The organism is Streptomyces sp. NPDC017991 (assembly GCF_044328075.1).
Taxonomy (GTDB): Bacteria; Actinomycetota; Actinomycetes; order Streptomycetales; family Streptomycetaceae; genus Streptomyces.
Map to the genome: position 1 here is coordinate 88,640 of NZ_JBIRGP010000003.1, position 57,457 is coordinate 146,096.

Annotated in this window: 47 protein-coding genes and 1 tRNA gene (1 of these 48 only partly in view); 27 read left to right on the top strand and 21 right to left on the bottom strand. The window is 71.0% G+C overall.

All coding sequences use genetic code 11. The features are described 5' to 3' along the window. Together ACH4DZ_RS08950 and ACH4DZ_RS08955 are read right to left on the bottom strand one after the other, a co-directional pair. The coding region (locus tag ACH4DZ_RS08950; protein ID WP_398286311.1) for a hypothetical protein at positions 1-393 on the bottom strand (393 nt) is incomplete at its 3' end. 273 nt (positions 394-666) lie between these two features. Continuing rightward, the gene (locus tag ACH4DZ_RS08955) at positions 667-2,409 is read right to left on the bottom strand and encodes a dolichyl-phosphate-mannose--protein mannosyltransferase (protein WP_398286312.1); all 1,743 of its coding nucleotides are present in this window, start codon (positions 2,407-2,409) and stop codon (positions 667-669) included. 62 nt (positions 2,410-2,471) lie between these two features. Between ACH4DZ_RS08955 and rsmI the strand changes: the two genes are divergently transcribed. The 10 genes from rsmI to ACH4DZ_RS09005 all read left to right on the top strand — a co-directional run bounded on the left by rsmI (position 2,472) and on the right by ACH4DZ_RS09005 (position 16,275). Continuing rightward, a complete protein-coding gene (rsmI, locus tag ACH4DZ_RS08960) occupies positions 2,472-3,347 on the top strand; it encodes a 16S rRNA (cytidine(1402)-2'-O)-methyltransferase (RefSeq protein ID WP_398286313.1) in 876 nt (291 codons plus the stop codon). Between the two features lie 279 nt (positions 3,348-3,626). Next, entirely contained in the window at positions 3,627-4,154 is a 528-nt protein-coding gene (locus tag ACH4DZ_RS08965; RefSeq protein WP_398286314.1) for a hypothetical protein, read from the top strand. A 158-nt stretch (positions 4,155-4,312) separates the two neighbouring features. Then, positions 4,313-5,185 (top strand): TatD family hydrolase, encoded by an 873-nt coding sequence (locus ACH4DZ_RS08970; protein WP_398286315.1) that lies wholly within the window; start codon positions 4,313-4,315, stop codon positions 5,183-5,185. Between the two features lie 180 nt (positions 5,186-5,365). Next, positions 5,366-6,973, top strand: coding sequence for a ubiquitin-like domain-containing protein (locus ACH4DZ_RS08975; protein WP_398286316.1), 1,608 nt, complete (start codon positions 5,366-5,368; stop codon positions 6,971-6,973). Positions 6,974-7,181: 208 nt separating this feature from the next. Continuing rightward, the gene (gene rsmA / locus ACH4DZ_RS08980; RefSeq protein WP_398286317.1) at positions 7,182-8,042 is read left to right on the top strand and encodes a 16S rRNA (adenine(1518)-N(6)/adenine(1519)-N(6))-dimethyltransferase RsmA; all 861 of its coding nucleotides are present in this window, start codon (positions 7,182-7,184) and stop codon (positions 8,040-8,042) included. A gap of 50 nt (positions 8,043-8,092) precedes the next feature. Next, entirely contained in the window at positions 8,093-8,992 is a 900-nt protein-coding gene (locus tag ACH4DZ_RS08985) for a 4-(cytidine 5'-diphospho)-2-C-methyl-D-erythritol kinase (protein ID WP_398287049.1), read from the top strand. A gap of 336 nt (positions 8,993-9,328) precedes the next feature. Beyond that, on the top strand, positions 9,329-11,137 hold the full coding sequence (locus ACH4DZ_RS08990) for an ABC-F family ATP-binding cassette domain-containing protein (RefSeq protein ID WP_398286318.1): 1,809 nt from the start codon (positions 9,329-9,331) through the stop codon (positions 11,135-11,137). 212 nt (positions 11,138-11,349) lie between these two features. Then, positions 11,350-13,218: a PQQ-binding-like beta-propeller repeat protein gene (locus ACH4DZ_RS08995; RefSeq protein ID WP_398286319.1), complete on the top strand. Its 1,869-nt coding sequence runs from the start codon at positions 11,350-11,352 to the stop codon at positions 13,216-13,218. An 84-nt stretch (positions 13,219-13,302) separates the two neighbouring features. Next, a complete protein-coding gene (locus ACH4DZ_RS09000) occupies positions 13,303-15,126 on the top strand; it encodes a PQQ-binding-like beta-propeller repeat protein (protein ID WP_398286320.1) in 1,824 nt (607 codons plus the stop codon). Positions 15,127-15,570: 444 nt separating this feature from the next. Further along, entirely contained in the window at positions 15,571-16,275 is a 705-nt protein-coding gene (locus ACH4DZ_RS09005; RefSeq protein ID WP_398286322.1) for a LuxR C-terminal-related transcriptional regulator, read from the top strand. Between the two features lie 31 nt (positions 16,276-16,306). Here ACH4DZ_RS09005 and ACH4DZ_RS09010 read toward each other — a convergent pair whose 3' ends face one another. Further along, positions 16,307-16,645, bottom strand: a complete 339-nt coding sequence (locus tag ACH4DZ_RS09010; protein ID WP_398286323.1) for a hypothetical protein — start codon at positions 16,643-16,645, stop codon at positions 16,307-16,309. A gap of 32 nt (positions 16,646-16,677) precedes the next feature. Further along, entirely contained in the window at positions 16,678-18,405 is a 1,728-nt protein-coding gene (locus ACH4DZ_RS09015) for a sodium:solute symporter family protein (RefSeq protein ID WP_398286324.1), read from the bottom strand. A gap of 123 nt (positions 18,406-18,528) precedes the next feature. Here ACH4DZ_RS09015 and galT point away from each other — a divergent pair, with 123 nt between their 5' ends. The 3 genes from galT to galK are packed head-to-tail and all read left to right on the top strand — an operon-like array spanning position 18,529 to position 21,772. Next, positions 18,529-19,590 (top strand): galactose-1-phosphate uridylyltransferase, encoded by a 1,062-nt coding sequence (gene galT / locus ACH4DZ_RS09020; RefSeq protein ID WP_398286325.1) that lies wholly within the window; start codon positions 18,529-18,531, stop codon positions 19,588-19,590. Next, positions 19,587-20,591, top strand: a complete 1,005-nt coding sequence (gene galE / locus ACH4DZ_RS09025; protein WP_398286326.1) for a UDP-glucose 4-epimerase GalE — start codon at positions 19,587-19,589, stop codon at positions 20,589-20,591. Before galT ends, galE begins: the two co-directional genes overlap by 4 nt. Further along, positions 20,591-21,772 carry a galactokinase gene (galK, locus tag ACH4DZ_RS09030; protein ID WP_398286327.1) on the top strand — a complete coding sequence of 394 codons (1,182 nt, stop codon included), beginning with the start codon at positions 20,591-20,593 and terminating at the stop codon, positions 21,770-21,772. Before galE ends, galK begins: the two co-directional genes overlap by 1 nt. Positions 21,773-21,811: 39 nt before the next feature. On the opposite strand, the gene ACH4DZ_RS09035 is transcribed toward galK, so the two are convergent. Next, positions 21,812-22,270, bottom strand: a complete 459-nt coding sequence (locus ACH4DZ_RS09035; RefSeq protein WP_398287050.1) for a GNAT family N-acetyltransferase — start codon at positions 22,268-22,270, stop codon at positions 21,812-21,814. A gap of 258 nt (positions 22,271-22,528) precedes the next feature. Here ACH4DZ_RS09035 and ACH4DZ_RS09040 point away from each other — a divergent pair, with 258 nt between their 5' ends. Then, entirely contained in the window at positions 22,529-23,296 is a 768-nt protein-coding gene (locus tag ACH4DZ_RS09040; RefSeq protein WP_398286328.1) for a LuxR C-terminal-related transcriptional regulator, read from the top strand. Here ACH4DZ_RS09040 and ACH4DZ_RS09045 read toward each other — a convergent pair. Beyond that, positions 23,255-23,752, bottom strand: coding sequence for a MarR family winged helix-turn-helix transcriptional regulator (locus tag ACH4DZ_RS09045; RefSeq protein ID WP_107015606.1), 498 nt, complete (start codon positions 23,750-23,752; stop codon positions 23,255-23,257). The genes ACH4DZ_RS09040 and ACH4DZ_RS09045 overlap by 42 nt on opposite strands. Before the next feature lie 116 nt (positions 23,753-23,868). On the opposite strand from ACH4DZ_RS09045, the gene ACH4DZ_RS09050 reads away from it, so the two are divergent. Together ACH4DZ_RS09050 and ACH4DZ_RS09055 are read left to right on the top strand one after the other, a co-directional pair. Continuing rightward, positions 23,869-24,687 (top strand): trans-aconitate 2-methyltransferase, encoded by an 819-nt coding sequence (locus ACH4DZ_RS09050; RefSeq protein WP_398286329.1) that lies wholly within the window; start codon positions 23,869-23,871, stop codon positions 24,685-24,687. A 4-nt stretch (positions 24,688-24,691) separates the two neighbouring features. Then, positions 24,692-25,075, top strand: a complete 384-nt coding sequence (locus tag ACH4DZ_RS09055; RefSeq protein ID WP_398286330.1) for a VOC family protein — start codon at positions 24,692-24,694, stop codon at positions 25,073-25,075. On the opposite strand, the gene ACH4DZ_RS09060 is transcribed toward ACH4DZ_RS09055, so the two are convergent. The 4 genes from ACH4DZ_RS09060 to ACH4DZ_RS09075 are packed head-to-tail and all read right to left on the bottom strand — an operon-like array spanning position 25,050 to position 27,266. Then, complete coding sequence (locus tag ACH4DZ_RS09060) at positions 25,050-25,298, bottom strand: type II toxin-antitoxin system RelE/ParE family toxin (protein ID WP_398286331.1); 249 nt, start codon at positions 25,296-25,298, stop codon at positions 25,050-25,052. The genes ACH4DZ_RS09055 and ACH4DZ_RS09060 overlap by 26 nt on opposite strands. Further along, positions 25,295-25,546, bottom strand: a complete 252-nt coding sequence (locus ACH4DZ_RS09065; RefSeq protein ID WP_398286332.1) for a type II toxin-antitoxin system Phd/YefM family antitoxin — start codon at positions 25,544-25,546, stop codon at positions 25,295-25,297. The genes ACH4DZ_RS09060 and ACH4DZ_RS09065 overlap by 4 nt, the downstream gene beginning before the upstream one ends. Positions 25,547-25,587: 41 nt before the next feature. Beyond that, positions 25,588-26,259: a TetR/AcrR family transcriptional regulator gene (locus tag ACH4DZ_RS09070; RefSeq protein ID WP_267026752.1), complete on the bottom strand. Its 672-nt coding sequence runs from the start codon at positions 26,257-26,259 to the stop codon at positions 25,588-25,590. Further along, entirely contained in the window at positions 26,256-27,266 is a 1,011-nt protein-coding gene (locus ACH4DZ_RS09075; RefSeq protein ID WP_398286333.1) for an acyl-CoA desaturase, read from the bottom strand. The genes ACH4DZ_RS09070 and ACH4DZ_RS09075 overlap by 4 nt, the downstream gene beginning before the upstream one ends. Positions 27,267-27,564: 298 nt before the next feature. Here ACH4DZ_RS09075 and ppc point away from each other — a divergent pair, with 298 nt between their 5' ends. Further along, the gene (ppc, locus tag ACH4DZ_RS09080) at positions 27,565-30,297 is read left to right on the top strand and encodes a phosphoenolpyruvate carboxylase (RefSeq protein ID WP_398286335.1); all 2,733 of its coding nucleotides are present in this window, start codon (positions 27,565-27,567) and stop codon (positions 30,295-30,297) included. Between the two features lie 183 nt (positions 30,298-30,480). Here ppc and ACH4DZ_RS09085 read toward each other — a convergent pair whose 3' ends face one another. The 6 genes from ACH4DZ_RS09085 to ACH4DZ_RS09110 form a co-directional block, all read right to left on the bottom strand. Next, on the bottom strand, positions 30,481-30,978 hold the full coding sequence (locus tag ACH4DZ_RS09085; protein ID WP_398286336.1) for a hypothetical protein: 498 nt from the start codon (positions 30,976-30,978) through the stop codon (positions 30,481-30,483). Between the two features lie 74 nt (positions 30,979-31,052). Continuing rightward, entirely contained in the window at positions 31,053-31,664 is a 612-nt protein-coding gene (pth, locus tag ACH4DZ_RS09090; protein ID WP_398286337.1) for an aminoacyl-tRNA hydrolase, read from the bottom strand. Positions 31,665-31,774: 110 nt separating this feature from the next. Then, positions 31,775-32,359: a 50S ribosomal protein L25/general stress protein Ctc gene (locus ACH4DZ_RS09095; RefSeq protein ID WP_398286338.1), complete on the bottom strand. Its 585-nt coding sequence runs from the start codon at positions 32,357-32,359 to the stop codon at positions 31,775-31,777. A 211-nt stretch (positions 32,360-32,570) separates the two neighbouring features. Then, entirely contained in the window at positions 32,571-33,542 is a 972-nt protein-coding gene (locus ACH4DZ_RS09100; RefSeq protein WP_398286339.1) for a ribose-phosphate diphosphokinase, read from the bottom strand. A gap of 126 nt (positions 33,543-33,668) precedes the next feature. Beyond that, entirely contained in the window at positions 33,669-35,150 is a 1,482-nt protein-coding gene (gene glmU, locus ACH4DZ_RS09105) for a bifunctional UDP-N-acetylglucosamine diphosphorylase/glucosamine-1-phosphate N-acetyltransferase GlmU (protein WP_398286340.1), read from the bottom strand. A 117-nt stretch (positions 35,151-35,267) separates the two neighbouring features. Beyond that, positions 35,268-35,339, bottom strand: a tRNA-Gln gene (locus ACH4DZ_RS09110). A 259-nt stretch (positions 35,340-35,598) separates the two neighbouring features. Between ACH4DZ_RS09110 and ACH4DZ_RS09115 the strand changes: the two genes are divergently transcribed. Further along, on the top strand, positions 35,599-36,939 hold the full coding sequence (locus ACH4DZ_RS09115) for a sensor histidine kinase (protein WP_398286341.1): 1,341 nt from the start codon (positions 35,599-35,601) through the stop codon (positions 36,937-36,939). A 156-nt stretch (positions 36,940-37,095) separates the two neighbouring features. Here ACH4DZ_RS09115 and ACH4DZ_RS09120 read toward each other — a convergent pair whose 3' ends face one another. Further along, entirely contained in the window at positions 37,096-37,599 is a 504-nt protein-coding gene (locus tag ACH4DZ_RS09120; protein ID WP_398286342.1) for an SUKH-3 domain-containing protein, read from the bottom strand. 112 nt (positions 37,600-37,711) lie between these two features. Beyond that, entirely contained in the window at positions 37,712-38,215 is a 504-nt protein-coding gene (locus tag ACH4DZ_RS09125; RefSeq protein WP_398286343.1) for a YwqJ-related putative deaminase, read from the bottom strand. Positions 38,216-38,629: 414 nt separating this feature from the next. Here ACH4DZ_RS09125 and ACH4DZ_RS09130 point away from each other — a divergent pair, with 414 nt between their 5' ends. The 3 genes from ACH4DZ_RS09130 (at position 38,630) to ACH4DZ_RS09140 (ending at position 43,526) form a co-directional block, all read left to right on the top strand. Continuing rightward, positions 38,630-39,625, top strand: a complete 996-nt coding sequence (locus tag ACH4DZ_RS09130) for an SMI1/KNR4 family protein (protein WP_398286344.1) — start codon at positions 38,630-38,632, stop codon at positions 39,623-39,625. Between the two features lie 7 nt (positions 39,626-39,632). Further along, positions 39,633-42,518, top strand: coding sequence for an SUKH-4 family immunity protein (locus ACH4DZ_RS09135; protein WP_398286345.1), 2,886 nt, complete (start codon positions 39,633-39,635; stop codon positions 42,516-42,518). Between the two features lie 93 nt (positions 42,519-42,611). Further along, on the top strand, positions 42,612-43,526 hold the full coding sequence (locus ACH4DZ_RS09140) for a cellulose-binding protein (RefSeq protein WP_398286346.1): 915 nt from the start codon (positions 42,612-42,614) through the stop codon (positions 43,524-43,526). A gap of 141 nt (positions 43,527-43,667) precedes the next feature. Here the strand turns inward: ACH4DZ_RS09140 and ACH4DZ_RS09145 are convergent, their stop codons facing one another. Further along, entirely contained in the window at positions 43,668-45,236 is a 1,569-nt protein-coding gene (locus ACH4DZ_RS09145; RefSeq protein WP_398286347.1) for an MFS transporter, read from the bottom strand. Positions 45,237-45,705: 469 nt separating this feature from the next. On the opposite strand from ACH4DZ_RS09145, the gene ACH4DZ_RS09150 reads away from it, so the two are divergent. The 6 genes from ACH4DZ_RS09150 to ACH4DZ_RS09175 all read left to right on the top strand — a co-directional run bounded on the left by ACH4DZ_RS09150 (position 45,706) and on the right by ACH4DZ_RS09175 (position 55,856). Then, the gene (locus ACH4DZ_RS09150; RefSeq protein ID WP_398286348.1) at positions 45,706-46,494 is read left to right on the top strand and encodes an ABC transporter ATP-binding protein; all 789 of its coding nucleotides are present in this window, start codon (positions 45,706-45,708) and stop codon (positions 46,492-46,494) included. Beyond that, positions 46,491-49,064, top strand: coding sequence for an ABC transporter permease (locus ACH4DZ_RS09155; RefSeq protein ID WP_398286349.1), 2,574 nt, complete (start codon positions 46,491-46,493; stop codon positions 49,062-49,064). The genes ACH4DZ_RS09150 and ACH4DZ_RS09155 overlap by 4 nt, the downstream gene beginning before the upstream one ends. A gap of 404 nt (positions 49,065-49,468) precedes the next feature. Further along, entirely contained in the window at positions 49,469-53,026 is a 3,558-nt protein-coding gene (gene mfd / locus ACH4DZ_RS09160) for a transcription-repair coupling factor (RefSeq protein ID WP_398286350.1), read from the top strand. A gap of 46 nt (positions 53,027-53,072) precedes the next feature. Then, the gene (locus tag ACH4DZ_RS09165) at positions 53,073-53,978 is read left to right on the top strand and encodes a hypothetical protein (protein WP_398286351.1); all 906 of its coding nucleotides are present in this window, start codon (positions 53,073-53,075) and stop codon (positions 53,976-53,978) included. A 273-nt stretch (positions 53,979-54,251) separates the two neighbouring features. Then, a complete protein-coding gene (locus ACH4DZ_RS09170; RefSeq protein ID WP_398286352.1) occupies positions 54,252-54,968 on the top strand; it encodes an HNH endonuclease family protein in 717 nt (238 codons plus the stop codon). A 144-nt stretch (positions 54,969-55,112) separates the two neighbouring features. Then, positions 55,113-55,856 carry an N-acetyltransferase gene (locus ACH4DZ_RS09175; RefSeq protein WP_398286353.1) on the top strand — a complete coding sequence of 248 codons (744 nt, stop codon included), beginning with the start codon at positions 55,113-55,115 and terminating at the stop codon, positions 55,854-55,856. A 166-nt stretch (positions 55,857-56,022) separates the two neighbouring features. Here ACH4DZ_RS09175 and ACH4DZ_RS09180 read toward each other — a convergent pair whose 3' ends face one another. Further along, a complete protein-coding gene (locus tag ACH4DZ_RS09180; protein WP_398286355.1) occupies positions 56,023-56,769 on the bottom strand; it encodes a hypothetical protein in 747 nt (248 codons plus the stop codon). Between the two features lie 70 nt (positions 56,770-56,839). Then, positions 56,840-57,457: the 3' portion of a hypothetical protein gene (locus tag ACH4DZ_RS09185; RefSeq protein WP_398286357.1), read on the bottom strand. The gene runs 108 nt beyond the window's last position; only the last 618 of its 726 coding nucleotides appear in the window; its start codon lies off the right edge, out of view; it ends in the stop codon at positions 56,840-56,842.

Consider the following 57,457-nt stretch of genomic DNA (forward strand, 5'->3'; position numbering starts at 1 on the left):
CATCTCTGCGAAGGAATTGAGGCTGGCTGCGAGGGGTGCGATGTTGAGGTCGCGTCGGGTCTGTGCTGCCATCTCTGCGAAGGAATTGAGGCTGGCTGCGAGGGGTGCGATGTTGAGGTCGCGTCGGGTCTGTGCTGCCATCTCTGCGAAGGAATTGAGGCTGGCTGCGAGGGGTGCGATGTTGAGGTCGCGTCGGGTCTGTGCTGCCATTTCCGCGAAGGAATTGAGGCTGGCCGCGATGGATCCCAACCCCAGTTCACGCTGTGCTCGCGTCGCCGCTACGAGAGACGAGTCAATACGCGATGACGCACCGAGCTGCGGCGGATGGATCCGGTCTGATTCACCGGACTCGGCCTGATCTTGCTGCCCGGTATCGGTTGCATCGTCGTCCATGTAATGAGACTACGACTCACGCGCATCTGTCGGTTCCGATGATGGTAAGTCGCTGGCAGACCACCCCTGCGGCTCGTGCATCTGAGATCCGTCTAAGCGCCGTCGACTGTCTCTATCGTCGCCGTGGACGCAGACTTGCGTCCATCTGTGCGGATGCCCTACAGGCCGGGCCGTCTCCGGGCCGTCCGAGGGGGACCAACGACCACCAGTGACGACCAACGACGACCACGACGGCCCGGCACCGGTAGCCGGGTCGTCGTAGCGTCTGCCCAGCTAGACCCAGGTGTCCAGCCACATTCGGGCCCGCCAGTTGTCGATCGGGATCGCCTGGCCCGTGTAGATCGGCCAGAAGTAGATGAAGTTCCAGGCGATCAGGAGGACCAGGACGCCGGTGGCCGCCGCGCCGACTACTCGACGGCGTTCCGTGGTGCCCGGTGGGCCCAGCATCGCGCCGATCATCATCGCCACCGCCAGGCACAGGAAGGGGAGGAAGACGACCGCGTAGAAGAAGAAGATCGTGCGTTCCTGGTAGAGGAACCACGGGAGGTAGCCCGCCGCAATGCCGCAGGCGATCGCGCCCGCCCGCCAGTCGCGGCGGAAGAGCCAGCGCCACAGGACGTAGAGGATCGCGAAGCCGGCTGCCCACCACAGGAGCGGGGTGCCGAGGGCCAGGACCTCGCGCGCGCACTTCTCGCCCGCGTCCGTCGGGCAGCCGTCCTTGCCGGGCAGCGGCGACTCGTAGAAGTACGAGACCGGGCGGCCCGTGACGATCCAGCTCCACGGGTTCGACTGGTACGTGTGCGGGGAGTGCAGGCCGACATGGAACTCGTACACCTGGGTCTCGTAGTGCCACAGGCTGCGCCACCAGTCGGGGAACAGCCAGCCCCAGTCGCTGGTGCGGCCGTCGGCCGTGGCCCAGTTGCGGTAGTAGCCGCCCTTGCCGTCGGTGGCGGACAGGAACCAGCCCGTCCAGGAGACGAGGTAGGTGGCGATCGCCACCGGGACCGTGGAGAGGAACGCCCAGCCCACGTCGTGCCTGAGGACCGCCCGGTAGGGGCGGCGGGCGCCCGCCACCCGTCGGGAGCCGACGTCCCACAGGACCGTCATCAGGCCGAACGCGACGAGGATGTAGAGGCCGTTCCACTTGGTGCCGATGGCGAGGCCGAGCATCAGGCCCGCGAGAAGGCGCCAGGGGCGGCGGCCGAGAAGGGTGTTCTGGGCTGCCTCCGCGTTCGGGCGTACGACCCCGTCGGCGTCCCGCGGAAGCGCGGCTGCCAGGCGTTCGCGGGTCTTGTCGCGGTCGACGACCAGGCAGCCGAAGGCCGCGAGGACAAAGAACATCAGCACCTGGTCGAGCAGCGCGGTGCGGCTCATCACGAAGTGCAGGCCGTCCACCGCCATGAGCGCGCCGGCCAGGCAGCCGAGGAACGTCGAGCGGAACAGACGGCGGCCGATCCGGCACAGCATCAGCACGGACAGCGTGCCGAGCAGCGCCGTCATGAACCGCCAGCCGAACGGCGTGAACCCGAACATCCACTCGCCGAGCCCGATGACGTACTTGCCGACCGGCGGGTGCACGACATAGGCGGCGTCCGTCGGGATCCTGACGTCGCCGCCGTTCTGCAGGATCAGGTCGTTGGCGTCCTTCGCCCAGTTGACCTCGAACCCGCGGTGGATGAGCGCCCAGGCGTCCTTGGCGTAGTACGTCTCGTCGAATATCACCGCCTTCGGGCTGCCCAGGTTCCAGAACCGCATCAGGCCCGCCAGCAGCGTGATGAGCAGCGGGCCGCCCCACGCCGACCAGCGGACGATGCGTTCGGCGGCCTCCTGGCGGAGCCCGATCGCCGCCCACAGACGTGGGCCGGGCTCGGTGTACGCGGGCACCAGGTGGTCGCGGACGTCGTCTCTGGATCCGGCCGCGTAGCCGAACCTGCGCAGCCGCTGCTGCCACGACGGCCGCTGCTCTTCGACGCCCTGTCCCTGCCGGGTGTCCGTGGAGGACGCGGTACTTGTCACCGCGCCATCGTAGGGAACAGGTCTGTGTGAGTCCCGCGGGCCGCCCCTGCGAGGATGGAACCGTGACAGGAACCGATGGAACCGCGGCAGGAATCCTCGTACTCGCAGGCACGCCCATCGGGGACATCGCGGACGCACCGCCCCGCCTCGCGGCGGAGCTGGCGGGGGCCGACGTCATCGCCGCCGAGGACACCCGGCGGCTGCGGCGGCTGACCCAGGGCCTCGACGTACAGCCGACCGGGCGGGTCGTGTCGTACTTCGAGGGCAACGAGTCCGCGCGTACGCCCGAACTGGTCGAGGCGCTGGTCGGCGGCGCGCGCGTGCTGCTCGTGACGGACGCCGGGATGCCGTCCGTGTCCGACCCCGGCTACCGGCTCGTGGCCGCCGCCGTCGAGAAGGACATCAAGGTCACGGCCGTCCCCGGCCCGTCCGCCGTGCTCACCGCGCTCGCGCTGTCCGGGCTGCCCGTCGACCGGTTCTGCTTCGAGGGATTCCTGCCGCGCAAGGCCGGCGAACGGCTCTCGCGGCTGCGGGAGGTCGAGGGCGAACGGCGCACGCTCGTCTTCTTCGAGGCCCCGCACCGGCTCGACGACACGCTCGCCGCGATGGCCGAGGTGTTCGGGGCCGAGCGGCGGGCCGCCGTCTGCCGCGAGCTGACCAAGACGTACGAGGAGGTCAAGCGGGGCCCTCTCGGGGAGCTCGCCGTCTGGGCCGCCGAAGGGGTACGCGGCGAGATCACCGTCGTCGTCGAGGGCGCCCCGGAGAGAACCGAGGTGCTCGGCGCCGACGAGCTGGTGCGCAGGGTGCGGGTGCGCGAGGAGGCTGGGGAGCGGCGCAAGGAGGCGATCGCCGCCGTCGCCGCGGACGCGGGTGTGCCCAAACGGGAGGTCTTCGACGCGGTCGTCGCGGCGAAGAACGCCGAACGCGCGACCCCCTGACAGGTCCTCTGACCTGCTGGAAGAGGGCGTGGTCGGCCCGCCGGGGGGAGCGCGCGTGCTCTCAGGGGAGCGCACGATTTCACAGGGGAGCGCACCGGCCCAAGCGCTCGTAAAGGACCGCCGTCCAAGGCAAAGCTCCGACCGCGAATCCAGGGCCGTCCGACAAGGAACGGCCAAGACGGCTCCAACACTCGACAGGTCCGGTGCATTCGCGTCTGCGGAGGCGTCCACTGGAGGAAGGACAGACCCGTCCTCGTCCAGCGGACAAGAGGAGCTGGCATGAGTGAGACCGCAGGGCAGCCCGGTCGGATCACCGGCGGACCCGCACACCGCATCACGGCCACCGACACCGTCCACGAGTCCTATTCCTTCGCCTGCATGCGCTGCGGGCACGGCTGGGAGCAGTCGTACGAGATCGAGCACCACTTCGACGCCGAGGGAGCCGAGTTCGTCACGTACGTGGCCGACGGCCTGGTCGTGCCGTCGCCGCTGAGCCGGCCGAGCTGCGTGAACTGCGACGGGCACATCGTGCGCATCATGCGGGCCGGCCAGGTGTCCTCGGCGCAGAACTCGATGCGCCGCGCGCTGTCCGTACCGCCGATGAAGCGTGCCCCGGTCGCCGCGACGGCCCCCGCAGCGGTCCCCGCCAAGGCCCCCTCCATGGCGGCGGACACGGCACAGTCGCCGGAGGTGGCACAGCTGCCGGACGCGGCCCGGCTTCCGGAGACCGCCGCGCTGCCCAAGGCCGAGCACCACTGGCACCTCTCCGATCTGCTGCACCCGTTCCACCACCGCAAGGCGGGGTGACTCCGGGGCCTCCCGGCTTCCCGGCACCCCGGCCTCCCGGCACCCTGGCCTCCGGAACCCGCAGGCACGGGCGCCGGGTCCCGCCTCGCGGACCGCTTCCCCGCGAGGCGGGACCCGGCGTTCTTCTGCCGCGGGGCCCCCTTCGTAGGATCAGGGGTATGCCTTCCCACGCCGATGCCCCGCCCCTGCCGGACCCCCTGCGGGTGCCGGTGGCCGACTCGCACACCCACCTCGACATGCAGTCCGGCACGGTCGAGGAGGGCCTCGCCAAGGCCGCGTCGGTCGGCGTGACGACGGTCGTGCAGGTGGGCTGCGACCTGCCGGGCTCGCGCTGGGCGGCCGAGACGGCCGCCGCGTACGACGCCGTCCACGCGACCGTCGCCCTCCACCCGAACGAGGCGCCCCGGATCGTGCACGGCGACCCCGGGAGAGAAGGGTCCCGGCAGGGGGCCCGGGCGGCCGGTGGCGCGGTCGCGCTGGACGAGGCGCTCGCCGAGATCGACCGGCTCGCCGGCCTTCCCCAGGTCAAGGGCGTCGGCGAGACCGGCCTCGACCACTTCCGCACCGGACCCGAGGGCATCGCCGCCCAGGAGCGGTCCTTCCGCGCCCACATCGAGATCGCCAAGCGGCGCGGCAAGACCCTCGTCATCCACGACCGGGACGCCCACGCCGACGTGCTGCGGATCCTGAAGGAGGAGGGCGCGCCCGAGCGGACCGTCTTCCACTGCTACTCCGGGGACGCGGAGATGGCGGCGGTCTGCGCCCGCGCCGGCTACTACATGTCGTTCGCCGGGAACATGACCTTCAAGAACGCGCAGCCGCTGCGCGACGCCCTCGCCGTGGCGCCGCTCGAACTGGTCCTCGTCGAGACCGACGCGCCCTTCCTGACCCCCGTCCCGTACCGCGGACGGCCCAACGCCCCTTATCTCATTCCGGTCACGGTCCGCGCCATGGCCGCCGTGCGGGGGCTCGACGAGGACGTGCTGGCGACGGCGCTCTCGGCGAACACTGCCCGCGCGTTCGATTACTGAGCCATAACGGGCAGCGCGCTCCCGGGGTCCGGCCGGGAGCGCTTCGCCACACTGTGTGGTCGCGCTGCTTTGGAGAGTGACGAACGCTCCGCTAGGTTCTGTCCGCCCACCCGCCTCCCCTCAACCCGAAGGAGCCCCGCGGGCGTACCTCTCTCCACCGGTCTTCTGGAGCGTGTCGTCGTGAGCAGTCCGCAGTACGAGGCGTATGGCCCGAGCCCGAGCCCGGACCCGAGCCCGATTTCGAGCCCGATTCCGGCACACGGGCTCGCCGATTCCGAGCCGTACGGCTACGGATACGGCCACGGCTATGGCTATGGCTACGGTCACGGACATCCGGACACGTATCGGCCCGCGTACGAGCATGAGCCCGTGCCCGCCCACGAGTACGGGAACAGGCACGGGCCTGTGTACGCGTACGAGCCCGCGTACGGACAGGGGTACGGACAGGGGTACGGGCACGAGTACGGGCGAGGTCATGTGCAGCACCGCGGCGAAGGCTGGTTCCCCGACGCGCCGACGCTTCCGCGGCAGGCGGTGCCTCTCGCCCCGACCACCGAACTGACCACGGACCTGACCAGGGGCTGGACCACGGATCTGACCACGGACCTGACCGTCGACCCGGCCTCCGAACTCTTCGACGGGTCGGCCCGGTCCGGTGGACGCGCCGAAGCCCGGCGGGCCGCCCGGCGCCGCAGGAGCGCGGAGCGGCCCGACGTACGGAAACTGCTCCCGCAGGCACTGGTCGTCGCCTTCCTCGCGGGCGGCACCTCCGCCTTCGTCGCCGACGACAAGGCGATCGAACTGACCGTCGACGGCAGGCCCCGCATGCTGCACACCTTCGCGGACGACGTGGGCGAACTGCTCGCCGACGAAGGAGTCCGGGTGGGCGCCCACGACGTGGCCCCGGCCCCCGGAACCGCACTGACCAGCGGTGCGGAGATCGCCGTGGAGTACGGGCGGCCTCTGCGGCTCACGCTGGACGGGCGGTCGAGCCACGTATGGACCACCGCCCACACCGTGGACGTGGCACTGCGGGAACTCGGGGTGCGCGCGCAGGGGGCGTACGTGTCGGTGCCGCTCGCTCGGCAGATCGGGCGGGCGGGGCTGGCGCTCGACGTCCGTACCGAGCGGACCGTGACCGTCATGGCGGACGGACAGGCGCGGACGGTCCGCACGAACGCGGCGACGGTCCGCGAGACCGTGGACCAGGCCGGGATCACGCTGCACGGCGAGGACACCCTCTCCGTGCCGGCCGACAGCTTCCCGCGCGACGGGCAGACGGTGACGGTCATGCGGATCACCGGCACGAAGGAGGTCCGTGAGGAGCCGCTGCCCTTCGAGGTGCGGCGGACCCGGGATGCCGGGCTGTTCCGGGGCACCGAGGTCGTGGAGCAGGCGGGGCAACCCGGGCTGCGGCGCGACACGTACGCGCTGCGGACCGTCAACGGCGTCGAGCAGAAGCCGCGGCTGCTGGGGTCCGAGGTGGTGCGGGAGCCGCGCGCGCAGGTGGTGAAGGTGGGGACGAAGCCGCTTCCCATGTCCGTGCGGGGAGCCGACCGGCTGAACTGGCAGGGGCTCGCCCACTGCGAGTCCGGGGGGCGGCCGGGGGCGGTCGATCCGTCCGGGACGTACGGCGGGCTCTACCAGTTCGATACGCGGACCTGGCAGGCGCTGGGTGGGGCGGGGCGACCGCAGGACGCTTCCGCGGCGGAGCAGACGTTTCGGGCGAAGAAGTTGTATGTGCGGCGGGGGGCCAGTCCCTGGCCGCACTGTGGGGGGCGGTTGTAGGGGTCGTCCCACCGGGGCTTCTCCCGCCAGGGCTTCTCCCACCGGGGCTTCGCCCCGGGCCCCGTGGCGGATTACGTCCGCGGGCCCGGTGGGGGTCGGCCGCGCAGTTCCCCGCGCGCCTGAAAGACGGGGCTGCGCCCCAGCCTTTCAAGGGGGAGCGCAGCCCCCATGGACGGGACCCGGCAGTGGTCACCCGTACCCTTGGGGCGTGACCAGCCCCGCCTCCGACGCCCTCCTGGGCCCCGCCGACATCCGCGAACTCGCGGCAGCCCTCGGCGTACGGCCCACCAAGCAGCGCGGTCAGAACTTCGTCATCGACGCCAACACCGTGCGGCGTATCGTCCGGACCGCCGACGTCCGTCCCGAGGACGTGGTCGTCGAGGTCGGACCGGGCCTCGGGTCCCTGACCCTGGGGCTTCTGGAGGCGGCCGACCGGGTCGTCGCCGTCGAGATCGACGACGCCCTCGCGGGCGCGCTGCCCGCCACGATCGCCGCCCGCATGCCGGACCGCGCCGAGCGTTTCTCGCTCGTCCACGAGGACGCCATGCAGGTGACCGAGTTGCCGGGCCCCGCCCCGACGGCCCTCGTCGCGAACCTCCCGTACAACGTCGCCGTGCCCGTGCTGCTGCACATGCTCGACACCTTCCCCACCATCGAGCGCACGCTCGTGATGGTGCAGGCGGAGGTCGCCGACCGGCTGGCCGCGCCGCCCGGCTCGAAGGTCTACGGCGTGCCCTCCGTGAAGGCGAACTGGCACGCCGACGTGAAGCGGGCCGGATCGATCGGCCGCAACGTCTTCTGGCCCGCCCCGAACGTGGACAGCGGCCTCGTCTCGCTGGTCCGCCGCGCGGAGCCGGTGAGGACGACCGCCTCCAAGCGCGAGGTCTTCGCCGTCGTGGACGCCGCGTTCGCCCAGCGGCGCAAGACGCTGCGGGCCGCGCTGGCCGGCTGGGCCGGTTCGGCGCCCGCCGCCGAGGCCGCGCTGGTCGCCGCGGGGGTCTCGCCGCAGGCGCGGGGCGAGTCCCTGACGGTGGAGGAGTTCGCACGGATCGCGGAGAACAAGCAGTGAGCGGGGCGAAGAGCGAGGCGGAGAGCGGGACGGAGAGCGGGACGCACGGCGTGCCGGGAAGCGTCACGGTACGGGTTCCTGCCAAGGTCAATGTCCAGCTGGCCGTGGGCGGGGCCCGGGCCGACGGGTTCCACGACCTCGCCAACGTGTTCCTCGCCGTCGGGCTGTACGACGAGGTGACGGTGACCCCCGCCGACACCCTGCGGGTCACCTGCGAGGGGCCCGACGCGTCCCAGGTGCCCCTGGACCGTACGAACCTGGCGGCGCGGGCGGCGGAGAGACTGGCCGCGCGGTACGGGCGCCGGGCCGATGTGCACATCCACATCGCCAAGGACATTCCGGTCGCCGGAGGCATGGCGGGCGGCTCCGCCGACGGCGCGGGCGCGCTGGTCGCCTGCGACGCCCTCTGGGGTACGGGGGCCTCGCGGGACGAGCTTCTGGAGATCTGCGCCGAGCTCGGCAGTGACGTGCCGTTCAGCCTGGTCGGCGGGGCCGCGCTCGGGACCGGGCGGGGGGAGAAGCTGCGGGTCCTGCCGGTCGGGGGGAGCTTCCACTGGGTGTTCGCCGTGGCCGACGGAGGGCTGTCGACGCCGGCGGTGTACGGGGAGTTCGACCGGCTCAACGACGGGGTCGAGGTGCCGGAGCCGGTTGCCTCCGGGGTGCTGCTTGAGGCGCTGGCCTCGGGGGACGTCTCGGCGCTGGCCGGGGCCGTGTCCAACGACCTCCAGGAGGCCGCGTTGTCGTTGCGGCCCTCGTTGGCCTCGACACTGGCTGTCGGGGTCGACGGTGGGGCGTTGGCCGCGATCGTGTCGGGGTCCGGGCCCACCACCGCGTTTCTTGTGGCTGACGCGGATGCCGGTGCGAGGGTTGTTGACGCCTTGGTGGCGTCCGGGAGCTGTCGCGCTGCGCGCGTGGCTGTGGGGCCTGTGCGGGGGGCTGTTCTGCAGTGACCTGCACGGTTGTTTGTCGGGTGCGGGTGCGGGTGCGTGGGGGTTGGTCGCGCCGTTCCCCGCGCCCCTGATGGGCGAAGGATTGCGCCGTTCCCCGCGCCCCTGAAGGCAGAAGCCGTCGGTGGCCGAGTGCCTGTGGCTGCGGGCCCGGTGGGGGCTGGTCGCGCCGTTCCCCGCGCCCCCTAAAGGCGCAAGACTGCGCCGTTCCCCGCGCCCCTGGAAGGCGCAGGACTGTGTCGTTGCCCGCGTTCCCGGGCGCTTTTGGGGTGGTCGGAAGGATCATCCTTGCGGGCGACTACTCTGGAAGGTCGATCGATCCCCCTTGTCAGGAGTGCGATGGCCGTCAATCTGGTCAATGTCGAGGCAGTCAGCAAGGTGTACGGAACCCGTGCGCTGCTCGACGGAGTCTCCCTCGGCGTGTCCGAAGGGGACCGGATCGGGGTGGTCGGCCGTAATGGTGATGGCAAGACCACGCTGATCCGGATGCTCGCGAAGCTGGAAGAGGCCGACTCCGGGCGCGTCACGCACTCGGGCGGCCTGCATGTCGGCGTGCTCACCCAGCACGACTCCCTGGACCCCGCGGCCACGGTCCGGCACGAGGTCATCCGGGACATGGCCGACCACGAGTGGGCGGGCAACGCCAAGATCAGGGACGTACTGACGGGCCTGTTCGGCGGGCTCGACCTGCCTGGCTTCCCGCAGGGCCTCGACACCGTGATCGGACCGCTCTCCGGCGGTGAGCGGCGGCGCATCGCGCTGGCCAAGCTGCTCATCGACGAGCAGGACCTGATCATCCTCGACGAGCCCACCAACCACCTCGACGTCGAAGGCATCGCCTGGCTGGCGAAGCATCTGCGCGAGCGCCGGTCCGCCCTCGTCTGCGTCACCCACGACCGGTGGTTCCTGGACCAGGTCTGCACCCGGATGTGGGACGTGCAGAAGGGTGACGTCTACGACTACGAGGGCGGCTACACCGACTACGTCTTCGCGCGCGCCGAGCGGGAGCGCATCGCCGCCACCGAGGAGGTCAAGCGGCAGAACCTGGTCAGGAAGGAGCTGGCCTGGCTGCGTCGCGGGGCCCCCGCCCGTACGTCCAAGCCGCGCTTCCGCGTCGAGGCCGCCAACGAGCTGATCGCGGACGTACCGCCGCCCCGCGACAGCAGCGAGCTGATGAAGTTCGCCTCGTCCCGGCTCGGCAAGACCGTCTTCGAACTGAAGGACGTCACCGTGCAGGCCGGGCCCAAGGTGCTCCTCAAGCATCTGACCTGGCAGCTCGGTCCGGGTGACCGGATCGGTTTGGTGGGGGTGAACGGCGCCGGCAAGACCTCCCTCCTGCGCGCCATGGCGGATGCCGCCCGTTCCGACGGCGAGACGCAGCCCGTGGCGGGCCGGGTCGTCACCGGCCGGACCGTCAAGCTCGCCTACCTCTCCCAGGAGGTCGGCGAACTCGACCCGGACCTGCGGGTGCTGCAGGCCGTCCAGGCGGTCCGCGACCGGGTCGACCTCGGCAAGGGCCGGGAGATGACCGCGGGCCAGCTCTGCGAGACCTTCGGCTTCAACAAGGAGAAGCAGTGGACGCCCGTCGGCGACCTCAGTGGTGGTGAGCGCCGCCGGCTGCAGATCCTGCGGCTGCTGATGGACGAGCCGAACGTCCTCTTCCTCGACGAGCCCACGAACGACCTCGACATCGAGACCCTCACCCAGCTGGAGGATCTCCTCGACGGCTGGCCGGGCTCCCTGATCGTGATCTCCCACGACCGGTTCTTCATCGAGCGCACGACCGACCGGGTCTTCGCGCTCCTCGGCGACGCGACCCTGCGGATGCTGCCCCGCGGCATCGACGAGTACCTGGAGCGGCGCCACAAGATGGAGGAGGCCGCCGCGGCCTCGGCTCCGGCCGCGGAGAAGGGCGTCTCTCCCGCCGCCGCGTCGGCCAAGGAGGACCGCGCCGCGAAGAAGGAACTTCAGAGGATCGAGCGGCAGCTGGACAAGATCTCCGAGAAGGAGAGCAAGCTGCACACCCAAATCGCCGATAACGCCACGGACTTCGGGAAGGTGGCCAAACTGGACAGCGAGCTGCGCGAACTGGCCACCGAGCGCGAGGAGTTGGAAATGCGCTGGCTGGAGCTCGCCGACGACGCGTGAAGAGCGCGTGAACAAGCGTAACGAGGGCATCACGGGCCGGTTCTCCCTTGGAAACAGGGCAGAACCGGCCCGGTGTTCGAGCGCCGCAGGGTGATAGAAAGAGCCGTCTGAGAACACCCTCAGGCCCTATGACCACCACTGTGAGTGCATCGCCTGCTGCGGTGCGTACTGCAGGGCATGGCTAAAAATCAGTGAAGAGGGGGAACGCGCTGATGACTCAGCCGCCTGAAAAGCCGTCGCAGCAGGGCGGGTTCGGAGCGCCGCAGGACCAGCCGCCGCAGGGCGGCTTCGGACCTCCGCAGGACCCGCGGGGCGCCACGCCGCCCCCGCCTGCCCAGCCGCCGGCGGCCCCGCCGCCCCCGCAGGGAGCACCCCAGGGCGCCCCGCAGACTCCGCCGCCCCCGCAGGGCGCGCCGGGCACCCCGCCGCCGCCCGCGCCCGGTTACGGCTACCCGCAGCAGCCCGGTCCGTACGGACAGCCCCAGCAGCCCGGCCCGTACGGCTATCCGCAGCAGCCGGGCCCGTACACCCAGCCCGGTCCCTACGGTCAGCCGCAGCAGCCGGGGCCCTACGGCCAGCAGCAGCCCGGTTACGGCTACCCGACGCAGCCGCAGTTCCCGGGCGGGCCCGGCACTCCGCCCGGCGGTGGCCCGCGCGGCCCCTTCAAGGGCAAGCCCCTCGTGATCGTCGGGGTGGCGCTGGCGGCCGTGCTCGTCGTCGGTGCCACCGTCTGGGCCGTCTCCGGTGACGACGGCGGCGAGAAGAAGCCCGTCGCCGACAGGAGCCAGGACGCCAAGCCCTCCGGGTCCGACGCGCCCGTCAACCCCGGTGACGGCGACGGCGACGGCGACGCCGGTTCCGAGGACCTCAACGAGGGCCGCCAGGCCGGTGAGTCGAAGGTGCTCTGGTACAAGGAGGCGCCCGACGCGCCCGGTTCCGGCGCCGACGCCCCCGGTATGTGGATCACGGACAAGGTCGCCGTGAAGGCCGCGTACAAGCAGCTCCTCGCCTACGACGTCGGTGACGGCAAGGTCAGCTGGCCCGCGATCACGTTCCCGCAGGCGATCTGTGCCGCCTCCGCCCAGAAGACGTCCGACGACAAGGTCTTCGTGGCGTACAAGGAGGGCACCAAGAGCGGCGCCGAGTGCAACCAACTCGTGCAGATCGACCTCGCGACCGGCAAGAAGGGCTGGACGAAGGAGATCCCGAAGGGTGAGCTGTTCGACAGCTCCCTCTCCCTCAGCCTGAACATCTCCGGGGACACCCTGATGGTCGGCCGTTCCCAGTCCGGCCTCGGCTACGACACGGACAGCGGCGACAAGCTCTTCGACAAGAAGAGGTACGACAACGCCTGCTTCCCTTCGGCCTTCGCGGGCGGCGCCAAGCTGCTCTCCGTCTCCTCCTGCGGCGCGGGCGGCGACAACGAGCACGACGAGGTGCAGGAGCTCGACCAGGCGACCGGCAAGGCCAAGTGGACCAAGAAGATCCCCAAGGGCTGGCGCGTGGAGCGGGCGTACTCCGTCGATCCCGTGGTCCTCTACCTCACCAACGCCGACAAGAAGCAGTGGAACGTCACCACGCTGAAGAACGACGGCACGGCCCGTTCGCAGGTCGACGTCGACGAGTCGTTCGCGCCGCAGTGCGGCTGGGCGATCCTCTCGCGTGACCTCCAGGGCTGCGAGGGGGTGGCGGCCGACGCCAACACCCTCTATCTGCCGACCGAGGCGAAGAGCGGCGCCAACGAGGTCGTCGCGGTCAGCCTGGAGACCGGCAAGGAGAAGTGGCGCGTCAAGTCCCCCGCGGACGACTCGATGCTGCCGCTGAGGATGGACGGCACGAACCTCGTCGCGTACGTGGAGCCCTCGTACGACGCGGGCGGCCGGATCGTCTCGATCCCGACCGGCGGCGGTACGCACACCCCGAAGACGCTGCTGCAGAACCCGCAGGGCGCGGCGGACGTGGAGAACGGTTTCTTCTCGAAGGCCGTCGACTACGTGGACGGGCGCTTCTACCTCTCCACCACCCGGCTGACCGGCAACGACGAGTCGAAGGAGAAGCTGATGCTGGCCTACGGCAAGTGACCGGGCCCGTCTCCGCTTCCGCCCACCCGCGTCCCACGCGTCCCGCGCCCCTTCCGTCCCCTTCGCATCCGAGGTACTCACGCCATGAGCCAGCCGCCGCCCCCGCCGCCGAACCAGCCGCCCCAGGGAGGCGGTTTCGGCGCCCCGCAGGACCCGCCCCCGGGCGGGTTCGGTCCGCCCACACCGCCCGCCGGGCCCCCGCAGCAGCCGCAGCCGGGCTACGGCTACCCGCAGGCGCCCCCGCCCCAGACGCCGCCCCCGGCAGGCCCGCCCGCCGCGCCGCAGGGCCCGCCGCAGCAGCCGTACGGCTACCCGCAGGGGCCCCCGCAGCCGCCGACCGTGCCCGGCTACGGCTACCCGGGCCAGCAGCCGCCGCAGGGCTACGGCTACCCGGGGCAGCAGCCCCAGTACGGCTATCCGCAGCCCCACACCATGCCGATGCAGCCGCAGGCGCCGCAGGGCGGCAGGAAGTTCGGCGCCCAGGCGGCGATCATCGTCGCGGCCGTGGTGGCGATCGCGCTGATCGTAGGCGGCGGTGTCTGGTACGCGAGCTCGTCCGGCAAGGACGACAAGGACACCTCCGCGGGCCCCGGCGGCACCGACGGCGGCAAGGACGGCGACAGCGGCGACGGCGGCTCGGGCGGTGGCGGCGGCTCGGAGAAGGTGCCGTCCAGCACCAGCGCGAAGGTCCTCTTCCAGCTGCCCGCGCCCGAGGTCCCCAAGAAGGACGTCTGGAGCGTGGAGGGTTCCTGGCTGACGGACAAGGTGTACGCCAAGGCGGGCGTGCGCAAGGTCGTCGGCCACGACCCGGACACCGGCAAGGAGACCTGGACCCTGCCGTTGACGGGCCTGACCTGCGCCGGCTCGCCCGAGGTCACCAAGGACGGTGTCGCCGTGGTGGTCGCGGAGGACGCCCCGCGCACCAAGGCCGACCCGTACCCCTCGTGCACCGAGGTCACGGCCTTCAACGTGAACACCGGCAAATCCCTCTGGACGAAGTCCGTGGCTCCGGGCGGCGGTGAGAAGGCCGCGTTCAAGGAGGCCAGCATCAGCGGCACCACGGTCGCGGTGGGCTCCGGCCTCGACGGCGGCGCCGCCTTCGACATCGCCGACGGCAAGGTGCTGTGGCAGCCGAAGGTCGGCACGTGCGAGGACGTCGGCTACGCGGGCGGCGAGCAGCTCGTCGCGGTCCGCAAGTGCGGCGACTACGGCAACGAGAAGTACGAGGTCCAGCGGCTCGACCCGAAGACGGGCACCGTCAAGTGGAGCTACAAGCTCGCCTCGGGCATCGACAACGCCAAGGTCATCTCCACCAAGCCGGTCGTCTTCGGCGTGGACTCCGGTGAGATCACCGCGTCCGGCGCGACGGACGTCTTCTCGCTGGACGACAGCGGCAAGCTGCGTACGAAGATCACGCTGGAGGACGGCAAGTACGAGCACGACTGCGGTGTGAACAAGGTCCACAGCTGCAAGGCGATCGCGGTCGGCAACGACAAGCTGTACGTGCCGACCAAGCAGCACGAGGGTGCCGAGAAGTACAGCCGGGTCAACGAGATCGTGTCCTTCTCGCTGGCCACGGGCAAGTCCACGAGCGACCGGGCCGACGCCGGTGACGGCTACGAGATCTGGCCGGTCCGGATGGACGGCACCGACATCATCGCGTACAAGAACGGCCCGTACGACAAGGGTTCCCAGGTCGTCTCCATCGACGGCACGTCCTTCAAGGAGACCAAGCTCCTGGAGACCCCGGCCACCGACCAGGTCCGCAGCGCGATCAGCGGGATGGTGCCCAAGTCGTCGGAGATGCTGTACACGGGCGGCCGGCTCTTCATGGCCGAGGACCTGATCAGCGCGCCCTACTCCAAGGACGAGAAGGACTACGTGGCGATCGGGTTCGGCGCCGGGTAGCCCCTCGCGGCACCCCCGCGGTCCGCGGAACGCCCCTGTCGCCCGCTTCCCGGGCGGCAGGGGCGTTCCGCTGTGCCGGCCGTTCCGCCGTGCCGGCCAGGAAATGGTCCAAGGGTGATACCGGGCGGTCAAACAGTGACCCGGGTCAGACGTGTTCCCTGCGGAGTGTGGCAAGTCGCCCCTCCGTACTCGACGGAGACCCATGATCAAAGGAAACTTCCGGGTGTACACCCGTGTGCCGGTGCGGGGAGGTTGTCTCCCGCGCGCCGTTCCGCGAATGAGATGAATCTTGACATTACGGGGCACTTCTCTTCACTGGGGGGAGCGCAACGTCGAACAAGCGTGTAGCTTCCGGGGGATGGAGAGCCGGGGGGCTCCTATCCATGGGGTACCAGTAGGGATCCTGGGGGGACTGGGGGGTTGGGCTCGATGGGAGTGCGGCTCATGGTGGTCGACGACCACCGACTGCTCGCCGAGGCGCTCGCCTCGGCCTTGAAACTGCGCGGACACCGTGTGCTGGCCGCGGCCGCGCCCGCCGCGGGAGCGGCGGAGCTGGTGATCACCAGGGCGCCGGAGGTCTGCCTGATCGGCACGGCCACGCCTGCCGAACCGGGCATCTTCGACCCGGTGGTGAAGATCAAGCGGGAGCGTCCGCAGGTCGCGGTGCTGGTCCTCGGGCCGGTGCCCAACCCGCGCGGCATCGCCGCCGCGTTCGCCGCCGGCGCCTCCGGTTACGTACGGCACGACGAGCGCATAGAGGGTGTCGAGCGCGCCATCATGAAGGCACGGGCGGGGGAGGCCGCGGTGGCGCCGCAGCTCCTCCAGGGCGCCTTCAGCGAACTCCTCAACCCGGCCGCGCAGCCCGACGACGAGGGGCAGCGGCTGCTCCAGATGCTGACGCCCCGCGAGGTGGAGGTGCTGGTGCGGGTGGCCGACGGCGAGGACACGCGGCTCATCGCGGCCGGTATGGGCATAGCGCCCAGCACCGCCCGCACGCACGTGCAGCGGGTACTGATGAAGCTGGGCGTGGGCTCCCGCCTTGAGGCGGCGGCGCTGGCGGCCCGCACGGGCCTGCTGGACCGTGCGGGGCCGGTGCCGCAGCACTCGGTACCGGGAGCGGGGCAGGAGGCCCAGGGCGACAGGGCCTAGGTCCTGCGGCTGCCCGCCCCCGGGCCGGCCGTCAGTCGGTCGGGTCGTCGGTCGGGTCGTCGGCCGGGGTCGGTGGTGCCACGGGGCGCAGCCACAGCCAGGCCAGGAAGAACAGGCCCAGGGCCAGCATGCCCAGGCCCGTCCAGAGGTTGATGTTGACGCCCTCCGCCTTGTCGATGTCGGCGTCGGACGCGGTGATCCCGGCGATCGTCACGATGATCCCGTAGACCACGAAGAGGCCGCCGATGATGCGGCGGATGTCGAAGAGCCGGGCCGCGGTGGCCGACCTGCCCTGCAGTTCGGTGACCTCGCGCTGGACGTCGCGCTCGGAGCGCCCGGGGCGGTCGGGGTGGTCGGGGGTGGTGGACATGGGGTGATCAGCCCTCCGGTCGTCGGAAGTCGTCAGAACGAGAACGGGATGTAGCAGGCGGCGGCCAGGATGATGGCGCCCCAGCCGAGCAGCGCCGGCTTGCGGTACCAGGCGTCGTCGCCCGCGCCGGCCGGCTCCTCCATGCCGGGCGAGCGGGTCCCGTACACCAGTCCCCGCAGCTCCTCCTCCGGCTTCGGCGCGGTGAAGAGGGAGACGGCGAACATCACGACCGCGCCGGCGACGAACCCGGCGATCGCGGAGACGAAGTTGGCGCCCTGGTCCGAGGGGATGTCGATGATGTCCTGCTTGTAGAGGACGAAGTAGTTGACCATCGCGGCCGTCGTGCCGGCCAGCAGCCCCCAGAACCCGGACTTCATGGACGCGCGCCGCCAGAACATGCCGACGATGAAGACGACGAACATCGGCACGTTGAAGAAGGAGAACAGCGTCTGGAGGTAGCTCATGATGTTCGAGAAGGACGAGGCGAGGAAGGCCGTGCCGATCGACGCCAGCACACCGACCACCGTGATGAGACGGCCGAAGCGCACGTAGTACGCGTCCTCCTCGTCCCGCTTCACGTACTTGCCCCAGATGTCGTTGGTGAAGACGGTGTTGAAGGACGAGATGTTGGCCGCCATGCCCGCCATGAACGCCGCCAGCAGACCCGTCACCGCGATACCGAGGACGCCGTTGGGGAGCAGGTCCTCCATCAGGTACGGGATCGCGTCGTTGTACTGGAGGTCCGAGCCGGACGTCCCGATCTTCGGTACGAGCACGGCCGCGACCAGGCCGGGGATCATCACCAGGAAGACGATGAAGATCTTGGGGAACGCGGCGATGAGCGGGGTGCGCTGGGCCGCGGACAGGTTCTTCGCGGACAGGGCGCGCTGCACCTCGGCGAAGTTGGTCGTCCAGTAGCCGAAGGAGAGCACGAAGCCGAGGCCCAGCACGATGGTCAGCCAGTTGGCGCCGAGCGGATTGCCGCTGCCGATGCCGGTGCCGCCCCACGCGGTGGTGAAGTCGCTGCCGTGGCTCGCCGTCAGGGAGTCGCTCAGACCGTCCCAGCCGCCGGCCTTCTTCAGGCCGAGCACCGTGAGCGGGATGAGCGCGGCGAGGATGACGAAGAACTGCAGCACCTCGTTGTAGATCGCCGACGACAGCCCGCCGAGGGTGATGTACGCGAGCACGAAGGCGCCCGCGACGACGATCGACACCCACTCCGGCCAGCCGAGCAGCGCCTCGACGACGATGGCGAGCGCGTAGAGGTTCACGCCCGCGATGAGGACGGCGGCGAAGGCGAACAGCACGGAACTGAGCAGATGCGCCCCCTTGTCGAAGCGCAGCAGCAGGAACTCGGGGACGGACCTGACCTTCGATCCGTAGTAGAAGGGCATCATCACCAGGCCCAGGAAGACCATCGCGGGGATGGCGCCGATCCAGTACCAGTGCACGGTGTAGACGCCGTACTGGGCGCTGTTGGCGGCCATGCCCAGGATCTCGGTCGCGCCGAGGTTGGCGGCGACGAAGGCCAGTCCGGTCACCCAGGCGGGCAGCGAACGCCCGGAGAGGAAGAAGTCGAGGCTGGTCCTCACCGAGCGGCGGGCGGCCAAGCCGATGCCGAGCACGACGACGAAGTAGATCGCCAGGATCGTGTAGTCGAGCCAGTTGGTGGGGAGCCGCAGCTCCGCGGCCAGGGATGTGGCCAGGTCTGTGGCTGAGTCCGTGGCCAGGGATGTGGCCGGGTATGTGGGGGTCTGCATCCTGCTCTCACTTCACCTTGGTGTTCTTTGTTCGGTTGTGGTGGTGACGTACGTGGGGGTTTGTGGTTTGATGTGTTTGATTCTGTTTATTGGTTTGATCGGGTAAGGGATGGGGAGTCCGGCGTGAAGAAGACCTCGACCCGGCTGGCCGACGGTCGTGAGCTCATCTACTACGACTCGCGCGACGACACCGTGCGCGACGCGGTGGACCGGCGCCCGCTCGACCGGACGGTCACCACATCGGAGGTACGGCGCGACCCGCTGCTCGGTGACGCGGTGGCCATCGCCTCGCACCGCCAGGGCCGCATCTACCACCCGCCGGCCGACGAGTGCCCGCTGTGCCCGTCCGAGGGCGGCCGGCTGAGCGAGATCCCGGACTCGTCGTACGACGTGGCGGTGTTCGAGAACCGCTTCCCGTCGCTGGCCGGGGACTCCGGGCGGTGCGAGGTCGTCTGCTTCACCTCGAACCACGACGCCTCCTTCGCCGATCTGACCGAGGCACAGGCGGGTCTGGTCCTGGAGGCGTGGACCGACCGCACGGCGGAGCTGTCCCATCTCCCCTCCGTGGAGCAGGTGTTCTGTTTCGAGAACCGCGGCGCCGAGATCGGTGTGACCCTCGGACACCCGCACGGGCAGATCTACGCGTACCCCTTCACGACGCCTCGAACGGCCCTGATGCTCCGTTCGGTGGCGGCGCACAAGGAGGCGACGGGCGGGGAGAACCTCTTCGACGCCGTGCTGGAGAGGGAGCTCGCCGACGAGCGGGTCGTCCTGGAGACCGAGCACTGGGTGGCCTTCGTGCCGTTCTCGGCGCACTGGCCCTACGAGGTGCACCTGTATCCGCGCCGCCGCGTGCCCGATCTGCTGGGCCTGGACGAAGGGGCGCGCACAGAGTTCCCCAAGGTCTATCTGGAACTGTTGAGGCGCTTCGACCGGATCTTCGGCGAAGGTGAGCCTCCGACGCCGTACATCTCGGCCTGGCACCAGGCGCCGTTCGGCACGCTGGAGGAGTTCGACGGAGTGGTGCGTGAGGACTTCGCGCTCCACCTTGAGCTTTTCACCATCCGCCGCACTTCCGGCAAGCTGAAGTTCCTCGCGGGTTCCGAGTCCGGCATGAACGTGTTCATCAACGACGTGCCGCCGGAGACCGCGGCCCAGCGACTGCGAGAGGTAGCGAGTTCATGAGTGGGAAGTACCTGGTCACCGGCGGTGCGGGCTATGTGGGAAGCGTGGTCGCGCAGCACCTGCTGGAGGCGGGCCACGAGGTGACCGTCCTCGACAACCTCTCCACCGGTTTCCGCGCGGGCGTCCCGGCCGGGGCCGCCTTCGTCGAGGGCGACATCCGTGACGCGGGCAAGTGGCTGGACTCCTCGTTCGACGCGGTGCTGCACTTCGCCGCGTTCTCGCAGGTCGGCGAGTCGGTCGTGAAGCCCGAGAAGTACTGGGACAACAACGTCGGCGGCACGATGGCCCTGCTCGGCGCGATGCGCGAGACGGGTGTGCGCAAGCTGGTCTTCTCCTCCACGGCGGCGACGTACGGCGAGCCGGAGACCACCCCGATCACCGAGTCCGCGCCGACGTCGCCCACGAACCCGTACGGCGCCTCGAAGCTGGCGGTCGACCACATGATCACGGGCGAGGCCGCCGCGCACGGACTCGCGGCGGTGTCGCTGCGCTACTTCAACGTGGCGGGTGCGTACGGCGGCTCCGGTGAGCGGCACGATCCCGAGTCCCACCTCATCCCGCTCGTCCTCCAGGTCGCCCAGGGCCGCCGCGACGCCATCTCCGTCTACGGCGACGACTATCCGACGCCGGACGGCACCTGCGTCCGCGACTACATCCACGTGGCCGACCTCGCGGAGGCACACCTGCTGGCGGTCGCCGCGGCGCAGCCGGGTGAGCACCTGATCTGCAACCTCGGCAACGGCAACGGCTTCTCGGTCCGCGAGGTGATCGAGACCGTCCGCAAGGTGACCGGACACCCGATCCCCGAGGTCGCGGCCCCGCGCCGGGCCGGCGACCCGGCGGTCCTCGTCGCCTCGGCGGCCACGGCCCGCGAACGGCTCGGCTGGAACCCGTCCCGCGCGGACCTCGCGGGCATCGTCGCGGACGCGTGGGAGTTCGCGCGGAACCTCGCACAGCAGGACATCGCACAGCAGGACATCGCGAAGGCGGAGGGGCACTAGTGGGGGCTCAGCAGGAAGCGTCGGCGGGGCAGGCGGCTCAGCAGGTGCGCGGCGGCTTCGAGAGGCTGTACGGGACCCCTCCCGAGGGGATCTGGGCGGCGCCCGGCCGGGTCAACCTGATCGGTGAGTACACCGACTTCAACGAGGGCTTCGTCATGCCGCTCGCGCTGCCGCACACCGCGGTGGCCGCGGTCTCGCGCCGCGACGACGGCGTGCTGCGGCTGCACTCGGCCGACATCGAGGGCCCGGTCGTCGAACTGCACGTCGACGAGTTGGCCCCGCTGACGAACACCAGCTGGGCGGCCTATCCCGCCGGTGTCGTCTGGGTCCTGCGCGCGGCCGGGCACGCGATCACCGGCGCGGACATCCACCTCGCCTCGACCGTCCCGACGGGCGCGGGCCTGTCCTCCTCGGCGGCGCTGGAGGTGGTGACGGCCCTGGCCCTGAACGACCTGTACGAACTCGGCCTCACCGGGCCCGAACTGGCCCGGGTCGCCCAACGCGCCGAGAACGACTTCGTGGGCGTGCCCTGCGGGGTCATGGACCAGACGGCGTCCGCCTGCTGCACGGAGGGCAACGCCCTCCACCTCGACTGCCGCGACCTGTCGATCCGGCAGGTCCCCTTCGACCTCCCGGCCCAGGGACTCCAGCTCCTCGTCGTCGACAGCCGCGTCAAGCACGCGCTGGGCGACGGGGCGTACGCGGAGCGCCGGGAGGGCTGCGAGGAGGGCGCCCGGCAGCTCGGCGTTCCCTTCCTGCGCGACCTCCCGTACGAGGACCTCGACGCGGCGCTGGCCCGGCTCTCGGACGAGCGGGTACGCCGGTACGTGCGTCACGTCGTCTCGGACGACCACCGGGTCGAGGAGGTCATCGCGCTCCTCGACGCGGGGGACATCCGGGGGATCGGCCCCGTCCTGACGGCCGGTCACGCGTCGCTCCGCGACGACCTCCGCATCTCCTGCCCGGAACTGGACCTCGCCGTCGACACGTCCGTCCGGGCGGGTGCGCTGGGGGCCCGTATGACGGGCGGCGGCTTCGGCGGCTCGGCCGTCGTCCTGGTCGAGACGGCGGACGCGGACACGGTCACGAAGGCTGTGGAGGAGGCGTTCGCGGCCGCGGGGTACACGGCGCCGCGGGTGTTTCCGGCGGTGCCGTCGGAAGGGGCACGGCGGGTGGGCTGACCGTCACCGACTCGGGGGCCGGCCCCCCCGAACCCCCGGTCAGGGCAGCAGCCGCTTCGTCAGCGTGTACTCCGTGATCCCCGGCGGATAGTCGGGGATCACGCACACCACCTCGTACCCCTGCTTCCGGTAGAAGTCCGGAGCCTGGAAGTCCCACGTCTCCAGGCGGGAGGCGCGGCACCCCCGCGACGACGTGGCCAGACGTTCCGCGCGGGACAGCAGCTGCGACCCGAGGCCGGCCCCGCGGTGCCGCCCGTCGACCCAGAGATACGCGACATGCAGCCATGTCGCCCAGGTGTGCCCGACCAGCCCGCCCGCGACCGAGCCCCCCGGCTCCAACGCCCAGACGTGCAGCGGAACTTCCCGTTCACCAGGGGTTCCGCGGAGAGAACGCAGCACCGGAGACGCGGCCGTATTGGCCTCCCGCAGCCGAGACCGCAGGAATTGGCTACGCTCTTTGTCGACTTCTGTCTCAATACGAAACATACGGCTCACCATAAACGCGTCGGCCAATCAGTTCTGCAAATCACCTTCCGCTCCTGCCGCACGGCCTTACTCTGATGAGCAGCACCGGTGGGGGCCGGTGCTGATCAGGGGGCGAGACAGTCGGGTACGACGCCCGAAGTGGGGGTAGCAGTTTCAGCACGGCGGCGGCCGTGCGACTGCGGCACCCCGTTTTCCGAGCCGACAGGAGGCCCGGGAACACCTCGGGCGCCGTACCTGCGCCGGTCCGTCCCCCGACCAGTGGGGGTTTCAGTGGTTCGCATCCGTGTTCTGGTCGTTGACGACCACCGTATCTTCGCCGAGTCGCTCGCTGCGGCCCTGGCCGCCGAGCCCGACGTCGACGTCTCCGCGGCGGGCAGTGGCCCGGCCGCACTGCGCTGCCTGGAGCGGGCGGTCGCGGAAGGCCGCAGATTCGACGTGCTGCTCGTCGACGCCGACCTCGGCGGCAACGTGCCGGGCGTCCGCCCGGCCGTGCCCGTGCACGACAACAACGAAGAAGGCCTGGTCGACGGCATCTCGCTGGTGGCCGGCGTCCGTTCGGGCCAGCCCGGTGTCCGTATCGTCGTACTCGCCGAGAAGGACGATTCGCGGCGCGCGGCCCTCGCCCTGCAGGCGGGCGCCTCGGGCTGGGTGGCCAAGGACTGCTCGCTGTCCCGGCTGCTGACCGTCATCCGGGGCGTGCTGCGCGACGAGACGCACCTGCCGCCGGCCCTGCTCACGGGTGTACTGCGTGAGCTGACCGCCGCGCGCAAGCACCGTACCGAGAGTGAGCGGCTGGTGGAGTCGCTGACTCCGCGTGAGCGCGAGGTGCTGCGCTGCATGGTGGCCGGGCTGGGGCGCAAGGCCGTCGCCGAGCGGCTGTTCCTCTCCCCGCACACGGTCCGCACGCATATGCAGAACGTGCTGGGGAAGCTGGGCGTGCACTCGACCCTCGCGGCCGTGGCGCTCGCCCGCCGGGCCGGGGTCGGGCCGGCCGACCTAGCCGGGGATGTTGTCGAACGGGGCGGTCAGCTGGCGTAGCAGCCCGGCCAGTTCACCGCGCTGGGCCCGGCTGAGCTCCGCGAGGATCGCCCGCTCCTGGTCGAGGAGTCCGGCGAGTGCCTGGTCGGCGCGGTCGCGGCCCTCCTCGGTGAGGCGCACGAGTACGCCCCGGCGGTCGCTGGGGTCGGGGAGCCGCTCGACCAGGCTCTTCTTCGCGAGCCGGTCGATACGGTTCGTCATCGTGCCCGAGGTGACGAGGGTCTGCGTGAGCAACTGCCCGGGGGAGAGCTGGTACGGGGCTCCCGCGCGCCTCAGTGAGGTGAGCACGTCGAACTCCCAGGGCTCCAGGGCGTGCTCGGCGAACGCGATGCGCCGGGCGCGGTCCAGATGCCGCGCGAGCCTGCTCACGCGGCTGAGCACTTCGAGTGGTTCCACGTCGAGGTCGGGGCGCTCCCGGCGCCATGCTGCGACCAGCCGATCGACCTCGTCCTCCATGGCGATCAGTGTAGTGGTTGTGTCGATGTGAAGTCTCTTGACGTGAAGTATCTTGACGACGAGAGAGTGATGGTGTGAGGGTGGAGGCAGGCTCACCCCGACTCCGGAGGCTCCCCATGTCCACGACCACTACTCCCACCTGGGATCCGGGGCAGTACCTGCGTCACGCGGAGCACCGCGCCCGCCCCTTCGCGGAGCTGCTTGCCCGCGTCCCCGCCCTGCCCGGCGAACCGGCCCGGATCGCGGACCTGGGTTGCGGGCCCGGCAACGTCACGGTCCAGCTCGTCGAGCGGTGGCCGGGCTCGTACGTCACCGGCTACGACAACTCCCCGGAGATGCTGGCCGAGGCCGAAGAGCATGCGGGGGACACTGGTGGTGGCGGGCGCCTGGACTTCGCCCACGCGGACCTCACGGAGTGGGCGCCGACGGAGACGTACGACCTGGTCGTCTCGAACGCGGCGCTGCAGTGGGTGCCGGGTCATTTGGACGCCTTCGACTCCTGGCTCGGTGCGGTGGCCTCCGGTGGGGCCTTCGCTTTTCAGGTGCCCAACAACATTGACGCGCCTCTGCATGTGCTGATGCGTGAACTCGCCGGCTCCCCGCGGTGGAAGGGGCGGCTGGCAGGAGTCCTCCGGCGCGCGGACTCGGTGCACGACCCGCTCGTCTATCTGGACCGGCTGGCGCGGCTGGGGTGCGAGGTGGATGTCTGGGAGACGACGTACATGCAGCTCTTGCAGGGCGAGGACGCGGTCCTCGACTGGTCCAAGGGGACGGGGATGCGGCCGGCTCTCACGGTTCTCGCCGACGACCCGGAAGCCCGGGACGCCTTCACTGCCGAGTACCGGGATCTGCTCCGGGCCGCCTATCCGACGGCCCCGTACGGCACGGTTCTGCCGTTCCGGCGGTTGTTCGTGGTGGCGCGGAAGGTCGGCTGAGCGGGTGCTGACGGCTGTGGATCACGTCCAGCTCGCCGCGCCGCCGGGGGCCGAGGGGGTTCTGCGCGCGTACTACGTCGACGTCCTCGGCATGACCGAGATCCCCAAGCCGCCCGTGCTCGCGGCACGCGGAGGCTGCTGGTTCCGGGCGGACGGCGTGCAACTGCACTTGGGGATCGAGCGTGATTTCCGGCCCGCGAAGAAGGCCCACCTGGGGCTGCGGGTGACGGGTATCGAGACGTACGCGACTCGCCTCGCCGCGCATGGAGCGGCGGTCACCTGGGACGACGAGCTCCCGGGCCACCGCCGCTTCGACTCCGAGGACCCGGTGGGGAACCGGCTGGAGTTCCTGGAGCCGCGCCTCAGGGGGTCCGGCCCAGGTTGGTGACCAGAATGTGGATCACGTCCTCGTCGATCACGTAGAGGACGCGGTAGTCACCGACGCGGAGCCGCCGGATGTTCGGTCCGTAGGCGGTGGAGCCGGTGGGGCGCGGCTCCTTGGCGAGGGTGTCGACGGCTTCGTAGACGGCGGCGAGTCCTGCGGGATCGTCCTTGAGGAACCGCACGGCCGCGTTTGTGGCGCTCGGTTCCCAGGTGATTCGGTAGTTCATGGCCGCAGCCCCAGCATGCGCCCGACTTCCTCGTGGGTTACGCCCTCTCCAAGCGTTCCCTCCGCCTTGCGTCGCTGATAGTCGGCGACCGCGAGGGCGTCTTCCAAATCCTCTATGACCTGCGGGGAGACAAGCAGCGCCGCCACGTGGCCGTGGTCGGTGAGGGCGATGGTCTCGCGGCCGTGGGCCGCGCGACGGACGAGGTCACCGAGCTGGGAACGGGCGGCGCTGATCGCGATCTCAGTCATGGACGTATTGATACCACAAGGTTCACGTTGTGGCCTATGTATTAACTTTTCCGGCGGCCTATCAGCCGTGGCTTCGCCTCCAGGCCGTCCAGGCCGTGCCACGCCAGGTTCACCAGATGGGCCGCCACCTCCGCCTTCTTCGGGCGGCGGACGTCCAGCCACCACTGGCCGGTGAGGGCGACCATGCCCACCAGGGCCTGGGCGTAGAGGGGGGCCAGTTTGGGGTCGAAGCCCCGGCGTTTGAACTCGCGGCCCAGGATGTCCTCCACCTGCGTGGCGATGTCCGAGATCAGGGACGCGAAGCTGCCCGTCGACTGGGGGATCGGGGAGTCGCGGACCAGGATGCGGAAGCCGTCGGTGTACTCCTCGATGTAGTCGAGGAGGGCGAACGCCGCCTGTTCGCAGAGTTCGCGGGGGTGGCCCGCCGTGAGAGAGCTGGTCACGCCGTCCAGGAGGCGGCGCATCTCGCGGTCGACCACTACCGCGTACAGGCCCTCCTTGCCGCCGAAGTGCTCGTAGACGACCGGCTTGGAGACGCCGGCCTTCGCCGCGATCTCCTCCACAGATGTCGCCTCGAAGCCCTTCTGGGCGAAGAGGGTGCGGCCGATCTCCAGCAACTGGGCCCGTCGCTCCGCCCCCGTCATCCGGGTGCGGCGGACGCGCCGCGGCTTTTCATTGCTGGGTGTGCTGGAGTCGGCCACGCCGTCAATCATGCCGCCTCGGCCGTCTCCGACTTGCGCCGGGCGCCCTTCCCGTCCGGGTTGCGACGGGAATCGATACGTGAGCGTGACGGCCAGCGCACGTCGCACGCCCAGCCGCAGCGCTCGAACCAGCGGATCAGGCGGGCCGACGAGTCCACCTGGCCGCGTTCCACGCCGTGCCTGGCCGACGTCGGGTCCGCGTGGTGCAGGTTGTGCCAGGACTCGCCGCAGGACAGGACCGCCAGCCACCAGACGTTGCCTGAACGGTCACGTGACTTGAAGGGGCGCTTGCCCACCGCGTGGCAGATCGAGTTGATCGACCATGTGACGTGGTGCAGCAGCGCCACCCGGACCAGGGAACCCCAGAAGAAGCCCGTGAACGCGCCCCACCAGGACATCGTCACCAGGCCGCCGATCAGCGCCGGGAGCGCGATGGACAGGCCCGCCCAGAGGAGGAACTGTCGGGAGATCGTGCGGAGCGCCTTGTCCTTGATCAGGTCCGGTGCGTACTTCTCCTGCGGGGTCTGTTCCTCGTCGAACATCCAGGCGATGTGGGCCCACCACAGGCCCTTCATCAGGGCCGGGACCGTCTCGCCGAAGCGCCACGGCGAGTGGGGGTCGCCCTCGGCGTCGGAGAACTTGTGGTGCCTGCGGTGGTCGGCCACCCAGCGGACCAGCGGCCCTTCGACGGCCATGGAGCCGGCGATGGCGAGGGCGATGCGCAGGGGCCGCTTCGCCTTGAAGGCGCCGTGGGTGAAGTAGCGGTGGAAGCCGATCGTGATTCCGTGGCAGCCCAGGTAGTAGAAGAACACCAGCAGGCCCAGGTCCAGCCAGCTCACGCCCCAGCCCCAGGCCAGCGGAACCGCCGCGAGGACGGCCAGGAACGGCACGATGATGAAGAGGAGAAGGGTGATCTGCTCGATCGAGCGCTTCTTCTCGCCGCCCAGTGTGGCGGAGGGGACGGGGGAGTCGTCGTGCGCCCTCGGGGCGTCATCGATCACGTCGGAACTTGCGGTCATGGGGGCGTCCCCTGTGGGGTCGAGGAGGGTGGGTGTGGCCGGTAAGCGTGGCTGTGGGTAGCCGGAAACAGCGCTTACGGTTGCGTAACCTACGGCGTCGTAAGTATGGCAGCGCGTTGCCCTGGGGCAAGAGCCCGAGAGACTGCGCGTCCGGATGGACACCTATCCTTGGTCTCGGTCGGACAGCGCGGTCCGCTCTGTTTCATTCCCGTATGCCCAGCCGCTGACGCGGCGCTTGCCGCCACGGGCCGACGGGTTCCCCTCCAGACGAGCTTCAACACTGCAAGGAGCCGCACCTGTGAGCAGTGCCGACGACCAGACCACGACAACCGGCAGTGAACTGCGCGCCGACATCCGCCGCCTCGGGGATCTGCTGGGCGAGACCCTCGTACGTCAGGAGGGGCCCGAGCTTCTGGAACTGGTCGAGAAGGTCCGCCGTCTCACCCGCGAGGACGGTGAAGCCGCCGCCGAACTGCTGCGCGGCACCGAACTGGAGACCGCGGCCAAGCTGGTCCGCGCCTTCTCCACCTACTTCCACCTCGCCAACGTCACCGAGCAGGTGCACCGCGGACGCGAGCTGCGCGCCCGGCGTGCCGCCGAGGGCGGACTCCTCGCCCGTACGGCCGACCGGCTCAAGGACGCCGACCCCGACCACCTGCGCGCCAGCGTCAAGAACCTCAACGTTCGCCCCGTCTTCACCGCGCACCCCACCGAAGCGGCCAGACGCTCGGTCCTCAACAAGCTGCGCCGTATCGCCGCCCTGCTGGAGACCCCGGTCATCGAGGCCGACCGGCGCCGCTATGACACCCGTCTGGCCGAGAACATCGACCTGGTCTGGCAGACGGACGAGCTGCGCGTCGTCCGCCCCGAACCGGCCGACGAGGCCCGCAACGCCATCTACTACCTGGACGAGCTGCACGCCGGCGCCGTCGGGGACGTTCTGGAGGACCTCACCGCCGAACTGGAGCGCGTCGGCGTCCAGCTTCCGGAGGAGACCCGGCCGCTGACTTTCGGGACCTGGATCGGCGGCGACCGCGACGGCAACCCGAACGTGACCCCGCAGGTCACCTGGGACGTCCTCATCCTCCAGCACGAGCACGGCATCAATGACGCGCTCGAACTCATCGACGAGCTGCGTCATTTCCTCTCCAACTCCATCCGTTACACCGGTGCCACCGAGGAACTGCTCTCCTCGCTGGGGGCCGACCTGGAGCGGCTGCCGGAGATCAGCCCCCGCTACAAGCGCCTCAACGCCGAAGAGCCCTACCGGCTCAAGGCCACCTGCATCCGGCAGAAGCTGGAGAACACCAAGCTGCGCCTGGCCAAGGGCATCCCGCACGAGGCGGGCCGCGACTACCTCGGCACCGCCGAGCTGCTGCAGGACCTCACGCTCATCCAGACCTCCCTGCGCGAGCACCGCGGCGCCCTGTTCGCCGACGGCCGTATGAACCGTACGATCCGCACGCTCGCCGCCTTCGGCCTGCAGCTCGCCACCATGGACGTACGGGAACACGCCGACGCCCACCACCACGCGCTCGGGCAGCTCTTCGACCGGCTCGGTGAGGAGTCCTGGCGCTACGAGGACATGCCGCGCGAGTACCGGCACAAGCTGCTCGCCAAGGAACTGCGCTCGCGCCGGCCCCTCGGACCGACCCCGGCCCCGCTGGACGCCGCCGGATCGAAGACCCTCGGAGTCTTCGAGACCGTCAAGAAGGCGCTCCGGGTCTTCGGGCCCGAGGTCATCGAGTCGTACATCATCTCGATGTGCCAGGGCGCCGACGACGTGTTCGCCGCCGCCGTGCTGGCCCGCGAGGCCGGACTCCTCGACCTGCACGCCGGCTGGGCGAAGATCGGCATCGTGCCGCTCCTGGAGACGACCGACGAGCTCAAGGCCGCGGACACCATCCTTGAGGACATGCTGTCCGACCCGTCCTACCGGCGGCTCGTGGCCCTGCGCGGCGATGTCCAGGAGGTCATGCTCGGATACTCGGACTCGTCGAAGTTCGGCGGCATCACGACGAGCCAGTGGGAGATCCACCGGGCGCAGCGGCGGCTGCGCGACGTCGCGCACCGGTACGGCGTACGCCTGCGGCTCTTCCACGGCCGCGGTGGCACCGTCGGCCGCGGCGGCGGCCCCTCGCACGACGCGATCCTCGCCCAGCCCTGGGGCACCCTCGAAGGCGAGATCAAGGTCACCGAGCAGGGCGAGGTCATCTCGGACAAGTACCTCGTGCCGTCGCTGGCCCGGGAGAACCTCGAACTGACCGTCGCGGCCACCCTCCAGGCGTCCGCGCTGCACACCGCCCCGCGTCAGTCCGACGAGGCGCTCGCCCGCTGGGACGCCGCCATGGACGTCGTCTCGGAGGCCGCCGAGGCCGCCTACCGCCGTCTGGTCGAGGACCCGGACCTGCCGACGTACTTCCTCGCCTCCACGCCGGTCGACCAGCTCGCCGACCTGCACCTGGGCTCGCGGCCCTCCCGCCGCCCCGGCTCGGGCGTCTCGCTCGACGGCCTGCGCGCCATCCCGTGGGTGTTCGGCTGGACCCAGTCCCGGCAGATCGTCCCCGGCTGGTTCGGCGTCGGCGCCGGCCTGAAGGCACTGCGCGAGGCCGGTCTCGACAGCGTCCTGGACGAGATGCACGAGCAGTGGCACTTCTTCCGCAACTTCATCTCCAACGTCGAGATGACGCTCGCCAAGACCGACCTCAGGATCGCCCGCCACTACGTCGAGACCCTCGTCCCCGAGGAGCTCCAGCACGTCTTCGCCGCCATCGAGGCCGAGCACGAGCTGACCGTGCGCGAGGTGCTGCGCATCACCGGCGAGCAGGAACTGCTGGACGCCCAGCCCGTGCTCAAGCAGACCTTCACCATCCGTGACGCCTACCTGGACCCGATCTCGTACCTCCAGGTGGCGCTCCTCAAGCGGCAGCGCGACACCGCCGCGGCCGGCTCCGAGCCGGATCCGCTGCTGTCCCGCGCCCTGCTCCTGACGGTCAACGGCGTGGCGGCGGGCCTGCGCAACACCGGCTGACCGGCCGATCGGCGGGAAAAGAGGCGCCGGGGCGGCTTGTGCGGATTTCGTACGGGCCGCCCCGGCGCTCTTCTGCGTGCGCAGATACGGGCCGCCCCGGCGCTCTTCTGCGTGCGCAGAGGGTCCGCGTGCGCAGAGGGTCCGCGTGCGGAGAGGGTCTGCGTGCGGAGAAGGGGGAGGGTGTCAGAGCGCCAAAAACGCGGTCGTCACCAGCGCCAGGCCCGCGCCGCCGAGCACCCAGCCCAGCCGGGCCCTGCCCAGGCCGCCCGCGACCACCACCGAGGCGAGCATCAGCGCGCCGCCCAGCGGCACCCAGGCGTAGAGCAGGCCACCGGTGCCCGCGCGGACGACCTCGTCGGTGCCGGGCTTCACCACGACCGGGTACGTGCGGCCCTTCTCCACGGCCACCTCGCTGTCGAGGACGACCCGGTCCCGGGCGGTGGAACCCTCCGACGTGGGCCGGTACGGGCCCGCGCAGTGGTCTTCGGCGCACGTGGTGACCGTCATCGTGCCCCGCTCACGGCCCTTGGTGAGCATCACGTGCTGAGCGGTGCCCCAGGAGGCCCAGACGCCGGCGATCAGGATCAGCACCGCGACCGTACCCATCGCCGCGAGCTGCCCGAACCGCAGCGCCGCGGCCGCTTTCGGGCGGGAGGCGCGGGCATGGGAATGGGCGGGCATGGCGGCGATCCTTGGCCATGGCCTGCGGTCGGTCAACTCCGGCGGGGCTCAGGCAGGGTTCACATGCCGCATTGTCATGAGTTGTACGTCGACTGCGCCCGCTCCAGACCCTCGATGACCAGAGCCTCCACCGCGTCCGCGGCCCGGTCCACCAAGTAGTCCAGTTCCTTGCGCTCCGTCGAGGAGAAGTCCTTCAGTACGAAGTCGGCGACCTGCATACGACCCGGCGGGCGCCCGATCCCGAAACGGACCCGGTGATACTCCGGACCCATCGCCTTCGTCATCGACTTCAGGCCGTTGTGGCCGTTGTCGCCGCCGCCCAACTTCAGCCGAAGTACCCCGTAGTCGATGTCCAGCTCGTCGTGCACGGCCACGATGTTGGCCGTCGGAACCTTGTAGAAGTCCCGCAGGCCCGTCACCGGACCGCCCGACAGGTTCATGTACGACATCGGCTTCGCCAGGATCACCCGCCGGTTCAGCGGACCCGGCGGGCCGATCCGCCCCTCGATCACCTGGGCCTGCGCCTTGCCCGCCCGCTTGAACTTGCCGCCGATCCGTCCGGCGAGGAGGTCGGCCACCATGAAGCCCACGTTGTGGCGGTTCTTGGCGTACTCGGGGCCGGGGTTTCCGAGCCCCACGATCAGCCAGGGGGCGCCTGGTTCCGTGGTCACGTCCGTCACTCCCATGGGTCCTCGACCGGCTGTACTGGTGTATTGGCGTACAGGTGCTCAGTGAATACGCGCCGGCCGCCGCCCCTTGGGGAGCGGCGGCCGGTGAGTGGTGATCCGGTGCGGGATCAGGCCTCGGTGGACTCGGCGGCCGAGTCGTCCGCGGGCTCCTCCGACTGGGCGGCCAGGACCTGCAGCACGACCGCGTCCTCGTCGATGGCCAGCGTGGTGCCCTCGGGCAGCGGGATGTCCTTCGCGAGGATGGCGGCGCCGGCCTCAAGGCCCTCGATCGAGACGGTGACCGACTCGGGGATGTGCGTGGCCTCGGCCTCGACCGTCAGCGTGCTGAGCACGTGCTCAAGCAGGAACGAGCCCGGGGCCAGGTCGCCCTCGGTGTGCACGTAGACCTCGACGTTGACCTTCTCGCCGCTCTTCACCAGAAGCAGGTCGACGTGCTCAAGGAAACCCTTGATGGCGTCACGCTGGACGGCCTTCGGGATCGCGAGCTGGGTCTTGCCCTCGATGTCCAGGGTCAGCAGGACGTTCGGGGTACGCAGGGCGAGCTGCAGCTCGTGGCCCGGCAGCGTGATGTGGACCGGCTCGCCACCGTGGCCGTACACGACGGCGGGAACCTTGGCCTCACGGCGGATGCGGCGCGCCGCACCCTTGCCGAACTCGGTGCGGGTCTCAGCGGCGATCTTGACCTCGGACATGGTCACTCCTCGTAGAACAGGGAAGCCAGGGAAAGGGAGTCACCCGGCCGAACCATCGGCCTGCTACGAAGAGCGCGTCGATAACGGACCGCCGCACCAAAGAGTGCGGCCTCCCTCGCCGAGCAACTGTGACAGCTTACGCGGCGGGAAGGCCGTACAAGAAATCGATCTAGGCCGGTCCTCGACCGCTCTCCTCGACCGCCCTCCTCGACTACTCGTCGAAGAGGCTTGTCACCGAACCGTCCTCGAAGACCTCGCGGACCGCGTTCGCGATCGTCGGCGCGATCGACAGGACCGTGATCTTGTCGAGTTCCAGCTCGCCCGGGGTGGGCAGGGTGTCCGTGAAGACGAACTCGCTGACCTTCGAGGCCATCAGACGGTCCGCCGCCGGACCCGACAGCACACCGTGCGTCGCCGTCACGATGACGTCCTCCGCGCCGTGCGCGAACAGCGCGTCCGCCGCGGCACAGATCGTGCCACCGGTGTCGATCATGTCGTCGACCAGGACACAGACGCGGCCCTCGACGTCACCCACGACCTCGTGCACGGTCACCTGGTTCGCGACGTTCTTGTCGCGGCGCTTGTGCACGATCGCCAGCGGCGCGCCGAGGCGGTCGCACCAGCGGTCGGCCACCCGCACCCGGCCGGCGTCCGGGGACACGACCGTGAGCTTCGAGCGGTCCACCTTGTGACCCACGTAGTCCGCGAGCAGCGGCAGCGCGAACAGGTGGTCCACCGGGCCGTCGAAGAAGCCCTGGATCTGGTCGCTGTGCAGATCGACCGTCAGGAGGCGGTCCGCACCGGCCGTCTTCATCATGTCGGCGACCAGACGTGCCGAGATCGGTTCACGCCCACGGTGCTTCTTGTCCTGGCGCGCGTAACCGTAGAACGGCATGATCACGGTGATGCTCCGGGCGGAGGCCCGCTTCAGAGCGTCGATCATGATCAGCTGTTCCATGATCCACTTGTTGATCGGCGCGGTGTGGCTCTGGATCAGGAAGCAGTCGGCGCCGCGGGCCGACTCCTCGTAGCGGACGTAGATCTCACCGTTGGCGAAATCGAAGGCCTTCGTCGGTACGACCCCGACACCCAACTGGTGGGCGACCTCCTCGGCAAGCTCGGGGTGGGCGCGGCCGGAGAAGAACATCATCTTCTTCTCGCCGGTCGTCTTGATCCCGGTCACAGCACTGTCTCCTCAGAGGTGTCTCAGCTGGATGTCGAGATGAGTTGAGTTCTCAGGTGCGGTCTCAGCTGGATGTGCGGGTGTGCATCTATCACGGTAGCCCGAGTCAGACCCGACCTTTTCCGGTCAGCTTTCGCCGCCGGCCTCCCGGGATGTCGCCTCCGCCGCCTTCGCGGCCGCGCTGCCCGGACGCTTGCGGGCCACCCAGCCCTCGATATTCCGCTGCTGGCCGCGGGCCACGGCCAGCGAACCGGGCGGTACGTCCTTCGTGATCACGGAGCCGGCCGCGGTGTAGGCACCGTCCCCGATGGTGACAGGCGCCACAAACATGTTGTCCGAACCGGTCTTGCAGTGCGAGCCCACCGTCGTGTGGTGCTTGGCCTCGCCGTCGTAGTTCACGAAGACGCTCGCGGCGCCGATGTTCGAGTACTCGCCGATCGTCGCGTCGCCGACGTAGGACAGGTGCGGGATCTTCGTGCCCTCGCCGACGGTGGCGTTCTTCGTCTCCACATACGTACCCACCTTGGCCTTCAGACCGAGGCGGGTGCCGGGGCGGAGATACGCGAAGGGGCCCACGTTCGCCTGGGGGCCGATCTCCGCGCCGTTCGAGACGGTGTTGTCGACGCGGGCGCCGGCGCCCACCGTGGTGTCGTTCAGGCGGGTGTTGGGGCCGACCTCGGCGCCCTCGCCCAGGTGTGTGGCGCCCTGGAGCTGGGTGCCCGGGTGCACGATCGCGTCCTGCTCGAAGGTGACGGTGACGTCGACCCACGTGGAGGCCGGGTCGACGACGGTCACGCCGGCGAGCATCGCGTCCCGCAGCAGACGGTCGTTGAGGATGCGGCGGGCCTCCGACAGCTGCACCCGGTTGTTGATGCCGGCGATCTCGCGGTGGTCGTCCGCCACGGCGGCGCCGACGCGGTGCCCGGCCTCCCGGAGGATGCCGAGGACGTCCGTGAGGTACTCCTCGCCCTGGCTGTTGTCGGTGCGCACCTTGCCGAGCGCGTCCGCGAGGAGCTGCCCGTCGAACGCGAAGACCCCGGAGTTGATCTCACGGATCGCGCGCTGGGAGTCGGAGGCGTCCTTGTGCTCGACGATCGCCGTCACGGCGCCCGAGGCGCTGTCGCGGACGATACGGCCGTAGCCGGTGGCGTCCGGCACCTCGGCGGTCAGTACGGTGACCGCGTTGCCGTCGCCCGTGTGGGTCGCGGCGAGCTTCCGCAGGGTCGCGCCGGTGAGCAGGGGGGTGTCGCCGCAGACGACCACGACGGTGCCGTCGACGACGCCCAGCTCCTCCAGGCCCATCCGTACGGCGTGCCCCGTGCCGTTCTGCTCGGCCTGTACGGCTGTCCGGACGCCCGGAGCGGTTCCGGCGAGGTGGTCGGTGACCTTCTCGCGGGCGTGACCCACGACGACGACCAGGTTCTCGGGCTCCAACTCACCCGCCGCGGCGAGCACATGGCCGACGAGGGAACGGCCGCAGAGTTCGTGCAGGACCTTGGGTGTGGCCGACTTCATACGGGTGCCCTCACCCGCTGCGAGAACGACGACGGCTGCGGGTGGGGTCTCCCCTGCTCCGGAGCCGAGAGCTTGGGGAAGGTTGGCGCTCACGGATATGCCTTTCGGCTACTGGTGTCTGGGGTACGGACATCCGCAGGATACCGGGGCGTTTCAGGAGCGACATGAGAGCGGGCCCTGACAGTGCTGTCAGGGCCCGGGCGTCCACAGCTCCCCCGCCAGGACTTGAACCCGGACAGATGGCACCAAAAGCCACAGTGCTGCCAATTACACCACGGGGGATGGAAATCGACTGAGGCCGGACATTTGGTCGGCCGTCGAGTTGGCACCCAACACTATGCCGTACCAAGGCCCTTCGACGCGACGGTACGGATCGGCGCGCGGAGGGTGTGGGGATCACCGGCCCGGGGTCGAACGGTGGGCGATTCAGCAGTTCGAGGGATTCTGGTCTGTTTCGCTTCTGTTCGATTACGGGGAGTGGTGTAGGCCAGTCCGGGAAACTCGCCGGAAAAGGGGCGGGGGGCGACCGTAGGCTGGAGTCATGACCACGACGGGGGAAGACCACACCGCGGCCTTGGCGGGGCCGTGGTGGTGGGCGAGGTGGCGCAGCGCGGTGCTCGACGGGGGCCTCGCGCTGGTGTCGTCCGTGGAGTGCGCGACAGAGGGGTTTCCGTTCGCAGGGGCGGCGGGGGTGCCGGTGCCCGCGGGGATGCTGTTCGGGGCCGTCGCCGGGTCCGTACTGCTGTTCCGGCGGCGGTGGCCGATAGCCGTCGTACTGGTGTCGATCGCCATCACCCCGGCCCAGATGGGGTTCCTGATGGGGCTCGTCGGGCTGTACACGCTGGCGGCGTCCGAGTTGCCGAGGCGGATCATCGGGGCGCTGGCCGGGATGTCGATGGTGGGCATGCTCATCGTCACCTATGTGCGGGCGCACCAGGGAATGGTGAGGGGGGATGTGGCGCTGGGGGACTGGTTCGTACCCTTCGTGTCGATCACGACCTCGCTCGGGATGACGGCCCCGCCGGTGCTGCTCGGGCTGTACGTGGGAGCGCGGCGGCGGTTGATGGAGAGTCTGCGGGAGCGGGCGGACTCCCTGGAGCGGGAGTTGCAGCTGCTGGCGGAGCGCGCCGAGGAGCGGGCGGAGTGGGCGCGCAACGAGGAGCGGACCCGGATCGCCCGGGAGATGCACGACGTGGTCGCGCACCGGGTGAGTCTGATGGTGGTGCACGCGGCGGCGTTGCAGGCGGTGGCCCGCAAGGATCCCGAGAAAGCCGTGAAGAACGCCTCGCTGGTGGGGGACATGGGGCGCCAGGCGCTGACCGAACTGCGGGAGATGCTGGGGGTCCTGCGGACGGGCGACGGATCGGCGCGGGGCGCGGGGTACGGCTCCGCGCCGGTACAGGCGGTGCCGCTGGCGGCCGTGGGGGCGGCTGCCGCCGCCGCTGCCGCCGCGTCCCGGGCCGCCGAGGAGGACGCGGGGGACGGGCCCTGCCTGGACGATCTCGATGAGCTGGTGGGGCAGTCCGCCGCCGCGGGGATGGTCGTCGATCTCTCCGTGGAGGGGGAGGCGCGGGTGTACGCGGCGATGGTGGAGCAGACCGCGTACCGCGTGGTGCAGGAGGCGCTGACGAACGTCCACAAGCACGCGGCGGGGGCGAAGACCCGGGTGCGGCTGGCGCATCGGGGAGCGGAGATCGCGATGCAGGTGGAGAACGGCCCGCCGCCGGAGCCGGGGGCCGCGTCCGACGCCAGGCTGCCCAGTGGGGGGAACGGCCTGCTGGGGATGAAGGAGCGGGTCGTCGGGCTCGGCGGGGTCTTCGTGTCCGGGCCGACGGACGCGGGCGGCTTCCGGGTGTCGGCGGTCATTCCGGCCGGGGGCTGAGCCGGGGGCGACCGGTGCCGGCACCTGTCATGACATCGGTGTCGGTGTCGGTGCCTGTGCCTGTGCCTGTCGTGACGTCGGTGTCGGTCCCGGTGCCTTTCGTGACATCGGTGTCGGTGCTGACATCGGTGCCGCGGTTCCCGGGTGCCGGCCGGCTCAGCCGGCGGTCAGGCGTACCGGTTCCCTGCCCGCGATGAGGGTGGCCAGCGCCTGGTCGATGTCGGCGCCGAGGTACCAGTCGCCCGTGTGGTCCAGGGTGTACACGCGGCCCTCCGTGTCGATGGCGAGCAGGGCTCCGCTGTCGGTCTCCTCGCCGAGGGGGGCGACCTCGGTGTCCAGGGCCCTGCCGAGGTCGGCGAGGGTGCGGGCCATGTGGAGGCCGTGCAGGGGATCCAGGTGCAGCGGGGACGAGGCGATCTGACGGCCCGCCTCGGCCGTGCTGACGCGCAGCCCGCCGAACTCCGCCCATGCCTCCACCGCCGCCGGGAACACGGCATGGCGGTGCCCCGCGGGGGACTCGTGGCCGCGCAGGGCGTCGGCCCAGAACTCGGCCTGCTTTATGTCCCAGCGGCCCGGTTGCCATCCGGCGTCGCGCAGCGAGGCGTCGACCTGGACGGAGAAGCGGGTGGTCGAGGTGGCGGCGGTGCGGTCGGTGTGCATCTGCCCTTCGCGATCGGTCTGAGCTGCCGTGCGGTGTTCCGGCCGGCTGCTTCTGGTGCGTCGGTGGCGCCTTCGTGCGGGTGGGAGGCCGCTGTCAGTGGCGGGGCCGCCGTCAGTTCCCCCGGGCCGTCGGGTCGACGATGCGTACGCCGAAGTGGGCGCTGAGCGCGGTACAGGCGCGGCAGGGCGGCGCGAAGCTGCCGTGCAGCGGGTCGCCGTCCTCGCGGATGCGGCGGGCGGTGAGCTTGGCCTGCTTGAGGGATTTTCTGGCCTCGCCGTTGGTCATGGGTTTTCGGATGGCGCGTTTGGAGCGGGCGGCGTCGGCGGCGGCGAGATGGCGGGAGATGAGGATCGCCTCGGCGCAGCGGCCGGTGAAGCGGTCGCGCTGGCCGCTGGTGAGCGTGTCGAGGAAGTCCCGTACGAGGGGGTGCAGGGGTGGCGGCTGGTCGCCGCGGCCCGCTGTGCCGGTGAGGGTCGCGCCCCGTACGGAGAGGGCGGCGGCGATGGTCGGGAGTATGCCGTCACGCCGGTGCAGCAGGACCGGGGCGGCGGGCGCCTCGGTACTGCTCCAGCCGACCCGCGGATCCCCGGACGTACCCGTCTGCGTTGCGCTCATCGTCCTGTTACCTCCCCTGAGAGCCTGTGTCTGCGCCCCGGCCGGGCGCAGCGCCGTCTGGCACGCATGCTCGCCGCGTTGCCGAAAAGCCCTGGTAGCTCCGCTACCAGGACCTCCCGGCGCCTTGCGATCGCACGCACCGGACGGCGCGCGCTGATCCGGCCGGGGCGCAGACACAGGCTCTGATACATCCCCCGGTGCTCCGACAGAGTGCCAAACTCCGTGGCTCGTGCGGAAGCTGGGGCGGTGCGACACGCGCGGTCTTCGTCGTACCGTCACGGCTCGATGACGGCAGGTCACGGAACCGGAGGGCCCTTGACCGGTATGGAACAGGAGGCCCGGTGACCGGTGTCGTTCCACCGCATAGGCTGTCGACATCCGCGATCCTTCATCACGCCGCAGGGGGCAACCGCCATGACGACAGGTCGGCTCGGGCAACAAGCCGCGCCGCCGAACGCGGCCTACGCCGGGCAGGTCGTGCACTTCCCGGATCCGGTGCGGGCGGCACGTCACCCGAGAGGGGTACGTGTTGACGAGGTCGGCTACCCCGACTTCTCGTTCTTCGCGCGTGCGGCCGCGGAGATCGCCGAACCGCCCGAGGGGTTCGGTGTCGACGAGCTGCGGCTGACCGACTACGTGTCGGCGAACGCCGCCCTGGCGGCTTCCGGCCATGATCTGTGGGACACGATCCCGGCGGTGGCGACTCCGCACGGCTGGACGTGGCACCACGTGCCGCGCACGCGCCGGCTGGAGCTGGTGCCGGTCGAGGTGAAGGCGTTGCTGCGGCATCACGGCGGTCTGGCCACCGCGGTGGTCGACCAGGACAAGCGGGGCACCCGCCCGCTGCAGGAGACCCGGCCCGCGCACTTCGGACTGCCGAAGGCGGCGGTCGCCGTGACCGAGCAGCAGGTGCAGGGTGTCGAGGAGGACCTCGGGTACCGGCTGCCGGGGGCGTACCGGTCCTTCCTGAAGGCCGCCGGCGGATGTGCGCCGGTGGGGGCCGCGCTGGACGCGGAGCTGGGCTTGCTGGTCGACCAGCCGTTCTTCACGGTGCGGGACGAGGCCGCGGTCAACGACCTCGTCTATGTCAACAAGTGCCTGCGGGACCATCTCACCAAGGACTATCTGGGAGTCGGTTTCGTGCAGGGCGGGTTGCTCGCGGTGAAGGTGAAGGGCGAGCGGGCCGGCTCCGTGTGGTTCTGCGCGTTCGACGACGCCCGTGACCAGGACGAGTGGCCGCCCGCGGAGCGCGTACAGCGGCTGCTGTTGCCCTGTGGTGACGACTTCGATCAGTTCCTGTCCCGGCTCGCGGGCAATCCGCCCGAGCTGGAGACGGTGGCGAACCTGATGGTGGACGGCGGCTTCGCGCGGGCGGTGCCGGTGTCCGCCGTGTCTTCGGTGGGGGAGTGAGCGTCCGATGGTGACCTTCGCGCAGGCGCAGGAGCGCGCCGAGGAGTGGATCAACGCAGAAGTGCCCGGCTACCAGCACCGCGAGGTGCGGGTCCGGGAGTTCGAACTCGGCTTCGTGGTGTGGGCGGAGGACCGGGCCGAGGGCCCGCGCTCCGACGGCGGCGCCCAGCGGCTCGTCATCGCGCGTGACAGCGGGGAGGCCACCCTGTGGCCCTCGCTCCCGGTGGGCGAGGTGATCCGCCGGTACGAGGAGGAGTACGGCGTGTCGGCGGGGGTGCCCGAGCCGGCGCCCGCCCCGCCCGCCCGCGTGGACCTCAACCAGACGTCGTTCCTGCTGACTCCGCCGGAGTGGCTGCAGGAGGCGGCGGACCGCATGGGCATCCCGGACCGCCGGGACGGTACGTCGGGCGGGGCCGCGGGCCGGCCGTCGGACGGTGCCGGGTCGCGGCCCGCCGCCGAGATCAGCGACGCGGTTCCCGCCGCTCGTGCCGCTTCCCCGGTCGACGCCGTTCCGCCGTCCGACGCGGCGCCCGCCCCGCACGGCGGTGCCGGAACCCCTGCGGGTCCGCTGCCCGAGACGCTGCCGGGGCCGCCCGCCGGTTCGCCGGCGCCCGCCGCCCCGAGCGGTGGCACGGCGTGGCCCGCCGCCGGCGGCAGCGCCCCCGGTGCCGCCCCCGTGCCCGCCGACGCGACTCCGTGGGCCGGTACCGACACCAACGCCGAGGCGGGGGACGACCGTTCCGTGCCGCTGCCGGCGACGGTGTACGCGCAGCAGATCCGCGATGTCGGGCCCGGTGGTACGCCGCCTCCGCCCGAGGCCGCCCCCGAGGCCAGGACCAAGCTGATCTCGGGTGGCAGCCGGCTGCCGCGCACGAGTGTCGCGCCCGCGCTCGACGAGCCGGCACCGCCCGCGTTCCCGCAGGGTCCGGGTGGGCAGGGCACCGCGGCGCAGGGCGCGGGTGCGCCCGGTGCGGCGCCGGCCGGGCCCTCCTCGTACGGCCATCCGCAGCACGCCGGCCCGGGTACGCCCCCTCCGGGCGCGCCCTCGTACGGCTATCCGCAGGGTGCTCCGCCGCCGCCCGCCGCCGACGCTCAGCAGCAGCAGCAGCCCGCTCCGAGTGCGCCGGGCCGGCCGCTGCCGCCGGGTGCCGGTGACATCGCGGACGCGGCGACCAGCAAGGCGCAGGGTCCGCCACGTGGTGCGCGGGGTGCGAACGCGCCCGGTACGCCGCCGCCTCCCGGGGCGCCCGGTACGCCGGGTGCGCGGCCGGGCGGTCCGGCTCCGGGCGGTCCTCCCTCGGGCGGTCCTCCTGCGGGCGGTCCCGCTCCGGCGTCCGGGCCCGGTGCGCCGGGTGTACCGGCCGGTGGATACGTACCGACGCAGTTCGTCTCGCAGCTCGGCCCCGACGGGCCGGAGGTGCCGGGTGCGCAGGGTGGTCCGGGTGGTCCTGGTGGGCCGGGTGCTCCGCAGCCTCCCGGTGCGCCCCAAACCCCCGGCTCTCCCGGTGGCTCCGGTGGCGTCCACCATGCCGCGACCGTGCTCGCCGGGCCCGCGGTCGGCGGCCCCGGTGCTCCGCAGCCTCCGGGCGCTCCCGGTGCTCCCGGTGCCCCGGGTGCTCCCGGCGGCCCCGGTGGACCTGGCACTCCGGGGGGTACGCCGCCCGGTGGTGTGCACCATGCCGCGACCATGCTGGCCGGTCCGCCGGTCGGTGGGCCGGGTACGGCTCCGCCGCCGCCCCCCGCGCCCGGTGCGCCCGGTATGCCTCCCGGGGGTCCTGGGGGCCCTGGGGGTCCCGGGATGCCGCCGCCCGCTCCGCACATGGGCGGCCGGCAGCCGTTCCCGGGGCAGCAGCAGCCCTTTCCGGGCCAGCCGATGCCCGGTCAGCAGCCTCCGGCCTACGGTTACCCGCAGCACGCCCAGCCCACGGTCGGCCCCGGCTACCAGGCGGTGCTGCGCTACCGCGCCCAGGACGGCAGCGAGCAGCAGCTGATCCGGCGGTCCGCGCCGGGCACCCCGCACCCGGAGTGGCAGATCCTGCACGAGCTGCGGGCGATGAACGTGCCGCCGCAGCAGGTGCTCGAACTGCACACGGAGCTGGAGTCCTGCGAGCTGCCGGGCGCGTACTGCGCGCGGATGATCCGGGAGAGCTGGCCGCAGGCGCGGATCACGAGCATCGCCTCGTACGGCACCGACCATGCGAGCCGTCAGCAGGGCATGGCCCAACTGATCGCGCACCAGGGTGAGTTGCACCAGGTCGCGGACGGTCCGGCGAGGCCCGGTCCGGTACGGGCGCCGTTGCCGCCGGTGCAGTCCGCGCCGCCGATCCCGCCGGAGGCGATCGGGCAGGAGCTGGCGGCGGCCTTCGGGCCCGGTCTGTTCCGGTTCGACCAGGCGGCGGTGTCCCGGCAGGGCGTGCCGCCGATCGTGGCGCACACCCTGGTGGTGGCCGGGCTGCCCGTCGACATGAACCCGTTCTTCTGGGCGCAGGCCCAGCCGGGCCGTCCGGTGCCCACGCTCGCCGAACTGGCGCAGGAGCGCGGGGTGCAGCCGGGTGCGGACGCGGGCTCGTACCTCGTCATGGGCAGTGACTTCGGCAAGGCGATCTGTGTCCAGTACGGGACCGCGAACATCGTGGCCGTGCCGGTGGAGGCGGGCCCGGGCGGTGCTCCCGTACCGCCGCAGTTCGTGAACACGGGGCTGCCCGAGTTCGCGCGCAGTCTCGCGCTGCTGGGCCGTATGTGGCGTCTTCGCTTCGGGCTCAACCAGGAGCAGGCGGGGCGCTGGACCGTCGATTTCCAGGCGCAGTTGGCCGCGATCGACCCGGCGGCCCTCGGGTCGCCGGAGAGCTGGTGGTCGGTGCTGCTGGAGCAGATGTGGGACGGGCTGCTCTGACAGGCCGTCACTGAATCTGCCCCGATCCGGGCGGCGGAATGCGCGGAGTGTCGCGTTATGAACACTTCCGTCTGATCGACCAAGATGAGCGGCATGAGCAGCTCATCGGTGTCGTCGGTGTCGTCGCTGTCCTCGGGTTCGTCTCCAGACTTCGAGGCCGTACGGGGGCGTGGTTACCGCCTCGCGCAGGTCGACGCGTACGTCGCGGCGCTCTCGGCGGGGCGCGACGCCGCCTGGGAGCGGGCCGCGCGGCTGACCGTGCTGGCCAGGGAGATGGAGTCCGACGCGCTGCGGCTGCGCGAGGTCGTGACGGCCCTCGCCCCTCAGACGTACGAGACGCTGGGCGACCGGGCCCGGCGGCTCTTCGAACTGGGCGAGGAGGAGGCCGCGGAGCTGCGCGAGGACGCGGTGCGGCAGGCGCGCCGGACCGTGGACGAGGCGCGCGCGGCAGCCGAACGGGTGCGCGAGGCCGCGCGGGCGGACGCGGACGAGGTGCGCGCCGAGGCCGACGACCGGGCCCGGCACCGGCTGCTGGCCGCGCAGGCCGAGGCCGACGAGATGCGGATCTCCGCGCGGCGCGAGGTGAAGGAGGGCCGCGGTGAGGCGCTGGCCGCGCTGCGTGAGACGCGGCGGCGCGGCGAGAGCCTCGTCGCCGAGCAGGAGAAGGAGCACGCCGAGCGCTGGGAGCGGGCCGGGTGCGAGGCCGCCGAGCGGGAGGCCGCGCTCGACGCGCGCCACGAGGAGCTCGTCGCGCGCGCGGAGGAGGGCGTGGCCGCCGCGGGACGGGAGCTGGCCGAGGCGCAGGAGTCGGCCCGCCACCTCCAGGAGGACGCGGACGCCCGCGCCGCCGAACTCCTCGCCGAGGCCGGGGTCCGGGAGGAGCGCGTGGCCCGCGAGACGGAACGGGTCCTGCGCGAACACGGCGAGCGGTGGGACGAGGTACAGGCGCACATGGACCATGTCCGCAGCAGCCTCGCCGCGCTGACGGGGCGGGCGGCGGCGGAGTAGTCCGCGCGGCTCGGTGGGGGCGTGTCGCGCAGTTCCCCGCGCCCCCAGGGGGCGAGGGCGAAGCCCCGCCTTCAAGGGGCGCGGGGAACTGCGCGACACGCCCCCAGCGGTGGTCGGTGGGTCCGGATCGCCGGGTGGCCCTCAGTCGCCGGGGGCCTTGAGTACCGGGAAGCGGCGCGGGGCCACGAACAGCAGGACCAGGAAGGCGAGTGCCGCCGCGCAGGCCGCGCCGAAGTAGACGGCATGGACCGCCTCCGCGACCGCCCGGCGTACGTGCTCGGCCGGAGCGCCCGACTCCAGGGACGCGGTCACCGAGTCCAGGTCGCCAGCACCGCCCAGCCGGGAGGCCAGTACGCCGTTGGCGACCGCGCCGAAGAGCGCGGCGCCGACCGTCTGGCCGGTCTGCCGGCAGAAGAGGACGGACGCGGTGGTCGTACCGCGCTCCGCCCAGTCGACGGTCGACTGGACGCCGATGAGCAGGGGCAGTTGGAAGAGGCCGAGCGCCCCGCCGAGCAGCAGCATCAGGAGGGCGGGCTGCCAGGCCGCGCCGGGATACGGCAGGAACGGGAAGGCGAACAGGATCAGCGTGGCCGTGCCGATGCCGAGCATCGCCGTGTTGCGGAAGCCGACGCGCCGGTAGACGTGCTGGCTGAGGGCCGCCGACACCGGCCAGCTCAACGTCCACACGGAGAGCACGAATCCGGCGGCGACGGGGGTGAGCCCCAGCACCGACTGCGCGTACGTGGGCAGGAAGACGGTCGGGGCGACCATGAGCAGGCCCAGCGCGCCGAGCGCCAGGTTCACGGCGGCGATGGTGCGGCGGCGCCACACCCAGCCGGGGATGATCGGTTCGGCCGCCCGGCGTTCGACGAGTACGAGGACGCCGACGAGCCCGACTCCCGTACTGAACAGGGCTGTTGAAGGAGCCGACAGCCACGGCCAGGCCACCCCGCCCTGCACCAGGGCCATGAGGAGTACGCCGCCGCAGGCGAAGACGGTGAGCGCGCCCGCCCAGTCGACGCGCGGGCGGCGCGCGGGGGCGGCCCGCTCGGGCTCGTGGAGGTGGCGGACCAGCAGCCAGAGGGCGACCGCGCCGAGCGGCAGGTTGATGAGGAAGATCCAGCGCCAGTCGGCGTACGAGGCGAGCAGTCCGCCGATCGCCGGCCCCGCGATCGCCGAGGTGGCCCACACCGTGGACAGCTTGGCCTGTATCTTCGGGCGCTGCTTGAGCGGGTAGAGGTCGGCGGCGAGCGTCTGGACCGTGCCCTGGAGGGCGCCGCCGCCGAGGCCCTGGACGATACGGAACGCGATCAGCGCGGCCATGTTCCAGGCGAGTGCGCAGAGCAGGGAGCCGAGCAGGAAGAGGACGCAGCCGGCGATCAGGACCGGCTTGCGGCCGAAGGTGTCGGAGAGCTTGCCGTAGACGGGCAGCGTGACCGTCACCGCGAGCAGATAGCCGGAGAACAGCCACGAGAAGACGGAGAAGCCGCCGAGGTCGCCGACGATCTGCGGGACGGCGGTCGACACGATCGTGGAGTCGAGCGCGGCCAGACCCATGCAGAGCATGAGGGAGGCGACGACGGCCCGGCGGTTCCTGGCCCCGGCCCGCGCCGCGGCGGGCCCGTCCTCCGTGACGGCCGGTATCTCGGTGTCCCCCTGGCCCACAGGATTCCTTCCCCTTGCACCTATCTGCCGTGGCCACTCTCCCACTTGAGCCGCACGTCGCGGGAGGCCGGATGCCGGGCGGGCCGGAAGGTGGAGGCATCCCCGAGAGGAACTCCACCGACGGGTGGACAGCCCCTAGGGGTACCTCCGTACTGCCCCTCGGGGAGGGCTCGTCCCGGCGGAGGACGAGATGGTACGGGTGTCGTCCTTAACCTGGCTTTATGCCGCTGAGTGCGGTGTCCCGCACCTTCGGGGGTGGGGTTTTCCCCAGCAGAAGACTGCGCTGGGCACCAGCGCGGGGGACCACCCTCCGCCACCAGACTTGGGGCTGTGACCGGGCGGCGTGACCGCACCGCCGCACCGCACGACGTACTCGCAGGGCTCGACCGCACGACGTACCAGCAGGGCTCGACCGCACGACGCGGGCAACCGCAGGCGCTCAGGACAACCGCAGGCGTTCAAGACAACCGCAGACCGTCACTGACCTGTCGGTGGCCGACTTAGGAGACATACCGTGACATCGGCTGTAACCATTCCCAGGCACGGGGGCACTGGAGAGCGTACGGCCGTTGCCGCGCGGGCACGGCAGGTCGTCAAGGCGTACGGGTCCGGTGAGACCCGTGTCGTCGCCCTGGACCAGGTCGACGTGGACATCGCGCGGAGCCGGTTCACCGCGATCATGGGCCCCTCGGGGTCCGGCAAATCCACCCTGATGCACTGCCTCGCCGGCCTCGACACCGTCTCCGCCGGAAAGATCTACCTGGACGAGACCGAGATCACCGGACTCAAGGACAAGAAGCTCACCCAGCTGCGCCGGGACCGGATCGGCTTCATCTTCCAGGCCTTCAACCTGCTACCGACGCTGAGCGCCCTGGAGAACATCACCCTCCCGATGGACATCGCGGGCCGCAAGCCGGACAAGGCGTGGCTGGCCCAGGTCGTCGAGACCGTCGGTCTCGCCTCCCGGCTGAAGCACCGGCCGAACCAGCTCTCCGGCGGCCAGCAGCAGCGCGTCGCCGTGGCCCGCGCCCTGGCCGCCCGGCCCGAGATCATCTTCGGTGACGAGCCCACCGGAAACCTCGACTCCCGCGCCGGCGCCGAGGTGCTGGGCTTCCTGCGCCGCTCGGTCGACGAGCTCGGCCAGACCATCGTGATGGTGACGCACGACCCGGTCGCCGCCTCCTACGCGGACCGCGTGCTGTACCTGGCCGACGGACGGATCGTCGACGAGATGCTCCGGCCGACCGCCGACGCCGTTCTCGACCGCATGAAGGACTTCGACGCCCGGGGGCGCACGTCATGACCGTCTTCAAGACCTCCAGGCGCAACTTCTTCGCGCACAAGGGACGCATGGCCCTCTCCGCCGTCGCCGTCCTGCTGTCGGTGGCGTTCGTGTGCGGCACGCTCGTCTTCACCGACACCATGAACACCACCTTCGACAAGCTCTTCGCGACGACCTCGCCCGACGTCACGGTCTCCCCGAAGGGGGCCGAGGCCGACGACACCCCGCAGAACGGCAGGCCGGAGTCGCTGCCCGCCTCGGCCGTCGAGCGGGCGCGGAAGGCGCAGGGCGCCAAGTCCGCCGAGGGCGCGGTCAGTTCGATGAACGTGACCGTCGTCGACAGCGACAACAAGAACATGGGGTCCAGCACCGGCGCCCCGACGATCGCGGGCAACTGGACGAAGAACGACCTGCGTTCGATGGAGATCACCTCCGGGCACGCCCCGCGCGGCCCCACCGAGGTGATGGTCGACGCCGACACCGCGGACAAGCACCACCTCAAGATGGGCGACGAGCTGCGCACCATAGCCGTCACCGGTGACTTCAAGGCGAAGATCGTCGGCATCGCCACCTTCAAGATCACCAACCCCGGTGCCGCCGTCGTCTACTACGACACCGCCACCGCACAGCGCGAACTGCTCGGCTCCACCGGCCGGTTCACCCACGTCAACGTCACGGCCGCCGCCGGCGTGACCGACACACAGCTCAAGCGGAACGTGTCCGAGCAGCTCACCGCGGCCGACGGCGCGTTCAAGATCCAGACGCAGAAGGAGTACTCGGACGAGAGCCGCGAAGGCATCGGCGAGTTCATGAGCGTCATCAAGTACGCCATGCTCGGCTTCGCCGGAATCGCCTTCCTCGTCGGCATCTTCCTCATCATCAACACCTTCTCGATGCTGGTCGCCCAGCGCACCCGGGAGATCGGCCTGATGCGGGCCATCGGTTCCTCCCGCAAGCAGGTCAACCGGTCGGTACTCGTCGAGGCCCTGTTCCTCGGCATCGTGGGCTCGATCCTGGGCGTCGCCGCCGGTGTCGGCATCGCGGTCGGCCTCATGAAGCTCATGTCGACGGCGGGCATGAACCTCTCCACCGCCGACCTGACGGTCAAGGCCACGACCCCGGTCATCGGCCTGGCCCTCGGCGTCGTGGTCACCGTCTTCGCCGCCTACCTGCCGGCCCGCCGCGCGGGCAAGGTCTCCCCGATGGCCGCACTGCGCGACGCCGGTACGCCGGCCGACGGCCACGCCGGCTGGATCCGCGGCCTGATCGGCGCGCTCCTCACGGGTGCCGGCGGCGCCGCCCTCTTCACGGCGGCCGGTGCCGACAAGGCGAGCGACGGCGCGTCGATGCTGGGCATCGGTGTGGTGCTCTCGCTGATCGGGCTCGTCATCATCGGCCCGCTGCTCGCGGGCGGTGTGGTCCGGGCCCTCAGCGCGGTCCTGCTGCGAGGCTTCGGCCCCGTCGGCCGCCTGGCGGAACGGAACGCGCTGCGCAACCCCCGCCGCACCGGTGCCACCGGAGCGGCCCTGATGATCGGCCTCGCGCTGGTCGCCTGCCTCTCCGTGGTCGGCTCCTCGATGGTCGCCTCGGCGACGGAGGAACTCGACAAGTCGGTCGGCACGGACTTCATCATCCAGGGCAACCAGCGGATCGTCCCGCAGGCCCAGAAGGCCATCGAGGACACGCCCGGCCTGGAGCACGTCACCAGCTACAAGATCGTCGAGGTGAAGCTGACCCCGCCGGACGGGAAGACCGAGGACACCGACGTCACGGCCGCGGACCCGACGTACTCCAGCGACCTGCGCCGCGAGACGGTCTCGGGTGACCTGTCGGCGGCGTACGGCAAGAACGCGATGTCGGTCGGCTCCGACTACGCCAAGGAGCACGGTGTGCGGGTCGGCGACACGATGACCGTCGCCTTCAAGGGCGGACAGACCGCGAAACTGAAGGTCGCGGCGGTCACGGACGACGACACGGCCCTCGACAAGGGCTCGCGCTACCTGAACATCACCACGCTGCGGCAGTACGTCCCGGCCGACAAGATGCCGCCGAACGACATGATGTTCGCCACCGCCGAGGACGGCCAGGAGAAGACGGCGTACGCGTCGCTGAAGAAGTCCCTGGACGCGTACCCGCAGTACCAGGTCCGTGACCAGACCGACTACAAGCAGCAGCTCAAGGACCAGATCGGCCAGCTCCTGTACATGGTCTACGGCCTGCTGGCCCTCGCGATCATCGTGGCGGTCCTGGGGGTCGTGAACACCCTGGCCCTGTCGGTGGTCGAGCGGACCCGCGAGATCGGCCTGATGCGCGCCATCGGCCTCTCCCGCCGCCAGCTGCGCCGCATGATCCGCCTGGAGTCGGTCGTCATCGCCCTCTTCGGAGCGCTGCTCGGCCTGGGCCTCGGCATGGGCTGGGGCGCCACCGCCCAGCAGCTCCTCGCCCTGGAGGGCCTGAAGGTCCTCGACATCCCCTGGCCGACGATCATCGGAGTCTTCGTCGGCTCGGCGTTCGTGGGGTTGTTCGCGGCGCTGGTGCCCGCCTTCAGGGCGGGGCGGATGAATGTCCTGAAGGCCATCGCGACGGATTAGCTGCCGCCGGCCGAGGGAACGGGGGAGCCCGGTGCCGCCGAGTCTTCCGACTCGGCGGCACCGGGCTGTTTGCCGGTGGGCGCGCTGTCGGGTGCGGGCCGGTGGGGGCGGGCCCAAGGGATTGCGCAGTTCCCCGCGCCCCTGGGTGCCCAGGGGCGCGGGGAACTGCGCAAGCGGGGGCGAGGGGGCGGAGCCCCCATGCGGTGACTGACGGGGAGGGTAGGGGCGGCGGGGGCGAGGAGATCCCCCTCTGTCCACAGGGGCGGGCGGGGAGGACCCCGGCGTCGTACCCTGGACACCCCCGGCCCGTCAGACGTGTCGGGCGCCTCGCGTTGCCCAGCCCCTCCACCCGCCCCACCCCCCAACCCCCCTCAGCTCCTCGGATCCTCGGACGGAAACCCTTCATGAGCCTGCACGGTCTGCTCGACGCCGTCGTCAAGGACGCCGCACTCACCGAAGCGGTGAAGGCCGCCGGCGACGCCAATCGCATGCACGTGGACCTGGTCGGCCCACCCGCCGCCAGGCCCTTCGCGGTGGCGGCCCTGGCCAGGGAGGCCGGCCGCACGGTCCTGGCGGTCACCGCCACCGGCCGGGAGGCCGAGGACCTGGCGGCGGCGCTGAGGTCGCTGCTGCCCGCCGACACCGTCGTGGAGTACCCGTCCTGGGAGACGCTGCCGCACGAGCGGCTCTCCCCCCGCAGCGACACGGTCGGACGCCGGATCGCCGTCCTGCGCAGGCTCGCCCACCCGCGCCCCGACGACCCGGAGACCGGCCCGGTCTCCGTGGTGGTCGCCCCCGTGCGGTCGGTCCTCCAGCCCCAGGTCAAGGGCCTGGGAGACCTGGAACCCGTCGCCCTGCGGACGGGCCAGAGCGCCGACCTCGGTGACATCGTGAAGGGCCTGGCGGCAGCGGCGTACGCCCGGGTGGAGCTGGTGGAGAAGCGCGGCGAGTTCGCCGTGCGCGGCGGGATCCTGGACGTCTTCCCGCCCACCGAGGAGCATCCGCTGCGCGTGGAGTTCTGGGGCGACGACGTCGAGGAGATCCGTTACTTCAAGGTCGCCGACCAGCGGTCCCTTGAGGTCGCCGAGCACGGCCTGTGGGCGCCGCCCTGCCGCGAACTGCTGCTCACGGACGACGTACGGGCCAGGGCGGCGGCCCTCGCGGAGGCCCACCCCGAGCTGGGCGAGCTGCTCGGCAAGATCGCCGAGGGCATCGCGGTCGAAGGCATGGAATCCCTCGCCCCGGTCCTCGTCGACGACATGGAGCTGCTCATCGACGTACTGCCCAAGGGCTCCATGGCCCTGGTGTGCGACCCGGAGCGGGTGCGCACGCGCGCCTCCGACCTGGTGGCGACCTCGCAGGAGTTCCTGCAGGCGTCCTGGGCCGCGACGGCGGGCGGGGGCGAGGCCCCGATCGACGTCGACGCGGCCTCCCTGTGGTCCATCGCGGACGTCCGGGAGCGGGCCCGCGAGCTGGACATGATGTGGTGGTCGGTGTCGCAGTTCGCGGCCGACGAGACGTTCACGGACGACGCCGCGGGTGACGCCGACACGCTGAAGCTCGGGATGCACGCGCCCGAGACCTACCGCGGCGACACCGCGAAGGCCCTCGCGGACACCAAGGGCTGGCTCGCGGACGGCTGGCGCACGGTGTTCGTCACCGAGGCGCACGGCCCGGCGGCCCGTACGGTCGAGGTGCTGGGCGGCGAGGGCATCGCGGCCCGCCTTGAGTCGGACCTCGGTGCGCTGGCCCCCTCCGTCGTGCAGGTGTCCTGCGGCTCGATCGACTACGGGTTCGTCGACCCGGCGCTCAGACTCGCCGTGCTCACCGAGACCGACCTCACCGGGCAGAAGGCCGCCGGCAAGGACGGCGCCCGGATGCCGGCCCGCCGCAGGAAGACCATCGACCCGCTGACCCTGGAGACGGGCGACTACATCGTCCACGAGCAGCACGGCGTCGGCCGCTACATCGAGATGGTCCAGCGGACCGTGCAGAGCGCGACCCGCGAGTACCTGGTCGTCGAGTACGCGCCGGCCAAGCGCGGCCAGCCCGGCGACCGGCTGTACATCCCCACGGACCAGCTGGAGCAGATCACCAAGTACGTGGGCGGCGAGGCCCCGACGATGCACCGCCTCGGCGGCGCCGACTGGACGAAGACCAAGGCGCGCGCCAAGAAGGCCGTCAAGGAGATCGCGGCGGACCTGATCAGGCTGTACTCGGCCCGGATGGCGGCCCCCGGGCACGCCTTCGGCGCCGACACGCCCTGGCAGCGCGAGCTGGAGGACGCGTTCCCGTACACCGAGACGCCCGACCAGCTCACGACCATCGCCGAGGTCAAGGACGACATGGAGAAGACGGTCCCGATGGACCGGCTGGTCTGCGGCGACGTCGGTTACGGCAAGACGGAGATCGCGGTCCGCGCGGCCTTCAAGGCGGTCCAGGACGGCAAGCAGGTCGCCGTCCTGGTGCCCACCACCCTGCTGGTGCAGCAGCACTTCGGGACCTTCAGCGAGCGCTACTCGCAGTTCCCCGTCAACGTACGGGCCCTGTCGCGCTTCCAGTCCGACACCGAGGCGAAGGCGACCCTGGAGGGGCTGCGGGAGGGCTCGGTGGACGTGGTCATCGGCACCCACCGCCTGTTCTCCTCGGAGACCAAGTTCAAGGACCTGGGGCTGGTCGTCGTCGACGAGGAGCAGCGGTTCGGCGTCGAGCACAAGGAGCAGCTGAAGAAGCTGCGCGCGAACGTGGACGTACTGACCATGTCCGCCACCCCCATCCCGCGCACCCTGGAGATGGCGGTGACGGGCATCAGGGAGATGTCGACGATCACAACACCCCCGGAGGAACGGCATCCGGTCCTGACCTTCGTCGGCCCGTACGAGGAGAAGCAGATCGGCGCGGCGGTCCGCAGGGAGCTGCTGCGGGAGGGCCAGGTCTTCTACATCCACAACCGGGTCGAGTCGATCGACCGGGCCGCGGCCCGGCTGCGCGAGATCGTGCCGGAGGCGCGGATCGCCACCGCCCACGGCCAGATGACCGAACAGGCATTGGAGCAGGTCGTCGTCGACTTCTGGGAGAAGAAGTTCGACGTCCTCGTCTCCACCACCATCGTGGAGTCGGGCATCGACATCTCGAACGCGAACACGCTGATCGTGGAGCGCGGCGACAACTTCGGCCTCTCGCAACTGCACCAGCTGCGCGGCCGGGTGGGGCGTGGCCGCGACCGCGGTTACGCGTACTTCCTCTACCCGCCGGAGAAGCCGCTCACGGAGACGGCCCACGAACGCCTCGCGACCATCGCCCAGCACACGGAGATGGGCGCGGGCATGTACGTGGCGATGAAGGACCTGGAGATCCGCGGCGCCGGAAACCTGCTGGGCGGCGAGCAGTCGGGCCACATCGCCGGAGTCGGCTTCGACCTGTACGTACGCATGGTGGGCGAGGCGGTCGCGGACTACCGCGCCTCCATGGAGGGCGGTGACGGATCCCAGATCGAGCAGGCGCCGCTGGAGGTCAAGATCGAGCTCCCGGTCGACGCGCACGTCCCGCACGACTACGCGCCGGGCGAGCGGCTGCGCCTGCAGGCCTACCGGTCGATCGCCTCGGTCAACTCCGAGGACGACATCAAGGCCGTACGCGAGGAACTCGTCGACCGCTACGGAAAGCTGCCCGAGCCGGTGGAGAACCTGCTCCTGGTGGCCGGACTGCGGATGCTCGCGCGCGCGTGCGGGGTGGGCGAGGTCGTCCTCCAGGGCAACAACATCCGGTTCGCACCGGTGGAGCTGCGGGAGTCGCAGGAGCTGCGGCTCCAGCGGCTGTACCCGGGCACCGTCGTCAAGCCGTCCGCCCACCAGGTGCTGGTCCCTCGCCCGAAGACGGCGAAGGTCGGCGGCAAGCCGCTGGTCGGGCGGGAGTTGCTGGGGTGGACGGGAGAGTTCCTGGCTTCGATTCTCGGGTCGTAGAGGGGTCTCGTGGAGGGGTCGTAGTGGGTTCGGAGGGGGTCGTGTGATGGAGGGGGATCCGAGGGTGGGCACGGGTGTGGGCGACGGCGAGGGCGGGCTCGGCTGGGTGCGGCAGATGTGGCACCTGCTCGAACCGCTGCACGCCGTGCTGTATTACGCGCCGGAGGTCTTCGAGGAGGTGGCCGCGCTCGGGTTCGCCGTCGGGGAGCGCTGGCCGAGCTACTTCCCGCTGCGGGCCGCGCCGTCGGGGGCCGTCGGGAGTGGGCAGGTCGCCGCCGCCTTCTACAGCTTCAGCCCGCGCATGGTCGCCGAACACATGGGTCCGGCGTGGGGCATCGCGAGCCCCGAGGCTGTCGTCGAGGCCCGGGGGCGGGGCGTCGACCGGGCGTATCGAGCGATATTCGGCGACCGCGTCGACAGTCCCGAACTCGCCGAAGCGGCCGCTCTGGCCCGCCGGGCGGCGGAGGCCGTCGACCCGGCCGGCCGGCCCCTGGCCGCCGCCAACGCCGGGCTGCCCTGGCCGGAGTCACCGCATCGGCAGCTGTGGCACGCGGCGACGATACTGCGCGAGCACCGCGGTGACGGCCACCTCGCCGCGCTGCTCGTCGCGGGCCTCGATCCGGTCGAGTCGCTGGTCTCGTTCGCGGCGATCGGCGCCGCTTCCGTGGAGCGGTTCGAGAGCCGGGGGTGGAGCGCGCAGGAGTGGACTGCCGCGCGTCAACGGCTCGTCGCCCGTGGGCTGCTGGCAGGGGACGGCACCGCTACGGACGCCGGCCGCGCCCTCCGTCGGACGGTGGAGCGCCACACCGACGAACTGGCCGCCGCTCCATGGCGGGCGCTGGGGCCCGACGCCACCGGCCGACTCGCCGAGCTGCTCGGTGAGTTCTGGGTCGCGGTGCTGGGATCGGGACTGCTGCCCTCGGAGACGACGCTGGGAATCGGAAAGGTGTGAGGGGCGCGCTATCGGGACAGCCGGTCTCCGGGAGCCGAGGGTGTCTTGCCGAGGGCCGAGGGCCGAGGGCTGAGGGCTGAGGGCTGAGGGCTGAGGGCTGAGGGCTGAGGGTGCCTCACCACCGTCACCACGCCGGTTGTGCGCCACTTGCTCACCAAAGACACCATAAGCACCTTTCACGCCGTTCTCTCTCAATCCCCGGGCCAGTACGGTGAGATGAAGGAAGACCGCCCTCTCGGGGCGGGCAGGGGCAGGCAAGACGAAGGAGCGCCCGTGACGTTCTGGACCAGGACCGCCGGCATCGCGGCCCTGCTGGTCGCCGCGACCGGCTGTACCGCGGAGACGACCGGCGCCGCCGGACCTCAGGAGCCGGCGGGCGCGGGCGGAGCGGCCCTCACCGCGGTCGACTCACTGACCGTCAAAGGGAGGGCGCCCAAGACGGGGTACGACCGGGACAAGTTCGGCACCGCCTGGGCCGACACCGACTCGAACGGCTGCGACACCCGCGACGACATCCTCAAACGGGACCTGAAGGAGGTGAAGTTCAGCGACGGCGACTGCAGCGTGAAATCGGGGACGCTCGATCCCGACCCGTACACCGACAAGGACGTCACCTTCCTGCGCGGCGGGCGCAGCGAGGTCGACATAGACCATCTCGTCGCGCTGTCGGACGCCTGGCAGAAGGGCGCCGGGAAATGGGACGCGAGCAAGCGGATAGCGCTGGCCAACGACCCGCTGAACCTCCTGGCCGTCGACGCGGGACGCAACCGCAGCAAGGGTGACGGGGACACCGCGACCTGGCTCCCGCCCCACAAGGCGTACCGCTGCACGTACGTGGCCCGTCAGGTGGCCGTGAAGAAGAAGTACGAGCTGTGGGTCACCGGCGCGGAGAAGTCCGCGATGAAGAAGGTGCTGTCCGCCTGCCCGGGCCAGAAGCTCCCGACCGGTGGCACGTCGACACAGGCGCCGAGCCGGTTCCACGCGGACTGACAGAGGCCTTGCGGAGGCGTCACGGAGGCGTTTCGGCAGGGCTCCGGCAGTGCTCCGACAGGGTTCCGGCAGGGTTCCTTACGGGCGGTTCCGTGCCCGAAAAGCGGTTTCACCGGGGCCGGTCCGGTGCCTACCGTGTCCGGCATGGTGCTGACAATCGCGAGCCTCGCCGAGCGTCCGGAGATGTACGACGCGGTCGTGGGGATGGCCGACACCTGGCCCGAGTTCATACGCAACGATCTCGTCGGCAACGCGCACTACGGCCGGATCGCCAGGGAACTGCCGGAGTACGTGCTGTTCGCCGAGGACGAGGGCGGCGAGGTGGTCGCGCACGCCTACAGCGTGCCGTTCGCCCACGGGGACGAGGGCCCGGGCGCGCTGCCGGCCCGGGGCTGGGACGAGGTGCTGGTGCGGGCGTTCGGGGACCTGCGCCGGGGCGTCACCCCCGACACCGTCAGCGCCATCTCGATCGTCGTCGCCCCGCACGCCCAGGGCACCGGCCTGTCGGCACGGATGCTCTCGGCGATGCGCGACAACGCCCGCGTCAAGGGCTTCCACGAGGTCGTCGCGCCGGTGCGGCCGAGCGCGAAGCATCGGGAACCGCTTACGGTGATGGAGGAGTACGCGTTCCGGACGCGTGAGGACGGGCTGCCGCACGATCCGTGGCTGCGGGTCCACGTCAGGGCGGGCGGGCGTATCGAGGCGGTGGCACCGGCGTCGATGACCGTCGCCGCGTCGCTGGACGAGTGGCGGGAGTGGACGGGGCTGCCGTTCGACAAGGAGGGCCGGGTCGAGGTGCCCGGCGCGCTGGTGCCGGTGCACTGCGAGCCGGCGCTCGGGTACGCGGTGTATGTCGAGCCCAACGTGTGGGTGTGGCACGCCCTTTGACGGACGCCCTTCGACGCACGCCCTTTGACGTACGCCCTTTGAGCCGTGCGCGCACCCGGCCCGTCGGTCGGGCGTGCCGGACGGGGCATGCCCCCCGTGGACACGCCCCGCCGGGTTCTGTCGCCGGGCTCTCGCGCCCGGCTTTCGCGCCGGCCCTTGCGGCCCGTCAGCCGCCCAGCGTGTCCAGGTCGAGGATCTTGCCCTTGGGGGTCTCGGCAGGGACCGGCGTGTCGAAGTCGCCGAAGGTGACCGTGCCCGGGTCCTTGGCGGACTTGCTGACGACCTTCAGCAGGTAGGGCTTGCCCTCGGTGGCGACGTACAGCGTGTACGTGTCGTTGCCGTCCTTCTCGTGCAGGACGATCGCCGGGGCGCCGTCGACCGTCGTCGCCTTCCCGCGGGTGGCGTCGGAGCTGACGTCCTCGAAGTCCGCGAGGACGGTGTCGAGGTCGCAGAAACCGGCGATGTCCTTGGCGTCCGAGCCCTTGGCGGACATCTTGGTCCACTTGCCGGCCAGCATGGCCACCACCTGGTCGGTCTCCTCCTTCGGCGCGTCCTCGTCCTGGGCGCGGAGGAACTTCTCGTCGTACTTCATGTAGAGGGTGTCGCCGGTCATCATGAGCTGGGCCTCGCCCTGGCCGTCGGCGCTCATCGTGCCGGCGCACCGGCCCTTCTTGTCGAGGGCCATGTCGAGGTCTATGCGGCTGCCGTCGTCGTCCGTGATGTCGCCCTTCATGCGCAGCGACGAGGCGTTCGAGGTGGCCTCCACGGCCCGGTCGGCGATCTCGCCGCCGGTCAGCCCGGCGAACGGGCCCTTCGGCTCGCTGTCGGCCTTGTCCTCGCCGGGCAGACAGCCGGTGAGCGAGACGGTGGCCGCGGCGGCGAGGCAGAGGGCGGCAAGTGCGGTGCGACGCATGACGGTTTCCTTCGAGGTCGAGGTGGAGCGGTTGTGGGGGAGGGGACGTGGCGGGGGCGGGGGCGGGGCGTCAGCCGGTCTTCTTCCAGTCCTTGCAGCCCGAGGTCTTGAAGTACGCGTCCCCGGCGGCGATGGTCACGACGGCCGAGCCGGACACGTTGTTGTTCGCGATGATCGACTCCATCGAGTGGGAGGAGTCCTTGGTCCGCTCCCAGTAGCAGAGGCCGTCCGTGTTGCCCGTGGACCTGTAGGTGCCGGGGGCGATGTCGGAGCCCACTCCGTGCATCCCGCCGTCGCCCTCGATCAGCGTGGCCGGGGTACCGGACGCCTTCGCGTCCACGGCCTCCCAGTCCTTGCAGCCGCTCGACTTGAAGAGCTTGTCGCTCTTCAGGATCGTCACGTAACTGGTGCCGCTGACGTTGTCGTTGGCGAGGATCGAGTCCATCTCGCCCGAGGCGTCCTTGGAGCGCTCCCAGTAGCAGAGGGCGTCCGCGTTGCCGGTGGTCCGGTAGGTGCCGGGCTGTACGTCGGTGCCGACCTGGAAGTCGCCGTCGCCCTGGAACGCCGCCTTCTTTCCGGCCCCCGCCGCCTTGTCGGCCTTGGTGCCGCTCTTCGTGTCCGCGTCCGAGCCGGCGTCGTTCCCGCCCTTCTTGCCGGACTCGCGCCCGGCGGAGGCCGAGGAGCCCTT

Excerpts from the sequence above, each read along its gene's own strand:
- ACH4DZ_RS08970 (WP_398286315.1), top strand. The coding sequence starts at position 4,313 with ATGCCTTCCCACGCCGATGCCCCGCCCCTGCCGGACCCCCTGCGGGTG.
- ACH4DZ_RS09135 (WP_398286345.1), top strand. The coding sequence starts at position 39,633 with ATGGTGACCTTCGCGCAGGCGCAGGAGCGCGCCGAGGAGTGGATCAAC.
- ACH4DZ_RS09095 (WP_398286338.1), bottom strand. The coding sequence starts at position 32,359 with ATGTCCGAGGTCAAGATCGCCGCTGAGACCCGCACCGAGTTCGGCAAG.
- ACH4DZ_RS08990 (WP_398286318.1), top strand. The coding sequence starts at position 9,329 with ATGGCCGTCAATCTGGTCAATGTCGAGGCAGTCAGCAAGGTGTACGGA.
- ACH4DZ_RS09000 (WP_398286320.1), top strand. The coding sequence starts at position 13,303 with ATGAGCCAGCCGCCGCCCCCGCCGCCGAACCAGCCGCCCCAGGGAGGC.
- ACH4DZ_RS09065 (WP_398286332.1), bottom strand. The coding sequence starts at position 25,546 with ATGACTGAGATCGCGATCAGCGCCGCCCGTTCCCAGCTCGGTGACCTC.
- pth (WP_398286337.1), bottom strand. The coding sequence starts at position 31,664 with ATGGGAGTGACGGACGTGACCACGGAACCAGGCGCCCCCTGGCTGATC.
- ACH4DZ_RS09130 (WP_398286344.1), top strand. The coding sequence starts at position 38,630 with ATGACGACAGGTCGGCTCGGGCAACAAGCCGCGCCGCCGAACGCGGCC.
- ACH4DZ_RS09085 (WP_398286336.1), bottom strand. The coding sequence starts at position 30,978 with ATGCCCGCCCATTCCCATGCCCGCGCCTCCCGCCCGAAAGCGGCCGCG.
- ACH4DZ_RS09035 (WP_398287050.1), bottom strand. The coding sequence starts at position 22,270 with ATGGTGAGCCGTATGTTTCGTATTGAGACAGAAGTCGACAAAGAGCGT.
- ACH4DZ_RS09015 (WP_398286324.1), bottom strand. The coding sequence starts at position 18,405 with ATGCAGACCCCCACATACCCGGCCACATCCCTGGCCACGGACTCAGCC.
- ACH4DZ_RS09010 (WP_398286323.1), bottom strand. The coding sequence starts at position 16,645 with ATGTCCACCACCCCCGACCACCCCGACCGCCCCGGGCGCTCCGAGCGC.
- galE (WP_398286326.1), top strand. The coding sequence starts at position 19,587 with ATGAGTGGGAAGTACCTGGTCACCGGCGGTGCGGGCTATGTGGGAAGC.
- ACH4DZ_RS09045 (WP_107015606.1), bottom strand. The coding sequence starts at position 23,752 with ATGGAGGACGAGGTCGATCGGCTGGTCGCAGCATGGCGCCGGGAGCGC.
- ACH4DZ_RS09155 (WP_398286349.1), top strand. The coding sequence starts at position 46,491 with ATGACCGTCTTCAAGACCTCCAGGCGCAACTTCTTCGCGCACAAGGGA.
- ACH4DZ_RS09115 (WP_398286341.1), top strand. The coding sequence starts at position 35,599 with ATGACCACGACGGGGGAAGACCACACCGCGGCCTTGGCGGGGCCGTGG.
- ACH4DZ_RS09125 (WP_398286343.1), bottom strand. The coding sequence starts at position 38,215 with ATGAGCGCAACGCAGACGGGTACGTCCGGGGATCCGCGGGTCGGCTGG.
- ACH4DZ_RS09165 (WP_398286351.1), top strand. The coding sequence starts at position 53,073 with ATGGAGGGGGATCCGAGGGTGGGCACGGGTGTGGGCGACGGCGAGGGC.
- ACH4DZ_RS09050 (WP_398286329.1), top strand. The coding sequence starts at position 23,869 with ATGTCCACGACCACTACTCCCACCTGGGATCCGGGGCAGTACCTGCGT.
- ACH4DZ_RS09180 (WP_398286355.1), bottom strand. The coding sequence starts at position 56,769 with ATGCGTCGCACCGCACTTGCCGCCCTCTGCCTCGCCGCCGCGGCCACC.
- ACH4DZ_RS09075 (WP_398286333.1), bottom strand. The coding sequence starts at position 27,266 with ATGACCGCAAGTTCCGACGTGATCGATGACGCCCCGAGGGCGCACGAC.
- ACH4DZ_RS09175 (WP_398286353.1), top strand. The coding sequence starts at position 55,113 with ATGGTGCTGACAATCGCGAGCCTCGCCGAGCGTCCGGAGATGTACGAC.
- ACH4DZ_RS09140 (WP_398286346.1), top strand. The coding sequence starts at position 42,612 with ATGAGCAGCTCATCGGTGTCGTCGGTGTCGTCGCTGTCCTCGGGTTCG.
- ACH4DZ_RS09120 (WP_398286342.1), bottom strand. The coding sequence starts at position 37,599 with ATGCACACCGACCGCACCGCCGCCACCTCGACCACCCGCTTCTCCGTC.
- ACH4DZ_RS09070 (WP_267026752.1), bottom strand. The coding sequence starts at position 26,259 with ATGATTGACGGCGTGGCCGACTCCAGCACACCCAGCAATGAAAAGCCG.
- ACH4DZ_RS08965 (WP_398286314.1), top strand. The coding sequence starts at position 3,627 with ATGAGTGAGACCGCAGGGCAGCCCGGTCGGATCACCGGCGGACCCGCA.
- mfd (WP_398286350.1), top strand. The coding sequence starts at position 49,469 with ATGAGCCTGCACGGTCTGCTCGACGCCGTCGTCAAGGACGCCGCACTC.
- ACH4DZ_RS09005 (WP_398286322.1), top strand. The coding sequence starts at position 15,571 with ATGGTGGTCGACGACCACCGACTGCTCGCCGAGGCGCTCGCCTCGGCC.
- ACH4DZ_RS08995 (WP_398286319.1), top strand. The coding sequence starts at position 11,350 with ATGACTCAGCCGCCTGAAAAGCCGTCGCAGCAGGGCGGGTTCGGAGCG.
- ACH4DZ_RS09060 (WP_398286331.1), bottom strand. The coding sequence starts at position 25,298 with ATGAACTACCGAATCACCTGGGAACCGAGCGCCACAAACGCGGCCGTG.